Annotated in this window: 38 protein-coding genes (1 of these 38 running past the window's edge); 28 read left to right on the forward strand and 10 right to left on the reverse strand. The window is 48.5% G+C overall.

From position 1 onward, the window contains the following. Window positions 1-1,112 precede the first annotated feature (1,112 nt). Complete coding sequence (locus tag FS818_RS20750) at window positions 1,113-2,666, forward strand: DEAD/DEAH box helicase (RefSeq protein ID WP_145334301.1); 1,554 nt, start codon at window positions 1,113-1,115, stop codon at window positions 2,664-2,666. A 918-nt stretch (window positions 2,667-3,584) separates the two neighbouring features. Here the strand turns inward: FS818_RS20750 and FS818_RS20755 are convergent. Next, window positions 3,585-4,520 carry a hypothetical protein gene (locus FS818_RS20755; protein WP_145334303.1) on the reverse strand — a complete coding sequence of 312 codons (936 nt, stop codon included), beginning with the start codon at window positions 4,518-4,520 and terminating at the stop codon, window positions 3,585-3,587. Further along, window positions 4,517-4,666: a hypothetical protein gene (locus FS818_RS28960; RefSeq protein WP_186331757.1), complete on the reverse strand. Its 150-nt coding sequence runs from the start codon at window positions 4,664-4,666 to the stop codon at window positions 4,517-4,519. Before FS818_RS28960 ends, FS818_RS20755 begins: the two co-directional genes overlap by 4 nt. A 263-nt stretch (window positions 4,667-4,929) precedes the next feature. Here FS818_RS28960 and FS818_RS20760 point away from each other — a divergent pair, with 263 nt between their 5' ends. From FS818_RS20760 to FS818_RS20830, 16 genes are all read left to right on the forward strand, one after another. Then, window positions 4,930-6,723, forward strand: coding sequence for a vWA domain-containing protein (locus FS818_RS20760; protein WP_145334306.1), 1,794 nt, complete (start codon window positions 4,930-4,932; stop codon window positions 6,721-6,723). 239 nt (window positions 6,724-6,962) lie between these two features. After that, a complete protein-coding gene (locus tag FS818_RS20765; RefSeq protein ID WP_145334308.1) occupies window positions 6,963-10,352 on the forward strand; it encodes a tubulin-like doman-containing protein in 3,390 nt (1,129 codons plus the stop codon). A 13-nt stretch (window positions 10,353-10,365) separates the two neighbouring features. Next, window positions 10,366-12,939 carry a transcription initiation factor TFIID gene (locus tag FS818_RS20770; protein ID WP_260989931.1) on the forward strand — a complete coding sequence of 858 codons (2,574 nt, stop codon included), beginning with the start codon at window positions 10,366-10,368 and terminating at the stop codon, window positions 12,937-12,939. Window positions 12,940-13,115: 176 nt separating this feature from the next. Beyond that, the gene (locus FS818_RS20775; RefSeq protein ID WP_145334310.1) at window positions 13,116-14,399 is read left to right on the forward strand and encodes a vWA domain-containing protein; all 1,284 of its coding nucleotides are present in this window, start codon (window positions 13,116-13,118) and stop codon (window positions 14,397-14,399) included. A gap of 21 nt (window positions 14,400-14,420) precedes the next feature. Then, window positions 14,421-15,113: a beta-mannanase gene (locus FS818_RS20780; protein WP_145334312.1), complete on the forward strand. Its 693-nt coding sequence runs from the start codon at window positions 14,421-14,423 to the stop codon at window positions 15,111-15,113. Window positions 15,114-15,165: 52 nt separating this feature from the next. Next, window positions 15,166-16,425 carry a TRAFAC clade GTPase domain-containing protein gene (locus FS818_RS20785; protein ID WP_090924168.1) on the forward strand — a complete coding sequence of 420 codons (1,260 nt, stop codon included), beginning with the start codon at window positions 15,166-15,168 and terminating at the stop codon, window positions 16,423-16,425. Further along, window positions 16,425-19,622, forward strand: coding sequence for a GAP1-N2 domain-containing protein (locus FS818_RS20790; RefSeq protein ID WP_145334313.1), 3,198 nt, complete (start codon window positions 16,425-16,427; stop codon window positions 19,620-19,622). The genes FS818_RS20785 and FS818_RS20790 overlap by 1 nt, the downstream gene beginning before the upstream one ends. Window positions 19,623-20,117: 495 nt before the next feature. Then, window positions 20,118-21,002 (forward strand): ABC transporter ATP-binding protein, encoded by an 885-nt coding sequence (locus FS818_RS20795; protein WP_145334315.1) that lies wholly within the window; start codon window positions 20,118-20,120, stop codon window positions 21,000-21,002. A 101-nt stretch (window positions 21,003-21,103) separates the two neighbouring features. After that, window positions 21,104-21,922: a (2Fe-2S)-binding protein gene (locus FS818_RS20800; RefSeq protein ID WP_145334317.1), complete on the forward strand. Its 819-nt coding sequence runs from the start codon at window positions 21,104-21,106 to the stop codon at window positions 21,920-21,922. Between the two features lie 65 nt (window positions 21,923-21,987). Continuing rightward, entirely contained in the window at window positions 21,988-22,467 is a 480-nt protein-coding gene (locus tag FS818_RS20805; RefSeq protein ID WP_145334319.1) for a glutathione peroxidase, read from the forward strand. 447 nt (window positions 22,468-22,914) lie between these two features. After that, window positions 22,915-24,276: an FAD-dependent oxidoreductase gene (locus FS818_RS20810; RefSeq protein WP_145334322.1), complete on the forward strand. Its 1,362-nt coding sequence runs from the start codon at window positions 22,915-22,917 to the stop codon at window positions 24,274-24,276. 261 nt (window positions 24,277-24,537) lie between these two features. Then, window positions 24,538-25,395 carry a formate/nitrite transporter family protein gene (locus FS818_RS20815; RefSeq protein ID WP_145334324.1) on the forward strand — a complete coding sequence of 286 codons (858 nt, stop codon included), beginning with the start codon at window positions 24,538-24,540 and terminating at the stop codon, window positions 25,393-25,395. A 533-nt stretch (window positions 25,396-25,928) separates the two neighbouring features. Beyond that, window positions 25,929-27,992 carry a molybdopterin-containing oxidoreductase family protein gene (locus FS818_RS20820; protein ID WP_145334326.1) on the forward strand — a complete coding sequence of 688 codons (2,064 nt, stop codon included), beginning with the start codon at window positions 25,929-25,931 and terminating at the stop codon, window positions 27,990-27,992. 167 nt (window positions 27,993-28,159) lie between these two features. Then, entirely contained in the window at window positions 28,160-29,383 is a 1,224-nt protein-coding gene (locus FS818_RS20825) for an MFS transporter (protein WP_145334617.1), read from the forward strand. Further along, window positions 29,367-29,501 (forward strand): hypothetical protein, encoded by a 135-nt coding sequence (locus tag FS818_RS29395; protein ID WP_260984704.1) that lies wholly within the window; start codon window positions 29,367-29,369, stop codon window positions 29,499-29,501. Before FS818_RS20825 ends, FS818_RS29395 begins: the two co-directional genes overlap by 17 nt. A gap of 130 nt (window positions 29,502-29,631) precedes the next feature. Next, window positions 29,632-30,549 (forward strand): class I SAM-dependent methyltransferase, encoded by a 918-nt coding sequence (locus tag FS818_RS20830; RefSeq protein WP_145334328.1) that lies wholly within the window; start codon window positions 29,632-29,634, stop codon window positions 30,547-30,549. 139 nt (window positions 30,550-30,688) lie between these two features. Here FS818_RS20830 and FS818_RS20835 read toward each other — a convergent pair whose 3' ends face one another. Together FS818_RS20835 and FS818_RS20840 are read right to left on the reverse strand one after the other, a co-directional pair. Beyond that, window positions 30,689-31,684 carry an ABC transporter substrate-binding protein gene (locus tag FS818_RS20835; RefSeq protein ID WP_145334330.1) on the reverse strand — a complete coding sequence of 332 codons (996 nt, stop codon included), beginning with the start codon at window positions 31,682-31,684 and terminating at the stop codon, window positions 30,689-30,691. Between the two features lie 103 nt (window positions 31,685-31,787). Then, window positions 31,788-33,440 carry an AraC family transcriptional regulator gene (locus FS818_RS20840; protein WP_145334332.1) on the reverse strand — a complete coding sequence of 551 codons (1,653 nt, stop codon included), beginning with the start codon at window positions 33,438-33,440 and terminating at the stop codon, window positions 31,788-31,790. A gap of 588 nt (window positions 33,441-34,028) precedes the next feature. Between FS818_RS20840 and FS818_RS20845 the strand changes: the two genes are divergently transcribed. Both FS818_RS20845 and FS818_RS20850 read left to right on the forward strand, forming a co-directional pair. Then, window positions 34,029-35,018 carry a LacI family DNA-binding transcriptional regulator gene (locus FS818_RS20845; protein ID WP_145334334.1) on the forward strand — a complete coding sequence of 330 codons (990 nt, stop codon included), beginning with the start codon at window positions 34,029-34,031 and terminating at the stop codon, window positions 35,016-35,018. A gap of 179 nt (window positions 35,019-35,197) precedes the next feature. Continuing rightward, on the forward strand, window positions 35,198-38,596 hold the full coding sequence (locus FS818_RS20850; protein WP_145334336.1) for a GH36-type glycosyl hydrolase domain-containing protein: 3,399 nt from the start codon (window positions 35,198-35,200) through the stop codon (window positions 38,594-38,596). Between the two features lie 118 nt (window positions 38,597-38,714). Here the strand turns inward: FS818_RS20850 and FS818_RS20855 are convergent, their stop codons facing one another. After that, a complete protein-coding gene (locus tag FS818_RS20855; protein WP_145334338.1) occupies window positions 38,715-39,785 on the reverse strand; it encodes a methyltransferase domain-containing protein in 1,071 nt (356 codons plus the stop codon). Window positions 39,786-40,121: 336 nt separating this feature from the next. Between FS818_RS20855 and FS818_RS20860 the strand changes: the two genes are divergently transcribed. Beyond that, entirely contained in the window at window positions 40,122-40,619 is a 498-nt protein-coding gene (locus FS818_RS20860; protein ID WP_145334340.1) for a GNAT family N-acetyltransferase, read from the forward strand. 60 nt (window positions 40,620-40,679) lie between these two features. Next, window positions 40,680-41,468, forward strand: coding sequence for an SDR family oxidoreductase (locus FS818_RS20865; RefSeq protein WP_145334342.1), 789 nt, complete (start codon window positions 40,680-40,682; stop codon window positions 41,466-41,468). A gap of 265 nt (window positions 41,469-41,733) precedes the next feature. Here FS818_RS20865 and FS818_RS20870 read toward each other — a convergent pair whose 3' ends face one another. From FS818_RS20870 to FS818_RS20880, 3 genes are all read right to left on the reverse strand, one after another. Next, entirely contained in the window at window positions 41,734-42,702 is a 969-nt protein-coding gene (locus FS818_RS20870; protein WP_145334344.1) for a LysM peptidoglycan-binding domain-containing protein, read from the reverse strand. Between the two features lie 319 nt (window positions 42,703-43,021). Further along, entirely contained in the window at window positions 43,022-43,570 is a 549-nt protein-coding gene (locus FS818_RS20875; protein ID WP_090924183.1) for a GNAT family N-acetyltransferase, read from the reverse strand. A 34-nt stretch (window positions 43,571-43,604) separates the two neighbouring features. Next, window positions 43,605-43,862 (reverse strand): DUF2164 domain-containing protein, encoded by a 258-nt coding sequence (locus FS818_RS20880; RefSeq protein WP_145334346.1) that lies wholly within the window; start codon window positions 43,860-43,862, stop codon window positions 43,605-43,607. A 282-nt stretch (window positions 43,863-44,144) separates the two neighbouring features. Here FS818_RS20880 and FS818_RS20885 point away from each other — a divergent pair, with 282 nt between their 5' ends. Next, window positions 44,145-45,917: a glutamine--tRNA ligase/YqeY domain fusion protein gene (locus FS818_RS20885; RefSeq protein ID WP_145334348.1), complete on the forward strand. Its 1,773-nt coding sequence runs from the start codon at window positions 44,145-44,147 to the stop codon at window positions 45,915-45,917. Window positions 45,918-46,712: 795 nt separating this feature from the next. Here the strand turns inward: FS818_RS20885 and FS818_RS20890 are convergent. Next, window positions 46,713-47,951, reverse strand: a complete 1,239-nt coding sequence (locus tag FS818_RS20890; protein WP_145334350.1) for an MFS transporter — start codon at window positions 47,949-47,951, stop codon at window positions 46,713-46,715. 196 nt (window positions 47,952-48,147) lie between these two features. On the opposite strand from FS818_RS20890, the gene mobA reads away from it, so the two are divergent. Further along, on the forward strand, window positions 48,148-48,792 hold the full coding sequence (gene mobA / locus FS818_RS20895) for a molybdenum cofactor guanylyltransferase (protein ID WP_145334352.1): 645 nt from the start codon (window positions 48,148-48,150) through the stop codon (window positions 48,790-48,792). Here the strand turns inward: mobA and FS818_RS20900 are convergent. Further along, on the reverse strand, window positions 48,762-49,778 hold the full coding sequence (locus tag FS818_RS20900) for an AraC family transcriptional regulator (protein WP_313960482.1): 1,017 nt from the start codon (window positions 49,776-49,778) through the stop codon (window positions 48,762-48,764). The genes mobA and FS818_RS20900 overlap by 31 nt on opposite strands. 419 nt (window positions 49,779-50,197) lie before the next feature. On the opposite strand from FS818_RS20900, the gene FS818_RS20905 reads away from it, so the two are divergent. From FS818_RS20905 to FS818_RS20925, 5 genes are all read left to right on the forward strand, one after another. Next, window positions 50,198-52,204 carry a beta-galactosidase gene (locus tag FS818_RS20905; RefSeq protein WP_145334353.1) on the forward strand — a complete coding sequence of 669 codons (2,007 nt, stop codon included), beginning with the start codon at window positions 50,198-50,200 and terminating at the stop codon, window positions 52,202-52,204. A 360-nt stretch (window positions 52,205-52,564) separates the two neighbouring features. Further along, on the forward strand, window positions 52,565-54,361 hold the full coding sequence (locus tag FS818_RS20910) for a sensor histidine kinase (RefSeq protein ID WP_145334355.1): 1,797 nt from the start codon (window positions 52,565-52,567) through the stop codon (window positions 54,359-54,361). After that, window positions 54,358-55,458, forward strand: a complete 1,101-nt coding sequence (locus FS818_RS20915) for a response regulator transcription factor (protein ID WP_260989933.1) — start codon at window positions 54,358-54,360, stop codon at window positions 55,456-55,458. Before FS818_RS20910 ends, FS818_RS20915 begins: the two co-directional genes overlap by 4 nt. Before the next feature lie 141 nt (window positions 55,459-55,599). Then, window positions 55,600-56,880, forward strand: coding sequence for an ABC transporter substrate-binding protein (locus FS818_RS20920; protein WP_145334357.1), 1,281 nt, complete (start codon window positions 55,600-55,602; stop codon window positions 56,878-56,880). A gap of 255 nt (window positions 56,881-57,135) precedes the next feature. Further along, window positions 57,136-57,671 carry the 5' portion of a carbohydrate ABC transporter permease gene (locus FS818_RS20925; RefSeq protein WP_145334358.1) on the forward strand. 349 nt of this gene lie beyond the right edge of the window, so only the first 536 of its 885 coding nucleotides appear in the window; the start codon lies at window positions 57,136-57,138; the stop codon falls past the right edge of the window.

Here is a 57,671-nt window from a genome sequence, read left to right on the forward strand (position 1 = left end):
GAGCCCAAATCCATTGCGTTATGATGCGTCAATCTGAGAAAAAGCTAGCTAGTGTCCAATATTAAGGGGTTGAACCGAGGAGAGAGCTTATTTAGGCGAATTTGGGCCATTTTCATTTCTAACGATCACCAGAGACGTTATTTTACTGATTTCGCTACTTTTTGTGGGGATTTTCGTGATTTTTGACGAAATAAGCTTCCTGGTGATCGTTAGAATTCGCACAAAGCATATTGCGGGCAAATAAGCTCTGTGGTGATCGTTACTATGAACGTTTTAGTCAAGCCCAGCACAAAATGCTACAAATTTGTCCGAAGCCCTAAGCGCGGGGGTCCATATGCGAGCGACGGTTGGCACGCTGCTATCCGTGGGTTGGTTACCACATGGTATACCTTCATCAAGGAGAGCGGTTGTAAGCTAGAAACGCACTCACCGAAATTTTTTCTTTAAACCGATGAATGTTGTGGTAGACTGCATAGTGATAGCTCTCTTTTGCTGTGTAGCTCTGAAATGTTGGTCTATTCACTTCCATTTTTACCTACGATGCTCAGCAATATGTGGGGGCTATCCTTGTTTACGTTCATCATAGTAGAAACTTTCGTGGTGGTGTAGAAATAGTTGGTGTCGCATGATTTACGAAAAACAAATTTTTGTGTCCATACCCCTGTGTTCCGTACTCCCTAAGTCCGGCTTATACGCGCCTCGTGTGAAATATGCATAAAAACGTCTGCTTTTTACGATACATTTATGCTACAAGTTGGCGCGGTAGTTCAGTTTCGCTTTTGTTTTGCTGGATGAACGTGTAAACTACAGGGTATGGAGAAGAAGAGCAACGGAATGATTGCTTTTCAAAAATTCATTTCATAATCAGAGTTGAATTCAGGAAAACTAGTTTGGACTCACGGGATGTGTACTGCAGTTACAGGTGTGATTGGAGTAGAGAATCAGGTTCAGATGCAGAACTCGGGCACACGGACGCCAATATCCGGCTCGTATGCCGACTCAGACAATGACATAGACTCAATCAAGTTCAGACGGAGATGCCTATGCATTTCCAGGGGCTAGGGTCTTCTATGGAATGAACTTATCTAAATGAATATACAGAGGTGTAACGATTGGCAAACTTTGAACAACTGGGCATTCGCCCGGAATGGTGCGAGGTGCTGAAACATCAGGGCATCGCCGTGCCAACTCCAGTACAGGAGCGTTCCATTCCCGTACTGCTGGGTGGACGTGATATCATCGCCGAGGCGCAGACAGGCACAGGAAAAACGCTGGCTTTTTTGTTGCCGATTATTCAGAAAATTAACGTATCCGACCGCTCTCCGCAGGCACTGATTATTGCGCCTACGCGTGAGCTTGCATTGCAGATTACGGAAGAAGCGAAGAAACTGACCGCGAACGATGACAAGCTGCATGTCCTTGCAGTGTATGGTGGACAGGATGTAGAAAAGCAGTTGCGCAAGCTGCAAAACGGAACGCAAATCGTTGTAGGAACACCAGGGCGGCTTCTGGATCACCTGCGCCGTGGTACCTTGAAACTCGATAATGTGAAAAAACTGGTGCTGGATGAAGCGGATCAGATGTTACACATGGGCTTCTTGGACGATGTAGAGACCATTTTGCGCGAACTGCCGCATAAACGTCAAACGATGCTGTTCTCGGCAACGATGCCTAAAGGCATTCGTGTACTGGCAAAGAACTACATGAAAGACCCGGAGGACGTGAAAGTTTCCTCGAAATCCGTGATTCCGATTCATCAGATTCGCCAGCAGGTGCTGGAATGTACAGATCGTGGCAAGTTTGATGCACTTCGTGGCATGATTGATACGTATCGCCCGTATTTGGCTATTATTTTCTGCCGCACGAAGCGCCGTGCTTCGAAGCTGAACGAAGATCTGCGTGAAGCCGGATATGAAAGTGACGAGCTTCACGGGGATTTGTCCCAATCCAAGCGGGAAAATGTCATGAAGGCGTTCCGCGATGCGAAGTTGCAAATCCTTGTAGCTACAGATGTTGCCGCACGCGGTCTGGACGTTGAAGGGGTTACCCACGTATTTAACTACGATATTCCGCATGATGCGGAAAGTTATATTCACCGTATCGGTCGTACAGGTCGTGCTGGTGGAACGGGTCTTGCGGTGACGTTTGCAACACAGCACGATAGACCAGAGCTTGCTCGAATCGAGGAAGGTACGAATCAGAAGCTGAATCGCATCCAATGGACAAGCGAAGGGCCGGTCGCTTCTACGGGAGCTTCTCGCCGCGTAATTAATAGCGAGGGCAATGATGAGCGCGGCGGTCGTACTGCCGGGACAGGCAGTGCCCGTCGCGGTGCAGGACGTAACGACCGCCGAGATGGTGGACGTGGCGGTCGTGGATCACGCGGGGGCGAAGGTGGCCGTAGCGGTGGACGCAGTGGCGGCCGTAGCGGTGACGAGCGTGGCGCGAGCCGTGGATCGGCGCGCAGCAGCAGTAGCCGCGGCACAAGCCAAGGCGGCCGCGGTGGAGCAGGCCGCGGCGAAGAGCGCAGCAGCAGCGGCGGCTGGGCCGGCCGCAGCGCCGACAAGCGCACCGCTGGGCGCGGTGGCGCTGGTTCGGGCCGCTCGGACTCCGCAGGACGCGGTCCGAGCAGGGGCGACCGCCGCGATTCTCGTCGCGGGCGGTAACGCACTGGCGCAAGCGGCGATGCAGCCGCATCTTGCGCTAGAAGCATCATAGCCATGCCACCGCAGTAGCGGATGCCGCATGGCTCATATCAAGAGCGTTCGGGTACATCATCGTACCGAACGCTCGAATCAAGGGTCGCGACGGAAACACGTCGCGGCCCTTTTTTACAACCAACGGCACAGCCCTTATTTTACATGCACTTATTCACACGATGTGAACCTCACTCCAGCCCTCACTCGTTGTACAATCACCACGCTATGGTGGCTACACTACTGCTAGGTTTTGATATAATATCACTGTAAGTGGGTCCATTTATTACTTCCATGTTGTCAAATGCTTGCCTTCAGCTGCCGCGATAATCACCTTCTATCACATTACATAGTAGTCAGCTTTTAACCTCACCCAACTACCGTTTTCTTTCAATCCCGAGCGCTAACGATCACGAGAAACCTTATTTGGGCTTTTTTGAAGAGTAGAAAATTCTAACGATCAGGAGAGACGCTATCTAACCAAAAAGATGCAAATGAAGGGCGGATCGTGGTGATTTCAGTGAAATAGGCTCCGTGGAGATCGTTAGGATTTCTAGAGTACCAATTTAGCCGAAATAAGCCCCCCTGTGATCGTTAGAATCTGCGCAATATGAACCAGAACGACAAAACACCTCATCCTAGACCTAAGGACGGGGTGTTTTTGGTTTAAAACTTATATGATGAAAAGATGACACAATATCTTGCTGCTAGGTCACCAAAAATGCAGGGAAGCTTGGTGTACCGTTCGTCTATAGTTAGGGAGCTGATTTGCATTATTTCACTAACGGGTTAACAGGGTATTACACGCGATGCACCCACTTTTTACGAATCCGAATCTGAACTTATCCTAGTCTCGTTACGATATAGACTGGCTTGTTGCACAGACAGTCACCCACGGACATCAGCGTACTGATCCCGGTACTTCTCGTTATACACTCGTCCGACGGACTCCGCGAGTCCACCGCGTGCTTTGGTCGGATAACGTTCAATTGTATGATAGAGACGCATGAATCGGTCTTTAGGCATGAAGCGCGCATAGCGGGTGATCAGGCTGGGAAACAGCTCAATATATTTGCTCTTACGCACGGCAGCTGACGCTACGGAGGTCAGAATCTGGATGCCATTATGCAGTTGTAAAATGTGAACCTCATACGTGGCGATATACCGAATCGCGTCTTCACGGATCAATTCCGGCTTCAGCCTCGCAATTTCGCCAATATACTCGGCGAGCAGGCGCTCGAAGTTCTGGAGCAATAGCGGTTTAAGTTGCAAGTCCATATCGCTACGTAACACGAAGGATTGCAGTAACGCGATCTGTTGTAGCCGAATCCGGTCGTTATAGATCAGGGAGCCGATCTCGCGCAGCATCTCATAGGCGAGTGCCTCGTCTTCTTTTCGCGCTTCGGCAACAAGCGCCCAGTTTCGATTGATCCCTTGGCGAATGATCTCTTCATCCAGTCGCAGCAACTGTCTCATTTCGCGGCGCTGTTCAACCTGGAATGAGCGTTGCTGCATAAAGATCAGACCGCCGAGCAGTAACAGCGTCACCGTAGCAGCAATCATAGACTGATCCAGCGTTTCACCGAAATAAGTAGCTGCGGCGCCGATCAAGAGAACAAGGAAAACATCACGGACCATCCTGCGCTTTACTCGTGAACTTGCTTTTTCCTCTACGGTGACAAGTGTGCTACGTCCGCAGGAAGTGCACTGATCTTCCCAGAGGCAGGTATATTGCCCGCAGCGTTTGCAGATATGCAACTTTTGATAGGCGTATGTCGTTCGATAGAAAGGCCGGATGGATACTACTTTTCTCGTACTACTCATGCTCCATCACGCCCACCATTCAGAATGTTGTATAACGTGCGATCGGTATCTTCGCGAGAGACGGGTTTGCGCCTACGAACCTGAAACGTGATCACCTTGATCATAACAAAAAGAAACATGATGGCGAGGCATACGTATGTAACCATAATTCCGTTCCTTTCTAAGGCTTGAAGATCAAGCGCTGTTATATTGCGGTTTGTTGGTAATAGCTATATCATATTTCCATAGTTGGAGTAAAACTTCCAACAAAAACCCTAAAATCGTCGATTATTGTCAAACATTACAAAACTGTAACTCAGAATAGGGGTGCTTTTCAGATTTTATTAGAAGACTGTTAAGATTTCCTTAAGGCTTGACGCCTATAATAAACTATTCGCATTTTAATCTCAAACGTGAAGGAGTACATCCCATGCTGCGGACACGCAAAATACGCTGGCTCAGCGGAACCCTGGTTCTGCTGACATTACTAACTTTGTTATTGCCTTCAGCAATGCTTCCTCAAGCGGAAGCGGCTCAGGCACAGACGAGTGGAATCGACGCGGTGCTTGTAGCCGATGTCAGCAACTCGATGAATACAAGTGATCGCGACAAGATCAGTAACGAAGCGATGAAAATGTTTATAGATATGCTACCCACCGTCGGCGATAAAGTAGGTATCGTGGCTTACACCGATCAGGTTGAGCGGGAAAAGGCAATGCTTGAGATTCAGTCTGACGCAGATAAAAGCAATCTGAAAGACTTTATCGACCAGCTTGGCAGAGGCCCATACACCGATATATCCGTAGGTGTTGCGGAAGCCATGAACATTTTGAACCATGGTGCCGACCCGTCGCACTCGCCCATGATTGTACTGCTGGCGGATGGCAATAACGATTTTAACAAAAGTAAAGGACGCACCCAGGCCGAGTCGGATGCGGATCTGGCGAAAGCCGTCAAGGATGCGCAAGCAAAAGGTATTCCAGTCTACACGATCGGACTGAATGCCGATGGCAAGCTGAACAAAAATGCACTCGCAGACCTTGCCAAACAAACAAAAGGCAAGTCGTTTATCACCGATACACCGGATGATCTGCCGCAGATTTTAAGTGAAATTTTCGCCGATCATGCCAAGCTGAATGTGGTGAAGCTGCCTTCCGTAACCGGAAACGGCAGTTATCAGGAAGTTACCGTGAACGTGCCGAATGACAGCGTGCTGGAAGCTAATATTTCCATCATGTCCTCGAAGCCGGTGCAAATACAGTTAACTGATCCTTCAGGCAAAAACGTGAACCTGAATTCAAATGAGGCCAAGCTGTCCACGTCCAAAAGTTATTCACTCGTAAAACTGCTGAAACCTCAGGAGGGCGACTGGAAGCTTCGGGTAAAAGGGGCACCGAAAGACAGCATCGATATCAACCTGCTGTTTAATTACGATCTTCAACTCGTCGCGGACCCAATTAAGACCAAGTCCTATACGAAAGGCGACAAGATCGACCTGTCGGCGAGGCTGGAAAATGGCGGTCAGCCGTTACAGGATAATGACCTGTATGCGGACATGAAGGCTACATTGATCGTGAATGACAAGGACACAGGCAAGAGTGAAGAGCAACCGCTCAAGAACACGGGCTCCGGTTTCGCCGGAACCTTTGAAGTGCCGGACAATCACAACTATGAACTGGTCATCCGTGCAGAGGAAGACAGCTTTTACCGTGAAAGCGCACCGATCGTCATCAACGCAGGGGGTACAGGCGGAAGTCAGGCAAAACCGACAACGCCAGCTGCTGCGAACGACAAGCCGTTCCCCTGGTTGCCTGTCATCCTGGGTGTGATTGCCCTTATTATGGTGGCGGCGGGAGGCTGGTTCCTGATGGGCTGGCTGAAACGCAAAAACCGCGGCTTTGTCGGTCAGATTATCGTGGAGATCCGCGATGAGAACACCGGGGACAAGTCCTATCCGCAATACAAAAAGCTGGCATCCTTCCGGGGCAAGTTCCACCTGCATCAATTGTTGCAACTCGACCCTGAACTGAAGGAAACCGAGAAATATATATTCACCCCTGGCAATGGGGACCGATTGATCATCCGGAATACCGCAGGAGGTACGCTGGAGAAATCCGGTCGTGCGGTGGATGCAAGCTCAGGCGTTGAACTGAAGAACGGTGATCGGCTGAGCATCCCGCTGCAACAGGCGGATAAAACGATTTTGATTGAGTATTTGGTGTAACGTGTTAGAGCTCAGTGAATGAGAGCTTTAAAAGACAGATTTCAATTTACACGTTAACGGAGAGGACAGAAAAAAGCTGGAGAAGCGAAGCGTTCGCCTTTATCACCGGATATCAACCTTGAAAAACATATTCAAAGATATCCGGGGATAACAGCGATCGTAAGATTATTCTGTCATCGGAGTGGCAAGTGTAAATGATATTTCTAGTCTTTTTAATTGAATTACAGGGAGGATATTGAATGAAACCGATTGTTAGAGAACATATTCAGCAACTGGATGTATCACTTGGCGGGGGTATCGTCAGTGAGAAAATCAGGGTCGATACGATTGATAACCCGATTCTGATTATCGGTCTGGGAGGAACGGGAATTGACGCGCTGCTACGTCTGAAATATCAGATCAACCGTCGTTTCAAACTGCCACAGGACCCGGTGTCCAAGAAAAAGATGGAGAAGCCGGACAATGTTGAATTTCTGGCGTTTGAAACAAACGAACAGGATCGCGCGAAGAAATACAGAGGCATCGGCCTTGATCCGATCAACGAATTTGTACTGCTTTCGAATGCCGAGATTGGTGGTCTTTTGCAAAATCGAAGCGTGCTGGAGCCGTACATTACAGACTGGCTGTCTCCTGAACTGAGCATCACGGACGGTATGAACGGAGCCGCAGGGGTGCGTCAGGCTGGACGTTTGCTTCTGTTTACGAAGATCAATCAAGTCGTACAGGCCATCGATAAAAAAATCAAAACCCTATCCGTTGGCACAAACAAAAAACTGATGGTATTCCTGCTCACCGGATTGTCCGGTGGTACGGGTAGCGGTTGCTTCCTCGATATTTCCTATATCGTGCGCGGCATCATCGAGCGGGATCACGGCTCTGCCGGAATTGACCGCGTCAACACGCTTGGTTACCTGTTCACGCCTGACGTGAACCTGTCTAACAAAAGCCTGAGCGAACACACACGCGAATATATTCGCAAGAACGGGTATGCCGCGCTCAAAGAGCTGGATTACTGGATGAACGTGGACAGCCGCGGTGAGCGGTTTACCCAGAAGTACGGCAACATTTTGGCCGTGAACTCACCGTTGCCGCCATTTAACCTGTGTCATCTGATCTCGGCGACGAATACGGAAGGCAAATTGCTGGAAAATGCCTACGACTATTGCATGAACGTCACGGCGGAGAATATCACCAACTTTATCTCCAGTGAAGAGAAACAATCGGGTGAGGAATTTGCGATCCACGACTATATCAGCAACATTCGCACCAACATCGCACAGATGAACAAAGTGTACCCGGCCAACTACGACTACAACATCATCGGTGCATCCTCGGCTGTACTGCCGATTGAAGAGATGACCACATATTTGGCGTACCGGATGTTTGACAAAATGAGCACCATGTTCTCGAAAGCACCGAATCAGGAGGATACCGAAAAGTTTGCACGTAAGCTGGGTATTGATCTCGAAAGTGTAGTTAAATCCTTCGAATCCCGCGTACCTGAACCGTTGCCGGGTTACCAGAACAGCGAACGTCTATCCTATGGCAACGTGGTGAAATCCCAGGTCGTCAACATGGATACGGAACTGGAACAGAACTTCCTGGCACGTGCCCGTGAAGAATATATCAAGGCGAAGAAGCAGCTTCCGGGCGAGATTGCGGGTCAGTTTACCGAGCAGATCCGGCGTATGTTTTTGCATCCTGAACAGGGGCCGTTCTATGTCTCTCGTTTGATTTATACCGAAAAAGGATTCTGTGTACTGAAAATGATTCAGTCGTACATCGAAACGCTGCGCGAAAATGCCTTCCGTATCCCTCGCGATATTGAAGCAGCTCAGGAGCAGTCCGAAGAGAAGCTTGGCGATGCGAAGAGCGCTTTTGTCTCCAAAGAGAAGAAAAAGAATGCTTATATTGAAGCGAAAATCCATGAATACTGGCTGCACGCCGATGTGGAACGCAACGACCAGATGATTGAGTTCTATGAAGACCTGTATGAACTGCTGAATCAAGAGAACAGTCGCATTTATAACGTATTTTCCGAGACGCTGAATGCGCTCAGTTCTATCTTTGCCAAGAACGGCGATCTGCTGACACGCGGCGAAGAGCAAACAGATCACAAAGGCAACAAAACGTATTATTGGAACGTGGTAAGTGTACCGGACATCGTGAGCGTGGTGGACGGACTATTGGACAAACGCGACACGGACGATCTGATCCGCGACTTCTCGCGTGAGCTGCTGGAAAATTCGAGCCAGTGGGTGAAGGAAAACGAGATTGATATCGTCAGCTCCATCTCTGATTTCCTGAGTGAAAAATTCGGTGATCTCATTACTCGTTCCATGGAGGACTTCCTGGTGATCAAATACGGGAAAGACGAGTCCGTTGAGAAATTCGTGGAACGTTTCATCGCAGGCAAGCTGGATGACGAGGCCGTGCCGGTGTTTAATCTGAGCAACAGCACAGGCAGTCTGCACTTTCCTTCTTGGGGATTTGTATCCGTGCCGGCACAGGCTCCGGGTATCCTGAAAGGGATTCGGAACTACCAGAACAATGCCGTAGGCAAATCGCACTTTACCGTTAAAGAGAGCGAAGTGCGGAACCGGATTTTCTGGTTGAATACGCGCAACGGGGTACCGCTGTTTGTATACACACCGCTCAAGGTTTATGAAGAGAGTTATGAACGCACGATTTTGGACAAAGAGGGTATTGGACGCCATCTGGTGCAGACGGAGAAAAATAACTGGACGTACCTGCCATCTCCAATCCCGGAAAAATCATGGGGAGATGTGTACGAGAATACCCGAGTGAAGCAATATAACGCGAGGGTTCGCAGTGAATTCGAGCAGGCGCTCGGTTATAAGATTGTTGTAGCCAAATCCGTGGATGAAAATACAAGTAACCGCTATGCGATTGTCACGACGGAACCGTTTGATCTGTCCGCCAAGCTGGCTGCATATGACATGCGTCTGACGTCGAATGCACCGAATCTCGGAGAAGTGAAACGGGCGGTCCTTGAACTGAAACGTCTGCAATCCGAAGGGCTACCACGGGTAGATACGAAGGATATTTTCGGAAGTATTAACGAAGATATGGCGAAAGAAAACCTTGTACGCTCTCCGCAGCTTATCGCGCGGGTACGTGAGGAACTGGCGAAGATGAATGCGATCACTGCAAAAGTGGCTGAACTGGAAGGCATTCTCGCACAGTATCAGGATGAGGAGCAGTGGTATGATCGCTTTATCGAAGCACTCTATACCGATACGATTGTTAAAAAGGGTGCACTCTACGTCTACGACCGTGATCCGGAGGAAGACGCATGGGAACCGTTCGCTAACCTGATGAAAAGCCGTAATTTTGCTGAATACGAAGTGTTTGGCAACTTCCGCGGCCTGTCCGAGAAGGATCGCAGCACATTGCTACGCAAATCCTCCCGTCGCGACAACGACCTGACCGCTTCCGAGGATATTACACCGCTCCTGAGCAAGCTGGATGACCTGGCGGCACTGTTTATGGAGTCACGTGATCGTCTGGAGTATGAACGGGTAGAGCTCGCGAACGGAGAAGACATCTACCAGTTCTACAGAACGATGTCGTCGAAGCTGAACGATATTCGCAGAAGGCTGAAATAAGGTGGCTGATGGTATGAATGTACCAATGAATATGCAGCAAAAGGAAAACGGAATGAGGCATGCACTCAAGCGTGAGCTTCAGAAATATGCCATCCGTTATGCCGTAGAGCAGGAACGCCAAGGGAGCCAAGGGGATGGACGCAGTAGCATCCATTACCCGGCCTTGTTCCTTTTTGTCGGTGATCTGGTGAAACCTGCGGTGTCCGCTGTGCATGATATTAACCAATTGAAGTGGGATAACGAAGACGGTGTAGTATACGTGCACATTGGGACAGATGATGCATCGAATGAAGCCGATTCGGCAAATGCATCGAGTGCTTCGAGTCCTTCAAACATATTGAAGCCAGTTGATGCAATTATTGCAACGAATTCGTCTCACAATCAGGAAACAGCAAAATCAGGTTACGGGGCTGAGTCATCATATGAAAACGATCAGGTCACATACCACCGTTTACCACTCTCCACCTTGCAGTCGCAGCGGCGTTCTTCCAAAACGTTGCGCAAGGATGTGCATCGTAGCTTTCACGAGTCGGCAGCGGCGCTTTTTGGATTAAATCGAATGATGCGGCGGGTAAGCAACCGTATTGCTGACTATGGACGTCTGTACTCGTCCTTTGATCGAATTTACGTAACCGTCATTACCCGGGCCGATGATCCGCTGAATGTACTGTTGCCGGAGATTACAAAGCTGGCTGAGACCATCCTGGCACAGTCCTTCAAGTCGGTACAGACGGATCTGCATGTGCTGGTTAGCGAGATGGAGCAGGTCGATTCCTTCGGATATGCCAGCGCCGCAGGCCTTGCTTTTTTGCGGGAGCTGGATTACATGCAATCGTTGGATTACATGTTCAGCGGCAAGTTGCTGGTGACGGAGGACGGGATATCTATTCCCGTAACTCATCCTGCAGCGCCTTTGTTTGATCTGGTCTATGTACTTTCGGACAAAAACGAACGTGGCACCGGTGTACCCGGCGGCTGGATTGAAAATGCCGAGATCATCTGCCGCATCTGCCTGCTGAAGAACCGAAAGCAGGAGGAAACCTATGAAGATCGGGGTGCCATCGCCAGCACGGGCGCAAATACCTACAATAATACGTCGTTCAAAAATAATATCCGTACCACCTCGGATCAGCATGGGTATGCCAGTGCAGGTTTTGCCGAGATCAGGCGGCCGAACAAACCGATTGCGCTGACCGTGCTGTATCATCTGTACCGTTATCTGCTTGGCCGGATGCAACAGGAACCGGACTGGAGTATCAAGGACAAAATGACCTTTTTCGGACTGGATGCCCCCTCCGTGGAACGTAAGGTGGAGGGGCTGTTGCCAAGCGAAGACCTCGTTAGTGGCATGAGCGGCATCATGACGCATAACCGCAGCTTTGCTGAACTCAAGCCGCTCTCTTTAAGAGAAGCAGAACGAGCGCTGTATGGAGAAGGAGCAGAGGCTTACTTCCGTGAAAACGTTGTTCGTCCGGTGCAGGAGCGTGTGCGCGAGCGCAGTTCTGCGGGGGCCCTTCGCCGTCAGGCCGAGCAGTCTCATATGGAATATCCCGAAATAGGATACTTTCAGTGGGCTGCCTGGAGCGACGGTGAGCCGGGGAGTGTTCGTGAAGCCCTGCTCGCGCTGATCCGCGACAAATCGATGCAGCTCGAATCCGCACGGGCACTGCTGGAGCAGCGTCAGCAAGAGCGGGTAGAGGATCAACCGATCAAACGTGCGCTCTTCCGTGACAAGCAGAACGTGCGTAATCTAATCGATTGTTTACTGGAACGTGTATACGAACCTAAGGTAGACCTGCTAAGGTTGGAAAATGAACTGCATTTGCTCCGTATATACGATACGGAAATGGAAGAACTGCATCGCTACAGTCGTCAAGTTACAACCTCACTTGAAGCACTGGAGCGTACATTGCGTGAAGCAGCGGAAGAGAGTATTGCCGCCGCTGACGAATATATTGGTCAGAACGTTATGGAGTATTACGGCAAAGTAACGGAAGAACTGATCGCCGATCTGGAGGCAAGACGGGGACGGGAAGTATGGTTCGAAGATCGCTACATGGGAGACATAAATGAGCTTGCGATAAAAGGCAGTGACCGTTTGCTTGCACGCTTGATGGAAGTTTGCCGTGAATTGTTGCTTTCCGCGGAACCGCTTCGCTTGTCGTTTGAAGAGGAACTACTGCAGCGAGCTAATGTAACGATTACGTACAGGGATCGGGATGTATTGACCCGCGATGATCTATTCCGCAGGCTGTATCGTACATTAGAAGATCAGGCCGTTGTCCGAATAAGGGTGTTCGACTATACGCAAGAGCACCGGTACGAAGAGAAGTACTTTTTTGGAGACCATCACAGTGCTTTTATGGACTATGCGGCACATGCCGAGGAAACCTCGCGCATTTATAAACTGGGTGTAGTCTATGAGGAACGTAGTAGCGGAGTGGAGAAGCTTAACTTGATGGGCGGGTTCCATTTGGAAGATCTTATGGTGTACCGTAACGGTAAGGTGTACTACGATTCTTATACGGAAAATGGTTATGAGCTTCACCCTGCGGAGCTAGCAGAGAAACTATCTCCGCTTCGGTAGCGGAATGAAAAAACATAAAGCACAATGTACGTTGGAAGGGGCATCCTGTTAAGGGAGTGTAGAGGTAAACCATCTTTAAGTTTAACTTGCTTAGATTAAGCAGAGGAGTCCTTCTATATTTCGTGGGTACTAAGTCAGCCCGCTTCTGCGGGTGTTGAGAAAGGATGCATGTAGACATGCAGCGAAAAATCAATCTTCTCCTGGTGCTGTTCAGCCTGATTGGCGGAGCAGTGGGTTTTGCGGCAGGAGAAATCATGCTGCATCAGTGGCTTGGCGAGATGCCACGCCTGCTGTTGATGGGGCTATACTTTGGCGTATTAGCACTTAGTGTTGGACTGTTCTGCCTGCTGGCAGAGATGATCTCACCAAGACTGAACGGTGCTTCGTGGAAGCTCAGGTATCTCAGCTTGTCCTGGAAGCTGCTTGTGCCTGCAACGCTAGCACTGCTCCTGATTGTGGGGATGGGATTGCAACTGCTGTACCAGATCAATCCGGGCGGAGCAAAACAGGTCAAAGACATCATATTGATGATCGACAATTCGGGTAGCATGAACGAGACTGACCCTAATAACGGACGGTTTGAAGCAGCCAAGACGCTCATCAATCAGATGGAGAGTGACAAACAGGTGGCGGTGATTACATTTCATGACCAACCGCAGCTGCTACAACCGTTCATCGCTGTAGATAGTGAAGCCGCCAAAAGTGAAGTGAATAGTAAAATCGACAGCATTGTCACGACGTCCGGGGGGACGAATTTTGATGCAGTGCTTCAGGAAGGCATGAAACTGATCGAAGGTAAACAAGATCCGAAACGGGGAACAGTCGTTATTCTGTTATCTGACGGATTCAGTGATGCTGATATCTCAGGCATTTTACCAAAGTATGCACAGGAACAGGTGGCCATCCATACCGTTGGTTTGAGCCTCGTAGACCCTTCGGGTACGGATTTGCTCAAGAGCATTGCTCAGCAAACCGGCGGGATGTACTATGATGTACCTGACGCAGGTGGGCTGAATGTAGCGTTCCAGCAGATTTACGATACGATTGATGAACGTACTCTCGTGACGGAGCGTACAGGTGCGATGGAACACAGTATGTATCTGGCCATTTTCCGTGTTGTGGCTTTGCTGTTGATCGGTGTGGCGCTTGGCGTATCACTGGGACTTGTGTTTGATAACCGTCATCTTGCGCTCAGTTTTGGTGTGGGCGGTGCGGTATCAGGCTTATTAGCCGGACTGTTACTGGAGTGGGGGCTAGATGGTTCAAGTGTGGGTGATGCTTTCGTTCGATTGGGAGCGATGTTAATCCTGTCAGGTGTACTTACCCTCTTCTCCTGGATTGTTCCGATTAAAGAGAACACACCACGCAAGAGCAAAGGGCGCCGGGATGCAGGTCGTGGAACTTCATCTGCGGAAGGATTCGGTAGGCGGCCAAGAGATACACGTAGCAAAGGATTTTAACATCGGGGAGGTCAATGGAATATGCGGTTTATGAATGCAGATGCAGATTCTTCGGCTCCCCGGATTCGAAAGCTGACGCTCGCAGTAGACGAAGGTCGTTGTACACTTCGCTGGCTCTGGCCGGAGCAGCTTGAGGCGGTATACGTGGAACGGTTGGAGCTTAATCTCATGAATTCTGATCGTGTGGGCGAAGAACACAGGAGCGTTGCTGATTATGGCGATCATCCGGTTGAATCAACACAAGGCAGGCTGAAGCTGTATACGCGAGAGGAGTACAAGGCGAATAACGGGTATGTGGATCGAATTACAGGCTTTGGTGCAATCCAGTATACGGTGTACGCATGCCAGATGCATGAGGATGGGCCTGTGCTGATTCGTCAGCAGGATGAAGATAATCAGGGCATTGCAAGTGCAGGCAAGGCGGATATCCGCTTTGCCATTCGCTATAAGAGCGGTTTTTTTCAGAAACGCAAGACCGTGTTGATCACCGTAACCGCTGAGGTACCTGTGCCTAAAGAAGCGCTTTGTTATGTTCGCAAACAAGGTGGCGTTCCGTTGAACAAGGACGATGGAACGGTGTATCCGTTTGTGAGTGATTTTGTACCGGGGAAAAATGAAATGCCGTCCGTGGAAGTCGCCAAAGACGACTATGTGAGGTTATTCTTCACGGACGGCCCCAAATACGGAGCCGCTTATCGGCTGATATCCGATTGAACAGACTGACGACTGAAGTTGAATTTTTATTTACACGGGGAGGGGAGTGTCTATGAGTTTTTTTAGCCGGTTTTTGAAGAGACAGCAGCCGGAGGAACGGCCGTTGTTCTACGATATCGTATGTCCATACTGCTTTAGCAAATTTTCACCGGAAGAAGTCGTGTTCCGTGCAGCACATCATCGTGACGATGACGAGGATTATGCACTTGGAGAAGATGCCAAACTCAACCGATATCGGGAGCGCTTTGGGCTGGATACGGTATTTGATATGGAAGCTGTGCTGTCACCTTATGATGTACCGGAGGAGCATCGAATCTATTCGGATAACATTGTCATGGGCTTGAATGATCGTTACGGTGTGATGACACGTCGCCGTCTGTGCCCGCATTGTCATAATGAGTTGCCTGTAACAGCGGGTAAGGCACCAAGTAATATCATTTCGATTATAGGTGCATCCCAGGTCGGGAAATCCGTGTATATGACTTCCTTAATTCATACGTTGCAGCATTATACTGCGGATCATTTTGATGCCGCTTGTATGCCGCTGAATGCCGAGATCAGTCGCCGTTTCCGTGCGGATTACGAAGAGCCATTGTTCGAACGAGGCGACCTGCTGGATTCCACGCAGAAGGAAAAGCTGCAGGAGCCATTTATTTTTCAGTTTGTGTTCAAGGACGAGGATAAAGCGCCGCTGACCCTGGTGTTTTTTGACGTGGCAGGTGAAGGTATGGTGGAGCAGGATTATCTGGGCTTGCACGGACAGCATATCAAAAACTCGGCAGGTATTCTGTTTATGGTTGACCCGCTCCAGATTCGTTCGATCCGGGACAAGATCCGCATTAACCTGGGGAACGAACCGGGTGAATGGACGCCGAAATACGATGAGCCGCGCGACGTGGTCCTGACCCTTTTCGGTGACTTTATCGCCTATCAGGACAAGGCCAAAACCAATATTCCAACCGCTGTCGTACTCACCAAAAGTGACATGCTGCATTCCCTCAAGGACGAGGAGGGGGATTATATCAAATCCAACAGCAATGTGTTCCGTAACATGGTGCACCGCGACTCTTTCGATCTGACCGAATTTGAGAATATCGACGGGGAGATTCGCCGTTTTATCGAGAAAGTGGATCGTCCGTTCAAAGGAACGATGGATGTATATTTCAAAGATACTGCTTATTTTGCCGTATCTGCGCTGGGTAGCAATCCGGTAGATATGAAAATCCAGGGCGTGGTAAGCCCCATCCGTGTGGACGAGCCTTTCCTGTGGTTGCTATACAAACTCAAGTACATTGAGGGGAGAGTGGGATGATGCGTTCTGCCAACACTCCGCCCATTGAACAGCAGATGTACACGAGAGAACGGCGCGGGGTATTCCGGACAACGGAGGGGTTTGACACGGTGGCTGCTTCACCGGGACTGGACCCTTCTTTTATCAAAAAAGTACTTCACCCTTACTGTGTCTATGATGCTCCCGCAGAGCTGACAGGCCGGAGTGAGAAGGACGAGAGCAAGTATCCGGCTTCCATGCACCTGCTGCATCTGGAGAGCGGCGAGACCATTCTCGGGCAAAATGTGTATCAGGCTGCTGATTTTACCGGCCTGCGCAGCGCATTTTTCGCTCACAATTATGTTCTATCTCCGGCAAGCTCGGAAGAATATATGAAACGTGGCGATTGGCTGGATGCTGTGTTCGCCACCTCTTATGATATCGAGCAGGGCACAGAGTTGCCTGCGCTGACAGCTTTGCCTGTAGCGACAGAAGGTGGAGCAGGACTCGGTACCGAACTGCACGGCGGAAACTTTGATCTAAACGCATCTCCGAGCCAAGTTTTAAGCGCTCTGAAAATGGATGAGACGTTGTTCAAGCGTATGCTGTATGCCGTGATGCAGTCTGTGGCGGCTCGCCGCAAGGTATACATAGCACTGGATGTGCCAGCAGAGGAAGTAACAGCAGGAGCAAAGGCATTGCTTCGTCTGCTGTACAAGGCATTGCCGTATGCGTTCCGACGTCAACTTGGTTTTATGACGTTTGCCAAGGAGCCACAGGCCAAGAAAGGCATTCATGTGCAATTTGTAGAGCGCGGTACGCTGCGTCCCAAGGATCGGAATACAGAGAAGGATTTCACCTTTGATCTCGTCTCTGGACGCGTCACACATGCGGACGCTTCGGTAGCAAAGTTGCCTTATGCGGAGTTTGCATGGTTTTTGATGCAGGATCAGGCAAGGTCGGCCGAGTTTTATGCATTTGCCGATGAAATGCTGGCAGGCATGGAGCCTGGACGTGAATTTTCCATTGAAGCCTATGGCGAGCTATCTGTATTTTACAGTCTTGAACAAGGGGTAGAGGATTTATATCTGAACAACAAACATGAGGTCTTGAGCGGCTTGCTGACGTACCTGAAGCCGGAAGGCGGATTGCATGAACGTTCACGTCTGAACGAACTGTTCCTGACCTTGCTCAGCCGGGAACTGGACAGTGTACGGCGGGAAAATGTACCCGAAGAAGCGGTGGCTTCTCGCATCGGCGAATATTTTCGGGTCGCTGCACCTGTGGTGAAGGCCCGGATTGTGGATTATTTTATTTACGCTGTGAACAATGCACGAGCGCAGAAACGAATGCGAGCTGTGCAAGAGCTGTATACCATTCTGGATCGGGATGCTCAGTTGAATCAGGCATTCTTTGATAAGGTGCTGGGCAATGCTTCATTAACCAAACTGCTGTTTGAGCCGTATCTGGACAATCAGCTTAAACGTACCGAAACGGCAGCAGGCGTGATTGAGCTTATCCAGCGATGGGTTACGGCTCATCCGTCTGCGATCCAATCCGCTTTTTTGGTGGAAAAGTCTTGTACCGAGCTACGGGAAAGACTGTGTTCTGCACTCAATCCGGTGCAATCGGCGAACGAGGCTCTTCAACGGGTTAGTGTTTTGGACCTTATCTCCGAGAACGGTGCGATGGAACCGGAGATTACCGGACATATCGGACAAACAGAGATTTTTGCCGATTCAGAACAGCAGGCTACGACTGCGCATTCTTCTGGCAAACCAACCGCCTCATCCCGTCGTGGACAACAGGCTGCATATCAGGAGGCTTTAACCAAGCTAGCTGACAAGATTGCTTATGTCATCAACCTGTTTATGATCCAGGATCTCAATCTGGAACGCGTGAATCGGGAGCAACTGTTGCAGATCGATATTTTGCAGCATGAGCATGAGGTTCGGGACTGGGCGGTACGTCAAGGCTCCGATGTTGTTGCAAGAACCAATATGATGCTGGCAGCCAGAGCATGGCTTAGCGGTGATGGTAATGCGGAAGAAGGAATGGACTCTCTCTCCCTTGCTGAGCGGGATGAGCTTCAGCGCTGGACTCGCCGCTGGCTCGCGGCAGAGCTACGGAATCAGCCGGGAACGCCAGCGTACGAGGCATTGTCGCTTGCGTTTTATCGTGGGGGGAGCGGAAGTAATCGGCTTGATTATTCAGGTCTGATCGAGTTTGCCCGCATTCATATGGGTCACCCCGAAGAGATCTACACTTTTTTTGAATGGTCTGGCGCGCAGCGGATGTTTGTTCGCGGTTCTAACGCACATAAAGGGTATGCAGATGCCATCATCCTGTATTTCAAAACGCATGATCGGGAAGCATTCCGACCCAAGTCGGCTTTTAAGCCGTACTATGCCAAAGCAGGAAAAGCGCTGAAGCCGGTCTATGATCGTGCCAAGTCGGAGCTGGCCTCTCCGTTCATGCGCATGTTGACGGGGCGAAAGAAAACACGGTGGCTGGGATTGTTGCTGTTGTTCCTGATTCTCGGTGTTGCAGGCGGTACGTATGCTCTGATGAACCCTTCGTCTGAACCTGAGACACAGCCACCGACAGATCGGGAGCCTGTAGTCGCCACGAATCCCGAAGAGAAACCAGCAGACTACATTGCGTATATTGTTGCGGAGAACAGGCAGGAAGGGGCTAAATCATCAGCCCAATTAGTCATCCGTTTTCGGAGTGAAACAGGGGGTATTCCTTTTGAAAAGGGGAAACTTCAACTGCGTATGGATGACGGGAGCACGAAGGAGCTAGATGTTACAGACCAGTGGGAAAGCCTGGATCGTGGTGAAGCCTCTGGTACCGATACGGATACAAATACAGATACAGATACAGATACAGATACAGATACAGATACAGATGCAGGTCAAGGATCGGCTGATTCAACGAGTGATGCGGATAAGGATGCCCAATCCGAAGTCGGCAATGCGTCATCTGGCACAACAAATGAATCACCGGAGCAAAGCCAAGATAAAACAGGTGAAAATTCAACCGATGAAGCTTCACCAGAGGGCCAGACTAAAACTGACACTAAGGAACCGTTAACCTTGGTAGAAGCGGATCGCTTGTACCCCTACGGAATGCAGATCTCGATCCCGGACAATATCAATCCCGAGCATGTTGTGAGCATCCAGCAAGGTGCGGAAGGCTCGGAGATCACGATTAACCTGATGCAGAAGCCAAGTTGAATTTGTGTAGCAGGCACCATGTGAATCGGAACAGGCAAGGAACTTTAAAGTAAGATTTGAGAGATGATTCTGAAACGGAGGTTTCAGGGTCATCTTTTTTTAGTAACAATTATCGTTTCTAGATGAAGTATGCTGATGAAATCTTTTTGTTCACAAATTAGACATATATCGGTTGATTCAAATTAAGGCCATGAGGCGAGTGGTGAAAAATAGCACGGAATCATTGAGAAATGATCTCATATAATAAGCGTCATGGTAGCCATTGAGATACTTAATTTGAGCAAAAAATGCCTTATATCATCAAAAAAATTGGGTTTTTCGGTTGACAAGTGATAATGATTATCAGTATCTTTAGTGTAGCAGATTAAACAGTTTCTTTAAAAAGGTTAAAGCGTCGGAAAATTTAGAAGTGTTGAATCAGTATATAATTTCAATTTCGTTGTCGTTATGATAGCCGGAAATACATACCGGGATTAATGAGAGAGGGATGATCGCATGTTTCGTCTGGAGACGTCCAAGCTGGATATCGCTTATGAGGAAAGACTTATTGTTGAGGATCTGAACATTCAGATTCCCCAAGGGAAAATTACCGCACTTGTGGGAGCCAACGGTTCGGGGAAATCAACGATACTGAAAACGATGGCACGTATTATGTCTCCGAAGGCAGGTAGCGTGTTACTCGACGGCAAATCCATCCATAAGCAGTCCACTCGTGAAGTTGCCAAGCAGCTTGCGATTCTGCCTCAGAATCCTACAGCACCGGAAGGGCTGACCGTTACAGAACTGGTTTCCTATGGTCGCTTCCCTTATCAAAAAGGATTCGGCTCCATGCGTGCAGAAGACAAACGCATGATTGAGTGGGCGATCGAAGTGACTGGCATGACGGAGTTCCATGACCGTCCGATCGATCAGTTGTCCGGCGGACAACGTCAACGTGCCTGGATCGCTATGGCACTTGCACAGGAAACAGACATTCTGTTCCTGGACGAGCCGACAACCTTCCTCGATATGGCTCACCAGCTCGAAGTATTACAGTTGCTGGAGCATCTGAATGCAACCGCTAATCGTACCATTGTGATGGTCGTCCATGACCTGAATCACGCATCACGGTATGCACAGCACATGATCGGCATCAAGCAGGGTAAAGCCATTGCTGAAGGTTCTCCAGTAGAAGTCATGACTTCGGATGTACTGCGTGAAGTATTTAACATTGAAGCCGACATCGTTATGGACCCGCGCTCCAATGTACCGCTTTGCTTGCCATATGCGCTCGCTGGCGAACGTCCGAAACCAGTTGCCCCTGAAACCAAGGTAGTGAACAGTGCGATGGTTCATGCTGCAGGTCGCACGGAACATCGAGTGCAAGCAACAGGCAGTTAAAATAAACGAGCTGGATCGGATGTGCGATCCTGAATTATAGAAATGAAGCCGCTGTGCGCTGTTAGCACGCGGCTCATTCGCATTCACAGGAGGTTTCATTAATGAGCGCAATCAATTACACCTGGCTTGAACAATATGCACGTATTTCGACTAAACCTGCGTTGAATCCTATATACGATAAACATTTGGCTTCGTTAAGGGACGCAGAGCAGGCAAGAGATATGCTGACAGCTTACAACGAACATTTACGAGCAGATAGCTTGCAGACCGCAGCGGTATATTTCATGCATTCTGTTCGTGGACTGCTGTTAGGCATTCACTATATAAACGCGATGTGTGACTCGTTGCTGGATCTCTCACTGGATAATATCCAATTACAACTTATCGTAAAAGATGGGTACCCGGCATTTCATTTCCAACTGCTAGATGACGCTGAAAAGCCTCATCCAGCGCCTCCCGCCAACGACGAGCCTAACTCAGTCTTAGCTTCTACATCTGCGCGTAAGGCGATGCTCACAGCTTATTACGGAGAACAGCTTCTGCCATTAATTGAAGGGGTGGCACTGGCTGGTGGGGCGAATACAGGCCAGATGTGGGCACAGCTTGCGTCGATCCTGAGATGGTTCAAAACGTTGGCTGTCCAGATGGAGATTACAGATCAGGAGCGAGAAGCTGTTATTCAAGGGTATGAGCATGTGATTACGATGCCACCGGAAGTTATGGGATTACGTAAAAATCTGTTGAAATTCAAGCCGGTAGAGATCGACAGCCCGTATCAACCGGGAGAGAAGGTGTTAATGAAGTCAACATGCTGCCTGTATTATAAGGTGGATGGAGGCCAGGATTATTGTTACACCTGTCCCAAACTGAGCAAAGCCGAGCGGCAAACACGATATGAGGCAATTGCAGCTTCCCGGTAAATTTGAAGTTCATACTCGAACACGTTTATAATTGGGATACTACGATTTCATAGGAGGAATTAGCAATGTCCGTATATTCGTACAAGGCGGTAACTACCGCAAATCAGGAAGTGCCGCTGGATATGTATCAAGGCAAGGTGCTCGTTATTGCAAATACAGCGAGTAAATGTGGATTGACTCCGCAATACGGTGAATTGCAGAAGCTCTATGACCGTTATCGTGATCAAGGTCTCGTCGTGCTTGGTTTTCCTTGTAACCAATTCGGTGGGCAGGAGCCAGGGACAAGTGAAGAAGCGGAATCCTTTTGCCAGATTAACTACGGCGTGAATTTCCCGGTCTTTGCAAAAGTAGATGTGAACGGAGAAGAGGCTCATCCCCTCTTTCAATATTTGAAAGAACAACAGCCCGGCTCAGGTGAAACCAACGATATTCAATGGAACTTTACCAAGTTCCTCGTGAACCGCGAGGGTGAAGTTGTTGGCCGCGTTGAACCGAAAGAGACACCAGAGTCCATGGGTGCTGCGATTGAGCAATTGCTTGGTTAATGTGCTATATCTGTAAGGAAAACGTCTGATGACGAGAAGCCTGACCTGCTATTTTTGCAGAGTCAGGCTTTTTCTTATTGTCTAAAGCGTTGTATTCATCCTTACATTATGTTCGACACCGCGTTGAAACGGATTTTGAATGATTTGGAGAGCATAAGCAATATCTAACTCGGAGAAACTGTAAAGAGTGAAAATTAGATTGAGTCAGGGACAATAACGCATTAAATCACAGCAAACTGAGGGCGGAACTCGAATTTGGCACATGTTTTATAAGGAAAGCGACATTTATTTTGCAAAACCTATTGCAATGTGAAAAATATCACATTATAATGAGTGTATAAAGTGAAATAAATCACATGTGATCCATCGAATTAGTAGTGAATTATTTCACAACTATAATTACGTTAATTAACTCATTATTTTATATACTCCAAGGAGGAACTACTTATGAAAATCGCAGTCATCGGATGTACACACGCAGGAACAGCAGCTATCGTAAATACCGCCAAATTATACCCGGATGCCACCATTACCGTATATGAACGCAATGATAATATCTCTTTCCTGTCATGTGGTATTGCGCTCTACGTAGGTGGAGTGGTAAAAGACCCTGACGGCCTGTTCTACTCTTCGCCAAATCAATTGGCGGATCTCGGAGTTGTGACGAAGATGCTTCACGAAGTTACAGCAGTGGATGCCAAAGGCCACACCTTGCGGGCTAAAAATCTGCAAACCGGGGAAGAATTTGAAGATACATTTGATAAACTGATCGTGACTACAGGTTCATGGCCTGTTGTACCGAAGCTGGAAGGCATCGAGATGGATAACATCCTGCTTTGCAAAAACTACAATCACTCCAACACCATTATCGAAAAAGCGAAAGATGCGAAACGCGTTACTGTAGTGGGTGCAGGTTACATCGGTGTGGAACTGGTCGAGGCATTCCAGATGAACGGTAAAGAAGTGACGCTGATCGACAGCGTGGATCGTATTTTGAATAAATACCTTGATCCTGAATTTACCGATGGAATTGAAGATACGCTCAAGAATAAAGGCATTGAATTAGCACTTGGTCAAACGGTACAGAAATTTACGGGCGAGAACGGCAAGGTAACCAAAGTCATCACATCCAAAGGGGAATTCGAAACGGACTTGGTTATTCTCTGCATCGGATTCCGTCCGAATACGGAGCTGCTGAAAGGCCAAGTGGATATGTTGCCGAACGGTGCAATCATCGTCGATAAATACATGCAAACCAGTCAACAAGATGTCTTTGCTGCAGGTGACAGCTGTGCGATCCACTACAATCCGACCGGCAAAGCCGCTTACATTCCACTGGCAACAAACGCCGTGCGGATGGGTACACTCGTAGCGAGAAACCTGGTTCGTCCAACAACGCCTTATATGGGAACACAGGGCACGTCGGGCATCAAAATTTATGAGCAAAATATTGCAGGAACAGGAATGACCGAAATGTCTGCTAAAGAAGAGGGACTTGTTGTCGAGTCGGTTGTTCTGGAAGACAGCTACCGTCCTGAATTCATGCCAACGGCTGAGAAACTGCTGCTTAAAGTGGTCTACGAACAAGCGACTCGCCGGATTGTCGGTGCACAGGTGATGTCACAAGTCGATCTGACGCAGTCGATCAATACGATCTCCGTTTGCATTCAGAACAACATGACGGTGGATGAGCTGGCGTTTATCGACTTCTTCTTCCAACCGCACTACAACAAACCTTGGAACTTCCTGAACACAGCAGGCCTGCAAGCCCTGCCTCCGGTAGAGGTTAAAGCGCCGGCACTGGTATAAAACGGTGAGGTGAATCATCTACAATGTAAACTGCTAGCAACGATATAGAAATCGGGCACATCATAAAATATCAGAAACGGAAGGAGGCTGGCGAGCATATCGTCAGTCTTCTTTTTTGTCGTCTAAGTGAAAAAATGGATCATCTTCTTAGATTGTTTTGTGATTATTTGCACAAAGTTTTGGGCAGGGTCGAGATACAATAAAACCATAGAGGAATTCAATGATCTGCGAACGGCTTGAAGATAAAGGAGAGGATGACATATGGCGACAAAAACGCCTTTAGAGGTTGCACAATATACGGCACAGGCTGGTGTTAAGAAAGCACAGAATCCGGTTTCTTCTGTGCTGATTCTTGGTTTCCTGGCGGGAGCCTTTATCGCGCTTGGGTTTCTGCTGGATATTCGCGTAATCGCATCTGCACCACCGGAGTGGGGGAGCATTGCGACATTCATCGGAGCGGCGGTGTTCCCGGTAGGTCTGATTCTGGTCTTGATTGGCGGCGGAGAACTGTTGACGGGTAATATGATGGCTGTACCGCTTGCTGCAATCACACGTAAAATCTCTCCAGTCACGATGCTAAAGAACCTGCTACTTGTGACGGTGGGTAACCTGCTTGGTGCCCTGTTTGTGGCATTTTTCTTCGGTCATGTCCTTGGGCTTACCGCAGATGGTGTATACCTGACCAAAGTGGTCGATATGGCAGGACATAAATTGCATGATAGCTTCCTGCAGGCTTTTATCTCGGGCATAGGCTGCAACTGGCTGGTGGCGCTAGCTGTCTGGCTGTCTTATGCAGCCGATACGATGGGCGGTAAAATTCTGGGCATTTGGTTTCCAACGATGGCGTTTGTGGCGATCGGCTTTCAGCACGTTGTGGCCAACATGTTTCTGATTCCGGCGGCGATCTTTGAGGGGCATTATTCCTGGGGTCAGTATGTCATGAATTTCATCCCAGTGTGGCTGGGTAATCTGACGGGTGGAGCGTTGTTCGTAGCGGCTGCATATTGGATGGTCTATCTGCGTAAAACAGAGCCGGCGGTCAAGCCGGATACGGTTGTCCCTGCTAAAGTGTCTCCTGTAGAAGCAGAAAGCAGAGCGATGTGGAGTAAACAGGCGTAACAGATGACAGAGTCGACACTTAGGAGCATCGTGTTTGTAAACATAAATAGTCAGAAGCTAAGAAAATAAACCGGCTTGTGAAATTAAGTTGGGGTACGGGGAGTTATCAGATAAGAATACGGAATAACGAAGTGAGATGGTGCATCTTATCGCTTCACGACAAGGTTGATCGTGGGGAGATGAGATAGGGTCATCTTTTTTTTGCCCAAAATTAAATTCGCCATGACAAGGTTCGGGGGAACGAAACCTGAGCATGGCGAATTTCGGGAGTGGTCCATGATATGGCATGAGGAGGAAGTGGGGAAACACCAGCCTAATGCCTTGTTCTTAATTTACCCTTGGATTCAGAGAATGAATCATAGGCAGAAAACTTTTTTCGAAATTAAAATTTTTGAATGAAATGACCAGTTTGCACACATAACATGCTACCCAGCAATGATGAAGATTTGGCCGATTCGTTCTGTTCTCTTTACGTTATAACCCTGAACGGGATATGATATAGGGATAGCTATTCAAAGAGGGGGAGCCCAATGATGATTGAACAGGAGAATGGTGTATTTCCAGCGGTATGCCCGCTCGATTGTCCAGACACATGTGGTCTGCTATTACATAAAGAAAACGGTAAGATTACGAAGGTTACGGGTAATCCGGATCACCCGATTACGAAGGGCGCGATCTGTAATAAAGTTCGAAATATGACGGAGCGGGTGTATCATCCCGAGCGACTTCAATATCCGATGCGACGCGTCGGCGCCAAAGGTGAAGGCAAGTTCGAGCGTATCAGCTGGGACGAAGCGATTCAGGAAATTACAGGAAAGTTCAAAGACTTGTCTGCAACGTATGGACCAGAGAGCATTCTTCCTTATAGTTTTTACGGTAATATGGGCGTGCTTGGCGTAGACGGCATGGATCGGCGTTTCTTCAATGCTCTGGGCGCAAGCGTGCTGGAGCAGACGATATGTAATGCGGCCGGTAATACGGGCTGGAAATATACGATGGGAGCTAACCACGGCACGTTGCCTGAGGATACAGAGCATGCAGATCTGATTGTGGTGTGGGGTGGTAACATTGTTAGTACCAATATGCATCAGGTTGTGCTCGCGGAGAAGGCCCGCAAGAACGGTGCCAAAATCGTTGTCATTGACGTTCACCGCAACCGGACGGCGCAATGGGCAGACTGGTTTATTCCGCTCTATCCGGGTACGGACAGTGCACTGGCACTTGGTATGATGCATGTGCTGTTTGAGCAAGGACTGACGAATGAAGCATTTATGCAAAAATATACCGTGGGACACGAAGCGCTACGCGAGCATGTGCGCAGTTACACCCCGGAACGGGTAGCACGCATTACAGGCGTGCCGGAAGAAACGATTGTGGAGCTGGCAGAGCTCTACGGAAGAGCGCAGGCCGCTCATATTCACATTGGCAATGGCTTGCAGCATCATGACAATGGGGGCATGAACGTGCGTAGCATCGCCTGCCTGCCTGCAATTACGGGTCAGTGGCTGAAGCGCGGCGGCGGTGCCGTTCGCACGAACAGCTACGCGAGCACCAACAGTGATGCGCTGGAACGGCCTGACCTAAGGCAACATGCCGAGCCGCGGGTCGTAAACATGAACCGGATTGGCGAAGCGTTGCTGGAGGCAGAGCAGCCGATCCGGGCCATGTTGGTTTACTGCAGCAATCCGCTGGTGGTGGCACCGGATACGGAACGAGTGGAGCGAGGTTTTGCACGGGAAGATCTGTTTACGGTGGTTCATGACCTGTTCATGACCGATACGGCGAAATATGCAGATATTGTGCTACCCGCCACGTCTTCTTTTGAAGCAACCGATCTATACATCTCGTACTGGCACCAGTATGTCCAGCTGCAGGAGCCTGTTATAGCGCCGATCGGCGAGAGCAAAAGCAATGTGGAACTGTTCTCCCTGCTTGGACAAGCCATGGGTTATGACGCGGACATCTTTGGTGAGAAGCCGGAGCAGATGATTGAGAATGCTCTTCAGGGCACGGAGAACTCTTATATGAACGGGGTTACACTGGATCGTCTGAAGCAACAGCGGTTTGTGAAGCTTGACATGTCGGCCCATGAATCTTTCCTGGAACATCTGCCTACGCCATCAGGCAAGATTGAATTATACTCCGAGCAGATGGAACAGAAGGGACTACCGCCATTACCGACATACGCCGCGTTAGTTGAAGGTTTTGATGGAGAGAACCCAGCCGGTCCAGAGGATGCATATCCGCTCATGTTTGTATCTCCGCCGAACCATAATTTCCTGAATTCCAGCTTCGGTAATTCGGCTAAACATCAACGTTTGGAGAAGATGCCGCTACTGCAAATTCATCCAGAGGATGCGGCTCGCCGCGATGTGCAGGATGGCGATGCAGTTGTGGTGTGGAATGAGCGCGGACGCATTGAACTGACCGCCAAAGTGACGGATGCCATGCTTCCGGGAACGGTCATCAGTCAAGGGCTATGGTGGGACGGCGAGGGTAAGAAACAGCGCTCCAACTCACTGACATCGGGTCGGTTGTCGGATATGGGGAACGGTGCTACCTTTTTCTCCGCCACTGTTGAAGTGAAGCGGCAATGAGTGTGCTTGCGGCCTGATTATTTTGATGTAATATAGATGAATATTTATATAATCTTTCAATCTACAGGCTTCCGCCGTGGCGAGTCATGCACATGTGCGGAAGCCTTTTGTGCGGACATCGGTCAAGGTATGTCAGGCTAGAGGATGTAAGGAGTTTTGAAGAGATGTTGAGATGGCTGGATAACTATCCAAAAGAAGTGAAAGTGTTTTTGCTGGCAAGTATGGTGAGTGCGACGGGCAGTGCCTTGATGTGGCCGCTCACAACTATGTATGTATTCGACGAGCTTGGACGCACGATGGCAAACGCGGGCTTTGTCATTTTGATTCAATCGCTCGGCGGTATTTTTGGACAGCTGCTGGGTGGCTCTTTATACCATCGCGTAGGTGTGAAAAAACTAATCATCGGTTCGCTGGCACTAAACGCGGCAGGATTGTTTGCATTGCCTTGGATTAGTGCGTACTGGGTTGTTTTTATCTGTGCAATGGGCTGGATTGGGTTATTCAGTTCATTATCGCTGCCTGCGATTCAAGCGTTTATCGGCTTCCGTTTTGCCGAGCGGCGCGGTGAATTGTTTAACATTATTTATGTGGCGAACAACATCGGTGTAGCGATTGGAACGGCGCTTAGCGGATTTCTGGCTGACTTTTCGTATCATCTGAGCTTTGTGTTAAACGGGGTGAGTTCAGCAGGATTTGCGGTGTTCTTCTGGTTTTATCTATCGCGGGTGGAGCCGGAGCAGGGAGAAGTACATCTGACGAAACGTAAAACCGTACCGGACGGTCCAGGCATCTGGACACTGCTGGGAAACACTCGGCTGTATCTATTCATGAGTCTTGGTGTGTTGTTCCTCTTGTTTGGTAACTCCATCTGGAATACAGGCGTGTCGCCTTATATTATTTCGGAAGGGTTGGAGAAAAGAATGTACGGTCTGCTCTGGACACTTAACGGTGTGCTGATCTTTGTGGGTCAACCATTCACCAGTTGGGTAAAACGTACGATGGCTCGTACCTCCAGCGCCCAGATGACGGCAAGTGCCGTATTTTACGGCCTCGCCTATATTGTTATGATCACCATGTACAATTATCCGGGCATGGTGCTTGCTATGGTACTGGCTACCTTCGGAGAGATGTTAATCTCGCCGGCTACGCCAGCGTTTATTTCGGAGCATGCGGGGAGGGCAGCCCCATTTTATATTGGCGTATCGGGTGGGATCGGCGCGTTGGGACGCGTGATCGGGCCATATGCGATGGGAGTCATGTACGACAAACAAGGCTTAATTCCTGTAGCTTGGCTGGCAACGGGTACCGCTGCGATTGCTCTGTGTGGTTTTATACTGCATGCAGCGCTGAACCGCAACCGGGAGATGAGGGAGTATGGCTTGGATGTTTAGGGGAAGTACTCTGTACTCTAAACGAATGGGCAAAGTGGATGCGGTGCGCGTATTGACCCTAATGGAACCGATTGAACCGAGTGAACCGAGTCGACTGAAAAATATGGATTCTGGATGATCTCATCTCAAAATAATATTGACAAAAAAAATTATATATGCTATAATTTACATATATTATTTTTCCGTATATACTAAGGTTCTCCTGGCCAGGGGGAACCTTATTTTTGTTGATACGGGAGGAACATGTGATGAGCGAGAAGAAGGAGTCCAGTATAACGTCTCTGATTTCAGCATTTGCCCGAGCCTACCATGTGGAGCATGATGAACCACTCATGTTTAATGACTTTTTAGCCCGAAAGCTAATTACTTCAGAGGAGTTTACAGCTATTGGCGAAAATATGATTCGGGGCATCGACTTCTTTCACCCGGATGCGGATGATCAGTTCGGAGGAGACCTGGATCAGGTGTTAAAATGGATAACCCAAGTCCAGCTGTCACCAATCACATTGGCTCGTTCTGCCTATAGTGAACAAGTGATGCTACAGGAGGCTTCGCTGGGCGTGAAGCAGATGATTATTCTTGGTGCCGGTATGGACACATTTGCGTTAAGGCACCCGGAAATGGAGGATGAGTTGCACGTATTCGAGGTGGACCTTCCGTCTGCACAGCAGTTAAAGAAAGAGCGTTTGAGGAAGGCGGAGCTGGTTATTCCGCGCAATCTTCAATTTGTGTCCATGGATTTCACCCGTGAGATGATTCATACGGATTCTTTAAGCAGTCTATTCAGAAATGTAAAAACCTTGTTTACACTGCTTGGTGTTTCGTATTATTTGCCCAAAGAAGACCTCTGTCGATTAATTCATCACGCTTTTGCACCTCTTCCGGCTGGAAGTTCAATCGTGTTTGATTATGCAGATGAACACCTCTTTCAGGAAAAGGGCAAGTTTAATCGTGTCGAGAATATGGTCAAGATGGCTGCGACGGGGGGCGAACCGATGTTATCCTGCTTCACGTATGAGGAGATGGAGCATCTGTTGGAAAAAGCAGGGCTTCTCATCTACGAGCATCTATCACCTGAAGAAGTTCAGGAGCGGTATTTCAGTCAACGACCAGATGACTTGTCTGCCTTTGAGACGGTTCATTTTATTCATGCGGTAAAAAAGTGAATTTCAACTATACATCAGAGGTGAAAACACTATATATGGGCCAGCTGATGTAATATATGGTGCAGTTGCCTTGATATAAAAAAACAAACGCCTGAAGAGACGTAATCGTCTTTCCAGGCGTTTGGAATTCATGATTGCCTTATTTGCGATTCTGCTCAGCACGCTTTACAATCATATCTGCTAATTCTTCAGCCTGACCCTGGATTGCAATCGGGTCAAAGTACCAGTACCGATCCTCCTGCAATTCATACACCTGATTGTTTTTTACCGCAGGAAGGGACTTCCAGACAGAATCACCCTTATAATTTTTATTATTCACACTAACGGTCAGGAAAACATGATCGCCTGCATAATCACCAACAATTTCACGTGAAATCTCTTTCCATTGGGTATCGCCCATCAGTTCTTTTCTGGTACGTTCAAGCGGAGCAAGTTCCAAGGCACGGTAAACGGCTTGTCCTCCTCGACCAAAGTTGTCTCCGTATCCATAATAACTCTTGTCCGATACTTCAAGGATCGAGAAGGTTTCCTCTGGACGGATGACCGCCTTCACCTTGGTGCGAGCGGCTTGTATCCGTTCGTCGTATGTCTTCAGCCAAGCTTCGGCTTCTTCGGATTTGTTCATGAGCTCTCCGAAGCCACGGATCTCATCTGGTACGTTTGTGAATGTACCGTAAGGAATAACTACGGTAGGTGCGATTTTTTGATAATTCTCAATTTCCTGAGCTTGGTTAGAGTAGGTAATGATCATATCCGGATTCAAGGCAGCAACCTTTTCCATGGATACAGCATTCCGATCACCGATACTTTCTATACCTGCCACCTGGTCCGAATAGAACGGGTTCTCTAGGTAATATTGGATAGCGCCAACGGGCTTCACACCGATTGCCAGCAGATCACTTACGTACATGTCTGTAACAATCCGTTTGGGCTCCGCCGGAATTTCTACATCCCCGCTTAAGGACTTGTAGATTCGTTTAGCATCAGAAGTAGCCGAACCGGACGACGAGTCTTTGCTGGCTTCGGAAGTTCCGGGTGTGACTTCTGTTCCTGCTCCGCTACCGCAAGCGGCCAGGATCATAAGCATGGCAAGCATAAGCAGCAAGCCAGAGAATCTGTTTCTAAAAGCATACATGTACTGATTCCTCCCTATGTATAGTTCGTAAATAATAATGATTATTATTCTCATTAATAACATAGAGGAAGATGTCTGATTTGTACATGGACAACGATGATCACTAAGACATGGATAGATGTGATGTGAAATGATGCATCATGTTTTTTAGCTGCTTTACCATGGATAGAGGGTCAAAACCGTAGAACATGTCTGTATCAATTTCGTATACACAACCGTTACGAATGGCCGCAAGGCTGCTCCATGATGTTGAATTCATCTGTAAATGGACGGCTTGTTGTTCTGTAGCTTCCTCAGGATAGGCTATAAATATGTGATCTGCGGCATACAAATGAATATCGGACAGAGGCACATGGATGTATCCGTTTGGCAGCCGCCCATCCTTGAGCATACGTGTCGGTGGTTGAAATCCAAGAGACTCATATAGAATATGGGAAGCTCTGCCCCAACTATGACCAAAGACGTATGCACCTTGTTCCCCATACAGGAATAAACATACCGCTGAACCTCGGGTTTCACCCATTAGATTGTCCAAAGTCTGATTGGCTTCATGCTCCAACTGGTGATAACGGTGAATAATAGCCTGAGCTTTTGGCTCCATACCTGTAATTCGACCGATCTGTATAAACTGCTGCTTCCAGTCCAGTTCTTCAAAGGGCATCAGAATGGTTGGCGCGATCATTCGCAATTCATTCAGCACTGGATGAGGTGCATAACCGATGATGATGTCGGGATTCACCTCTGCAATTAACTGCGGATAAGCTAACAGTTCATGCTCCCCATACTGCCTCATCTGCTGTTGTACATGCTCGTCAAGATCGGATTCCATCCAGCTTGCAACAGCACCTATGTGGGGAATGCAGCCCAGTGCCAGCAGGGAAGCCGTGTAGTTGAAGGTCAGAGAGACGATTTTCTTCGGTGTTTGCCTGTAATGACTCGGTGCTACACCAACGATCTGTTTAAACTTGCGGCTCAGATAGAACGAATCTTTATATCCGATCAGTCTAGCCACTTCCTGTAATGTAGGATTCCCCAATAGCAGATGTTCTTGGGCCATTCTGATCCGTAAACGGGATACATATTCAATGAAGGTAAATCCGGTATACCGCTTAAATTCCCGCGAAAAATGTTCGGGGCTCACATTCGCTGCCTTGGCCAGTTGCTCACGTGTGAGAGGGTGCGCATACATTTCATGAATATAGCGGAGTGCACCATCCAGCCAAGAGTGATCTGGTTGCGGAACAAGAGCGGTTTGCTCCTGAAGCATATCCAGAAGTTCATAGAAAAGAATATGCGGTCTGAACAGGCTTGTATTTTGTCCTGACATGTATATCTGGGCCAGTTCTGCTGCCTTCTCAACAAGCAAGTGGCTGGATAGTGGAGCTGGGGACCCAAACGGCCAGAAGCGCTGTTCTTGATCGGTAAAATCGAAAGCGATGGCGATGCCCTGTACTGGCGAGAGCGTACCTCGGTAGCGGTCATGCTGCAACAGGCGGCCTGCACGGCGAATAAATGCGGAGCCGGGAGTTAATGTCAGTTTGCCCTCTGCTCCAATGAGTCTGACCTGACCTGAGGTTATGACATACAATACATGGAGCTTGCTCCAGGAGTCCTCAATCTGGGCCAATGCTTCAAAATCGTGAAGCTGAACGAAATGTATCAGCTTGAATAGAGCTTCCGGAATAGGCTTTATATCTGGTAAGGATGCGAGCCAGGAATGTTCGTGGACTGGATCGGCAGGCTGTTTTTTTTTCATGACATAACCTTCTCCTTATTATGATTTGGAAGAGCTGTAACACTGCATCGTACTTCTTCTGCTGGTCAAATGGATGAATTTGAACTATTATGCAGTATATATGATAAACAAGACTTCGTGGACAAGTGGTCGAAAATTGTACTTATTTCTGCGAAATTAGATAAAATGGTTGAAATCGCTATCACCAGCGACTATAATGATAATGTCGAAACGTTTCAATCTAGCACTTACGGTAGATTGACTAATGTTTTTGTCGCAAAGGATGCAAAGTCCCCTTCTAAGAAGGCGCGTTTTACTAACATCTTTTCGCCTGTAAACAAGTAGGGAGCTAGGAAAAGTAAGCCTGAATTATTTTTTTGGAAACACCTCGAAACGTTTCGATTATGAGCGGCAAGTTAAAATGGATAAGCGAACTTGAGGAAGCATAGCTAGAAGTGCCATGAGCGGGTACGGCATAGCATCATTATGAATGATAACCACGACTGGAGCAGTGAATGGGACTGCAAGGTGTTGGTTTTTATTCAATACCTGCTGTCTGATAAGATAAAATAGTAATGGAAGAGTTAAGTAAGAAGGGACGAACGAGGAATGGCAACGATCAAGGATGTGGCAAAGCTGGCGGGTGTAGCGCTCTCAACTGCTTCCTATGCACTGAACGGGGACAGTAAAGTTAGTGCGAAGACCAAAGCGAAGGTGCTTGAGGCAGCAAGAGAACTGAATTACCGAAAGAACGGCTTTGCCATGGATTTGAAACGGAGTCGGACCAATACCATTGCGCTGATCCTGACAGACCTGTCGGGACCGTATTACTCCGAGCTGATTCGCAGTGTACAGGATGTAGCACTAGCGAACGGGTATGATCTTATTGCCTGTAGCTCCATGGGTGGCCGGGATTCAACAGCGGTTCGTTTTTTGCGTGAAAAGAGGGTAGATGGGGCCATTATCCTGGCTCACAACATCCATGATGACATCTTGGTTGAATCTGCTGGATCACGCTTCCCGATTATTGTCATGGATCGTCAGCTGTCCGGTGATCATCTGACCAATGTGCTGGTAGATGGTGAGCAGGGGGGGTACCTTGCAACCCGTCGTTTGATAAGAGGTGGTCATAGGAACATTGCATATATCAGCGGTCCATCCAACTCCTATGATAATGCACTGCGTTATCAAGGATTCCTGCGAGCGATGCGGGAAGCTGGGCTCGAAGAGAAGTCAAAGTGGCGTTTGAACGGCAATTTTGTACGCGAAGGCGGCTTTAGTGCAACCAAGATGATGATTATGCAGGGAGAGCTTCCATCCGCCGTATTTTACGGAAATGATGAGATGGCCATTGGCGGGCTGAAGGCTTTTGAAGAGAGCGGCATCTCCGTGCCTGGAGACATTTCAGTCATCGGCTTCGACGACATACAGCTGTCCGAATATGTTCATCCGCCGCTGACAACGATTCGTCAGCCGAAGCATGAGGCAGGATCACTGGCTGGACATCTGCTGTTCCAGATGTTGAATGGGGAGAGCGTTAATCCATCCTATACGTTAACGATTGATCTGGTGGAGCGTGGTTCTGTGGGTTCTTCTTAAGACCAGGACTACATAATGACAAGAAGAATGACTTGCTTGTGAATGTGATGAGTTACAACATGAGGGTTATCGTTGGGACGGGTCGGGAACGACCGGTTCAAAGGGAGCCCTATTCTTTTTCAAAAACATCGAAACGTTTCGATTTTAGGTAGTAAACTAATTTAAGGAGTGATAGAGAGATGGAAACAACCATGAATGAAACGATTCGTCTAGCAGCCGGCGAAGTCACATTTACTTTTTTGAACAGTGGAGATTTGTATCAAGCCACTTCCGGTACAACGATGCTGAATCAGCTGCTTAGCAACCCGATCGATGGGTCTTTGAATAATCTGTACCTGCGTGTATACGGGGAAAATGGGGAGATTCAATCGTTCCCGCTTCTGGGCGTGCATTCTGGCAGCCAGGTATCCACGAGCAAGTCACATGCTGACCGTCAGCTGATCTGGACAGGCAGTGTTCAACCGAAGCATGCAGGACAGGCGATCCAGTATAAAGTTGTATTTACGCTTGCACCGCAAGGAATCTGGTTCTGGGATGTGAAGATTACAGGACAACAGCAGCGTGTCGATGTGGTCTATGGACAAGATGTGGGACTCGCTGATCCGGGCGCGGTGCGCAGTAATGAAGCTTATCTGTCACAATACATTGACCATACGGTATTTGAAGATGAGACAAAAGGGTATGTGGTATGCTCTCGTCAGAATCAGCCGCAGGGCGGCGTTTTCCCTTACATGCAACAAGGCTCCCTAACGAAAGCAGTGGGTTACTCCACGGATGGATTCCAGTTCTTCGGACTGTCTTACAAAGAAACCAATCAACCTGAAAGTCTGAGCCGTCCAACACTGGCTAACGAGACATACCAGTATGAGTTTGCTTATACTGCACTGCAATCCGAGCTACTCGAACTGAACGGTGAGGCACAGGTTGTTTTCTACGGACTGGCGAAGGCTAACCATGCATCGGGTATTACCGCACTGGAGTATGGAGATGAAGTTGCAGCAGCATGGAACGAAGTTCAGGCTCTGAGCGCAGAACAAGGTGAAGTGTTTGAACAGGTGAAACTTTCCTCATCTCTGGGTGAACCACTGGCGGCACTGGATCTGACGCAGGAAGAGATTAACCAGCTGTACCCTGACCGTCATCAGGAAGAACGTAGCGGGGATCAACTGTTATCCTTCTTTACCGAATCTTACGAGCATATCGTTTTGAAAGCCAAAGAACTGCTGGTGGAGCGTCCACACGGACATATCCTCATGAGCGGTGGTAATGTAAAACTTGGAGCGCAGGTTATTACAACTACTTCGTATATGTACGGAATGTTCAACTCGCAGCTTGTAATCGGCAACACCAATTTTAATAAAATGATCAGTAATGCCCGCAATGCTCTGAACGTGCCAAAAACGGCCGGACAACGCATTTATGTAGAGATCGATGGACAATATCGTCTGCTGACGATGCCGTCCCTGTTCGAGATTGGGTTTAACTATGCCCGTTGGATTTACAAAATGGAGTCCGATACACTCATCGTGACGAATTACACAACGACGCATTCTACAGAAGTACGCATGAATGTGCGCTCTGCAAGTGGCAAAGCTTATCGTTACCTGGTGACAAACCAGATTACGATGAACGTGAATGAGTACGAATATCCACTGCACATGACGCAGGATGGTAGCACATTGATTTTCAAAGCGGATTCGAAGTCTCTAAGTGCAGGAACGTATCCTGAGCTGGAGTACCGTATGACGGTTGAAGGTGCCTCTGTACAAGCCGGGGATGAAACACTGCTTGCCAGCGGTGTTCGCAGCGGTGCTGCTTCGCTCGTAACGTTAAGTTTAGAAGAGACTGCGGAATGGACGCTCAAGGTTCAGGGCGTGCTGGAAGGTCAGGCGACTGCTGGTGCTGACACAGCAACTTCTACTCTTTCTTTTGAAGAAGAAGTGCAGGCATACCGTGCGTTCTTTGCGGGTGTCATGAATGGTTTCCGTTTGTCTCGCGGCGAGAGCCAGGATGCGGAGGATTTGTTCAAAGTTAACGCACTTGCTTGGTGGTACACCCACAATATGCTGGTTCACTACTCTGTACCTCACGGTCTGGAGCAGTACGGCGGCGCAGCATGGGGGACACGCGATGTGTGCCAAGGTCCGGTAGAGTATTTCATGGCCACTCAGAAATATGAGCAGGTTCGCGATATCATCAAAATGGTGTACACGCACCAATACGAAGATGATGGCAACTGGCCGCAATGGTTTATGTTTGACAAATACTTTGCGATTCAGCAGGAAGAGAGCCATGGCGATATCATCGTATGGCCGCTGAAAGTGCTGGCAGATTACCTGACTGCAACTCGTGATTATGCGATTCTGGACGAGAAGGTACCTTATACGGTAAAACACAGCTTTGGATTCACAGAAGAGACAGCAACGGTGCTGGAGCACGCGAAAAAAGAGATCGAATACATCCGTGCCCACTTCCTGCACGATACGTTCCTGTCCTCCTACGGAGACGGGGACTGGGATGATACTCTCCAGCCAGCCAATGCACAGCTCAAGCAATACATGGTGAGCAGCTGGACGGTAGCTCTGACATATCAGTCCGTGAACGTGCTGTCACAGGCGTTGAAGTCTAAAGACGAAGCTTTTGCGCAGGAGCTTGCTGAACTCGCACAGGGCATCCGTGAGGACTTCAACCGTTACATGCTGGGCACAGACGTGATTCCAGGCTTTGTGTACATGGAAGAGGCGGATCAGGCGAAGCTGATGCTGCACCCGACGGATACCGAGACAGGCATCCAATATCGTCTGTTGCCAATGACACGCAGCATGATCGGTGAGCTGTTGAACGCAGAGCAGGCTGAAGCGCACTATGCGCTCATTCGTGAGCAGTTCCTCTGCCCGGATGGCGTACGTCTGATGAACCGTCCTGCGCAATACGCAGGCGGCGTGAGCACACACTTCAAACGTGCGGAGCAAGCATCCAACTTCGGACGTGAGATCGGTTTGCAATACGTGCATGCCCACATCCGTTACGTGGAAGCGATGGCGAAACTGGGGAAAACGGATCAAGTGTGGAACGGTCTGGCGATGATCAACCCGGTGGGTATCCGCGAGGTTGTGCCTAACGCGGAGATTCGCCAGGCGAACGCGTACTTCAGTAGTTCAGACGGCAAGTTCAACACCCGCTACGAGGCGCAGGAACATTTTGACCAGCTTCGCAAAGGGACGGTAGAAGTGAAAGGCGGATGGAGAATCTACTCCAGCGGTCCTGGAATCTACATGAACCAACTGATCTCGAATGCACTCGGTATTCGTCAGGAAGGCGGTAATCTGGTCATTGACCCGGTACTGCCAGCTGAGCTGGACGGTATGCAATTCGACTTTGAATATGCAGGCAAGCCGGTGACGTTTATCTATCACCTGAATGAGGGAGCTGTCAGCCGTGTAACGGTGAATGGCCAAGATATTCAAGGGGAGCGTACAGCGAACCGTTATCGTCAAGGCGGGGTATGCATCTCGCTGGATTCGTTCAAAGAAGCAAGCGGTGCGGCTGAGCGTACTGTGGTCGATATTTATATGTAACATAGCCATCTGCTGTACTCCAGCAAGATCGGCAATAAGAGCCAACCTTCTCTCCGAGGGTTGGCTCTTTCCTATATCATGCGTGTTTACGCTGGAGATTGTTGTTAGACAACCGCTATCACAGCGGCACTGCAAGTATGGTGTGCAGCAATTCATTATGTCGTATATGTTTGGTCTCATAGCCCAGATGATTCAGCCGGTAGCACACGTCGTCCAGCAATGGGAAATGGCGCTCGCGAAGCGCTCGCTGCTGTTCTGCATCTCCAGCCGTGGAAGCGAGCTTCTTATAAGCATCACGGTGGGCGGAATCCGCAAACATCAGGTCCGTAAGACAGATTCGGCTTGTGCCGCTGACTTTGAGCACACGCTGGATTTCTTCCAAAGCGAGCTGCTGCTGATCCGGGGCCAGATGATGGAAGGCGAAGCTGGACACAACGAAGTCGAAGGTTTGGTCGGCAAAAGGTAAGGCCAGAAAATTACCAAGCTTCACCTGCATCTGCGGATATTTTTGGCGGCATGTCCGAAGCATTTCCCGGGATTGATCAATCCCGGTCATGACAGCACCCTGATGAAGCAATCTGCCAGCCAGATTGCCTGTCCCAGTGCCAATGTCCAAGCCAGCTTCTCCAGGTACAGGGGAGATCCACTGTACGGTTTGTGCTAAAGCCTCATCATAATTGTGGTACAGGTTGAAGGGCTTGTCTGCTTGTGGCGAAGCTGTCTGAACCCGCTGATCATGGATAGCTGCTTGCTGATCGTAATTCCAGCGGTCATGCCAGTTCTGCCTTGCTTCCCGCAGACGGCGTGCACTGCCTGCCAGATCATGTAGATGGCTGACGTCCAGCGCTCCGTTCTGACGGTTCAGATCGATCATCCGCTGAGTCGTATGCATCATACGTTTCAACTCTACCCATTGGGCGTACATCACAGCTTGCTGCAATTCCAGATATTCTTCCAGTCCCTGCCGATTGCCTTGATCGATCTCGGCGAGCGCATGGGCGATATCCTGCAGCGACATGCCAATCTCGCGAAGCGCTGCAATCGTCTGCAAACGCCAGATATCATTCTCCGTATAGGTGCGGTATCCGTTGCTGACCTGCTTGGCAGGTTGAATTAATCCTTTTTCCTCATAAAAACGAATGGCTCTTGCGGAAATCCCCAGCCGGGAAGCGGCTTCTTTGATATTCAATCCAGTGCACCTCCTTACGGTGTGGAATCTTTATTCACACAAATACAATGCAACAAGTATAAACCATGACGTTACGGCAAGGTGAAGTAATTTTTCGAAGTACACTGTCATCTGATTTTCTTATTATAGATCCGGAAGCCAGAGAGAATGCCTTATGGCATCGGGCAAGTCGTAGTGTGCTCTAATCTTTCACGGTTTGGTCAAACGGAAGCGGAATTTTAGTCCTCCCGGTGGCTATGCTACAATAGATAGCAGAGCAAGATACACGAGAAAAGATAGCAAAATGAGGCGAAATAAATCATATTTGAAAGATGATATACGAAAGGTTGAATCGGCATGCTTACCAGTCATACGTATGATATCCGTCTTTCCGAGATGAAAGATGCGAACCAGTTGATGGAGCTGGATATGCTCGTCTGGAATGCGTCCACATCGCCTGCGCCCATGCAATGGCGATCCAGACAACAGTATTTGCAATATTGTCCCCCAGGCAGTCAGCTCATTGCGGTACAAGAAGATCAGGTATGCGGATACGTGGGCTTCCATCCCCCTACAGGGATGCCAGTGAATCGGCATGTCTATGAAATCCATATTGCTGTTCACCCGGATTTTCGCCGCTCTGGTGTGGCAACAGCTCTAATGAAAGCGATGAAGCAGCACGCGTTGGAGCAGGGCATTCGCAAGCTCAGACTGCGTGTGTTATCGAGCAATCCGGGAGCGGTTGCTTTCTATGAACAATGTGGGTTTGTAACCGAGGGCAGGCTCGTTTCCGAGTTCAGAATCGGTGGCAGGGATGTGGACGATATTTTGATGGCTTATTTTATTGACGTATAGGCTGTTTAAACAGTTAGCTGATGGAATGGGCAAATGAACTTGGCTGAGGAGGAATAAACAATGGATATGGGACTTCGAGGTAAAAAAGCACTGGTGCTGGCCTCCAGCCGAGGCCTGGGCAAAGCCGTTGCGGCACAGCTGGCACTGGAAGGTGCAGATGTGATGTTGGCCAGCCGAAGCGAAGACAAGCTTGCTGCAGTGAAGGAAGAATTAATCTCCCTTGGCGGCGGTGGACGTGTCGAATATGTCGCAACGGATGTAACACGCAAAGAAGACATTACAGCATTGATCGAGAAGACAGCGGAGCAGTTGGGGCAGATCGACATTCTGGTTAACAATTCTGGCGGCCCGCCTTCCGGTACGTTCGAGTCGCTGACCGACGAGGATTGGGAGCGAGCATTTGAACTGAACATGCTTAGTTATGTGAGGCTGATTCGCGGTGTGCTTCCGTATATGAAGTCAAACGGAGGACATATCGTCAACATTGCCTCCACGTCGGTGAAGCAGCCCATTCCGGGTCTGATTTTATCCAATACGTTCCGTACCGGTGTGTTTGGTCTTGCCAAGACGCTTTCTCAGGAGCTTGCACCGTACGGCATTCTCATTAACACGGTATCCCCTGGACGTATCGCGACAGATCGTATTCGTGAACTGGACACGGCGCGGGCAGAACAGAACGGGGTCAGTGAAGATGAGATCGCTGAACAGTTCCGCAAGGAGATTCCACTAGGACGTTACGGTGAGCCGGAGGAGTTCGCCAAAGCCGTCGTATTTCTGTTATCCGGTGCTAACACCTACATAACCGGAACGTCATTAATTGTGGATGGCGGCATGGTGCGTGCACTCTAAAAGGTCGATATGTACCTGATAAATATTAAAGCCCCTCCTTCACCGCTGCTGACAGCGTGGGAAGGAGGGGCTTGGCATGGGAAGCATCCTGTAGGAATGCAGAGCTAAGGAAGATTCCACGTTTGCTCTGTTTATGATCGGTTTATCGTTCTTGGGTTTGCCCGAAAATCCGGCTAGTGACATTGGTGTATCTTTAATATTTCATTAAAGCACTAACTGGTCGACTGGTTGGCTACACAGGGGTATTACTACGTTCAAAGGGGTGTTACGCAGGATCTTTACTAAGATCAGAAGTGCTTGTACCTGCCTGATCTGTCGTACCCGCTTTGTCTGTCTTGTCGTTCTCCGGCAAAGGTTGAACTGGGTTGCCGGACTCGTCTTTCAAACGAGGACCATGGTGATGCTCCGGTCCCCCTGATGGCCGAGTACCGTTGACAAGGTCTGTAATTCGCCCGGATAGGTCGGATACACGCTCATTATATTGAGCCTGTGTCATTTTCCCGTCTTTCAATTCTTGCTGCAGATCGGTTGTTCTATCGGTTACCAATTGCTGAATAAGGGTTTGCACGTTTACCTTCTGGGCAGATGCAATGGCTGCGAGGGTATCCCCTTTTTTGAGTGATGAAGTTAATTCATTGGTGGTCACTCCAAGTAAAGACGCGAGCTTGTCCAGATTGCGATCGACTTCAGGTCCAAAACCTCGTCCAGGCAAACCTTTTCCAGGTACAGGATGTTCTGGTTTTTTCGCGCGTAATGCGGATGGTTTTTCGTTTACGAGTTCACTCACCCGTTCCGTAAGAGCGGCCAAACGTTCATTATATTGGGTTTGTGTGATCTTGGATTCCGTGAGCTGTTGTTGCAACTCTTTCTTTTCCGTGGCTACCAGATTATCAATGAGCGTCTGTGTCCCAACATTCTTTGCTGCAGCAATTTCAGCAAGGGACTGGTCTGCTTTCAGAGCTTCTTTCAATTCATCTTTGGTGATGCCCAGAACAGAGAGTACTTTTTCAGCATGAGGCCCGAACCATGGTCCAAGTCCCCGTTCTGCTTCGCCAGGTGGTTTTAATATATGGGACCCCATCGGGGCGGTGCGTTTATTTTGGAGTGCATCGGATGCTTTCGCCGCAGGGTCTGCATGAACCGCAGTTGTTGCCACCAAGCCCCCGCCAAGTGCAAGTGTTAAAGCTAAAGCGCTGGTTACTTTGACTGCCTTTGATGTTGTGGTTTTCTTCATCCGTGATCATCCTTCTTCCTTGAATAGAGTTTGTGGTTATACAGCCACAACGCTATCTTAGGCACCGAGCATGAAGCAGAGATGAGTTCAACCTTAAGGAGAAGTAAAAAATGGCGTATTAACCACAATTACCCCTCATCTATGGGGCAGGTGCTGTCACAGACGAAGGGCAAGCGGATTAGGGTGATATAGGATGATAAGCTATTTCAGTGTAATCGAGTGTATTTCGAATATACGTATATACTTCGGTTGATCGTGATGTGAATTTGTTTATGAAAATATTATATCAGTCCGTTTATGTCCATTATGTAAGGCTGTGTTATCGCAAAAGTTCCCATTCATGCTGTAACATGCCGTATACCGCATGATTGACATATCCTTTAGGCAGCTTTTCCGCCTGGCGAATGACACCTTCAAGCACAAAGCCGAGGCGTTCCGGAATGGCACGGCTACGTTTGTTGTTGGTGGCACAGCGAATCTCGACCCGATTCAGATCCAGTGTCACGAGGGCATAATCTACAAGGACACGGCAGGCACTGGTCATCAGGCCTTGTCCTTCAAATCCTTTGCCAAGCCAGTATCCGATGCTTACCGAACGGCTCGTCCAGTTGATCTCGTGGAAACCGATGATACCTGCCAGTTCTCCTTTTAACCAGATGCCGGCTGTGAAGCCGCCGTTCTCCGCAGCTTGTTTTAACGCGTTTGTGATAAAGCTCGATGTATGTTCAATGTCGGTCACCTGATCTACCCAAGGCAGCCAATGTCTCAGTTGATCCCGGGAACGGTCTGTCAGTTCAAACAGCGGTTTGGTGTGCTCCATCAAAAGCGGGCGAAGCTCTGTATATTCATCCAATGAATAGGTAAACATGATTGCAACCTTCTTTCTTTATATAATAGGTAGATTAGCGGGGAGACCGGGGCAATTTGCGCTCCAGGGCGAACAGATCCTCTTCCATGGAGGCCATGCGCTGGTTTACCGTTGTGCGTGCGTCACTGAGCGCCTGATTATATATGTAGGGAGCAAGCTGGGTCATAAACAGATCGAGGACGCCCCATGCCGCCAGATCGCCCAATTCTTCGCCGCGTTCCTCTTCAAAATACGACTGGATCGTGCGAATGGCTTCGTCCTGCTGTTCTTTGGTCAGTTTTAGCGCGTTCACTTGGGAAACCCTCCCTTAAAATTAGTTTTACCCATATGCTACATGATTCGTGCGAACTCGTCAAAATGGTATTGGGCCTAACTTGAATCGGGTGGCGTATGCGTATGATCCCGATTTTGATGCTGTTATTTATTGAACTCCTTCCCCGTAAAAGGTATATTTAAATGAAACGCGTACGAAACTTTCCATGAAAGAAGATATTTTCAGGAAATGGTTTCGTCATTAAGGAATTTTACCCGGAATTGCTGTACTATTGTACTTTTTGCAAGCTCCAATCCATTCATGAAAGGTTTGATAACTGTGGACAACCGATTCACAACCCCACCTAACTTTATTAAAAATATCATTACCGAAGACCTCCGGTCGGGCAAAGTCCAGGAAGTTATTACCCGTTTTCCACCGGAACCGAACGGTTATCTGCATATTGGTCACGCGAAGGCGATCTGGATTAACTTTACGCTGGGCGGCGAGTTCGGCGGCAAGACAAACCTGCGCTTTGATGACACGAACCCGGTGAAGGAAGACGTGGAGTACGTGAACTCCATCCAGGAAGACGTGAAATGGCTCGGATACGAGTGGAACGAGAAACGTTTTGCCTCGGATTATTTCGATGAGATGTACAACCGTGCGGTCTTGCTTATTGAAAAAGGTAAAGCCTATGTCGACGACCAAAGCGCCGACGAAATCCGTCAAATGCGCGGAACGCTAACCGAGCCGGGCAAAAACAGCCCGTACCGCGAGCGTTCGGTAGAAGAGAATCTCGACCTGTTCACACGTATGCGTGCAGGCGAATTCAAGAACGGGGAAAAGGTGCTGCGCGCCAAGATTGATATGGCTTCGCCTAACATCAACCTGCGTGATCCGGTCATCTACCGTATCTCTCACGCACACCACCATAATACGGGCGACAAATGGTGCATCTATCCAATGTACGCTTTTGCACATCCGCTTGAAGATGCCATTGAAGGCGTAACTCACTCCCTGTGTTCCCTGGAGTTTGAGGATCAACGTCCGTTCTATGATTGGGTTATCGCGGAATGTGAGATGGAAAGCCAGCCGCATCAATACGAATTTGGCCGCCTGAACTTGTCCCAGATGGTAACGAGCAAACGTAAACTGAAACTGCTTGTGGATGAGGGCCACGTGGATGGCTGGGATGATCCGCGCATGCCAACGATCTCGGGTCTGCGTCGCCGGGGTTACACACCGGAAGCGATTCGTGATTTTGTATTCGAAACAGGCATTTCCAAGAGCCAAGGCGTGATCGATCTGCAAACGCTGGAGCACTTTGTTCGTGAGGATCTGAAACTGAAAGCTCCGCGCACGATGGCAGTGCTGCATCCGCTCAAAGTGGTCATCACCAACTATCCTGAGGGACAAGTGGAGTGGCTGGAAGCCGAAAATAACGTGGAAAATCCGGAGATGGGCAACCGCCAAATTCCGTTCTCCCGCGAGATTTATATCGAGCAAGATGACTTTATGGAAAATCCGCCGAACAAATACTTCCGTTTGTTCCCTGGCAACGAAGTTCGTTTGAAACATGCCTATTTCATTAAATGTAATGACGTGATCAAGGATGCGGACGGCAATGTTGTTGAGATCCATTGCACCTATGATGTAGAAACAAAAAGTGGCAGCGGCTTTACGGGGCGTAAAGTGAAAGGTACGATTCACTGGGTAGAGGCAACTCAAGCGGTACCCGCAGAATTCCGTTTGTACGAGCCGTTGATTTCGGCAGAAGCACCGGAAGCAGAAGCGGAGGCCGAGGTGGTTGCCGCTGTAGCAGGGGCTGAGATTGAGGCCGATGTGACTGGCGCTGGAGCAGAGACGTTCGAGCAACCGGAAAAAACATTCCTGGATCAGCTGAACCCGAACTCGCTGGAGATCGTTCACGGCTTCGTGGAGCAGGAGATGAAAGAAGCTAAGCCTCAGGACAAGTTCCAATTTTTCCGCCACGGCTACTTCAGTGTTGATCCGAAGCACTCGGAACCAGGCCGTCCGGTGTTCAACCGTGTCGTATCGCTGAAAAGCTCATTCCAATTGCCGAAGGCATAAGGTAGATACGCGAGGGTACGAGGATCGGGTAGACATACGAAAGTGTGAGAGACGCACAAGAGCATGAGATAGACGTATAAGAGCATGAGATAGATGGAAATAGTAGCATGAGACAGAGCTGGTGGGTGAACCCACGTTAACCATGACGTTAATTCACCCGTCGAATGCTTGAAGGGTTTGGTTAGAGCACGAAGTTTCAAGACTGCCAAGCTGCAAAAGGCATTAAAAAGGGGCGTTCCTTCATCCTTAAGATGACGGGACGCCCTTCTTTGTTTTTTGATATAGCGGGGATGTCTTCCTTGGTAGTATGGATACTACTCTAACGATCACAGGGAACGCTATTTGCCTACTATTCGGCACTTCTGAATTCTAACGATCCGTACGGAGCTTATTTCCTGAAAATGTAGTTTTTTCACCCTGTTTTCCCCGGTTTGAATGGAAATAAGGCTTCTGGTGATCGTTAGAATATGAAATGACTAAAAATCGCATAAATAAGCTTCGTGGTGATCGTTAGCGGTTAGCCGCGAGAGTTACCACTAATTTTTACAGGAATGCTCGGTTTTCCGCAGGGACCAAAACGCTAGAACGGGAAGCTTCTTTTGTTCAATGACTTCTCAACTACATCCTCCATCTACTTACTTCATCTACTTACCTCAACTGCTTCCTCCAACTACTTACTTTATCCAGTTACCTCATCCAATTACTTCATCTACTGAACTCATGTTGCTCGTACTGCATGCAATTCCCAGCACACAGTGCTCTGCTTCATGCGAGGGTGGTCAGCCACATCCCCACTTACTTGTCTTCATCCATATTGCCCATCTCGGTCAGCACTGTTGGCTGGTATCCATTACGACGGTTCCACAGCCACATAATAGCAAAGCCCGCTGCGCCGATGAGGGAAAAGAAGACACCAATGCTGTACATCACCTCTGCGCCGAAGCTCTGGAATAGCCAGCCGCCAAACAGACCGGCAATGACGCCGGATAGACCGCCCCATGCCATCGTATACACCGCTTGCCCGGAGGAGCGATAGGGTCTTGGAATAAACAGCATTGTCAGTTGTGTGCCCACATAGAAATAACCGCCGAAGGTGACCGAGTGCATGAGCTGAATAAAGACAACCTCCATCGGGTTGTTAGCGAGCGCCATGAGCTGCCAGCGAAGGGCAAACAGCAGACTAATCAGAATCAGAGAGCCCAGCAGTATACTCATTTTGCGTTTCAGTAACCGATCCAGCAACAGGAACACACCCACTTCAAGAATAGAGGATGTGAAAATGGCCCAGCCGACCATCTGTTTGTCGCCGCCCATCTCTACGATATAAAGAGACATAAATGTACTGTTCATGGCATTGGGGACCGAAACGAGCACACCAAGACCGATAAAAATCATGAAATACGGATTGAACATCACTTTGCCGAACCGCCGGAACGTCACGATCGGGGTATCGGAAGCAATGGGCTGCCTTGGCAAGAGTACAGAAAATATAAACGCTACAGCAATCATACATGCAAAAATAATGGATACACTGCTCACGCCAAAACGGTCAATAACCGGCCCGGCAGCAACTGCAGTCAGCGCCCAACCCAGAGAGCCCCAGAGCCGAAATGATCCGAACTTCTGACCTGTACCGTCGATATAACCGAGAATCAGACTGTTGGTCTGAGCAAATAACGGACTTTGGAAAAAATAAAAGAAAATCATGGCTACATAGATCCAGGCATATGAGGGCGCGTAAAATACACCCTGTGCAAGCACAAAGGTGCCTCCCATCATCATCATTAGCACAATGCGGATATTGCGCGACTTATCGCTCCAGAACCCCCAGAACGGATTGGCAAACAGAGATACAAAAGGACCGATGGCCATGAGGCTGCCGATCTCCAGTTTGGTCATACCAATCTCTTGAAGATAGAGCTGCAGGAATCCGGCAAAGATCGAAATGGCTCCGTAGATGAAAAAGTTATATAGTTTCAGAGAGGTCAGCGACGAGGTGCCTCTCACAGGTGCAAATCTGTCCAAATGAGCCATTCCTTTCCGAATCGAATCATATTGTTCAATGTATCATTTGTTGAAAGGGGATTCAACGTATAGAATATATGAATTAAAGGTGTATCCTAACCCAGAACGAATGCAACGAAACGTATGTATGGATCTGTGCTCTATGAGTTCCGTATAAATTTAGAGTGATATATAAATCAGGTTCTTACGGGAAAAGGAGAGTGCTATGGACGCTAAAAAATGGACAGGCATTATATTGGCCGGCGGACAGTCTAACCGAATGGGAGCGAACAAAGCACTGCTCGAACTGAATGGTTCAGCCGTGTTAACTCATATAAGTAATGCGATCAGGCCCGCCGTATCCCGAATTATAGTGGCAACAGGTTTGGACGAAGCCATCTACAACGCACTGGGGGATGAGGATTTCGAATGCGTAAAGGATGTTTACCCGGGCAAGGGGCCACTTGCTGGTCTCCACGCAGCACTCAGTGCCTCCCGCACAGAGTGGAATCTGGTTAGTGCCTGCGATATGCCGCTTCTGCAAACCTCTTTTTTCAGTGGAATGAAGATACTCACAGAGCAGTATTCTACAAGCAACGCCATCGTTCCGCGAATAGAAGGACGCATTCATCCCCTTGCAGGGGTTTACCACAGGCGTGTACTTCCCGAGCTGGAGCAGTGTCTTATTCATGATCGGTTGCGTGTCATTCGCTGGCTGGAAGAGATCGGTTGCCATTTTGCCGAAATAAACGAACTGGAGCACGTGGGTATTGGTCATGCCGCACTACAATTGAGCAATATGAATACTCCCGATGAATTCGAAAATATACGATTTCGTCTTCAGCGCTCCGAGTTTTCTTCTGAACGTTGAGCAACGGGATTCCGGCTATTCTCTGCATGTTGATTTCGATAGAGAAGAGGGCTTTGGCCTGTCCAGCGTTTGAATTGTCTGCTGAAATGAGACAAATGGGTGTAACCCAGTTTTATGGCAATCTCCCCAAGCGAAAGATCAGGTTGCTCGATCAGCATCTTGGCCTCCTGTAGTTTCAGGCTGGACAGGTAGGCTCGCGGAGAATGACCAAATACTTTGCGGAAAACCTGTAGACCATATCCTGGACTGATGCCAAACGATGCAATGACCTGCTCGACTTTGACCGAAGAAACATTGCCATCCCGTGATCGTAACTGGGCATGGAAGGCCTGTTTGATCGCTTCGGCGATCGCTCCTGCGTAATGCATGGCTGTCGGAGCAGGAGCATGAGCAGCATCAACCGGAATGGTGGATTCCGGGACATTCTCCGCTGCCTGAGATAACAGCGCAAACAGTTCAAACATCCGTGCTTGCATGAGTAATTTGTCTGTGGACGAATAAGCCTCGGCCATATTAATCATGCTCATCCAGCTTTCAAGCACGGCTCTTATTTTCATATTATCTCCCGTACCGGCGGCATAGATTCTGCTACGCTGGGACATGAGTTTTAGGGTGAATACCGGATCATCCACGTTAAAATGTGCGCTAAAATAGGTCATGCCTTCCGCGGAGATGCACGCATTGGTATGTTTGAATCCCGGCGGAATGAGCAGAATAGAGCCCTCGTCCACCGTATACGTGTAGCCATGAATTACACTCTCCTGCGTCCCTTGAATGATCAGAATGATCTCAAAGCCCGGATGTGTCTCCTCAGGCATGGCCCACCCATGGGGAACTTGCTGGCTATGAGCGCCATAGAATTTAATGTTACAATCGATAATCGGAAGCCAGTGTGCCAGCGTATGGTAGGGCATCTCTCGAAGCTGCGAACGGTTATCCATGACATTCACCTCGGAAAAGGGTAAAAAATACTCGCCTTGTGCCATCGGCACTATGCATGTACTTCATTATAATCAGTTTAACGCAAACATCCTAATATCAACGGATATCCTGATAATATCAACAGACACTGTACAAACGACATAGCGATACTAACATTAATGTAAACGCTAACATTAATGGCGGGAACGTGTCAAATTTCCAATAACGTTATACAAGTTAAACAACTCATTTGCACAGAAACGGAGAGGACAGAAAAAACCTGGAGAAGCGAAGCGGTCGCTTACAAGCTTTCTGAAAGAAAGCTACTTCGAAAGCATACGCTTATCACCGGATTTTACCCTTGAGAAAGTGGAATAAAAAAATCTGGGGATAAGGGCGAATGGAAGGTTATTCTGTCATTGTAGTGGACGTGCAAATAGGACGGGTTTCTCTTATATATACCTCACTCAAAGGAGACTATTTCATGGACAAATTATTATACGGCGTAGCCTATTATGATGAATATATGCCATATGAGAGACTGGACAAGGACATTCAGATGATGAAGGATGCCGGCATCAATGTGGTGCGTATCGCTGAATCGACATGGAGTACGCATGAACCGCAAAACGGCGTGTTTGATTTCACTTCCGTAGATCGGGTGCTGGATGCGATGCATGCGGCAGGAATTCATGTCATCGTAGGCACACCAACGTATGCTGTTCCGACGTGGATGGTGAAGGAGCACCCGGACGTGCTGGCAACAACAGCACAAGGCCCTGGGAAATATGGGGCAAGACAAATTATGGACATCACTCATCCGACGTATCTGTTCTATGCAGAGCGCATCATCCGCAAGCTGATCTCACGTGTGAGTAAGCATCCAGCTGTCATCGGATATCAGACAGACAATGAAACGAAACACTACAACACAGCTGGAGACAATGTGCAGTTACAGTTTGTTAAATCTATGCGGAACAAGTTCGGTTCTCTGGACGAGTTGAACAAAGAATTTGGGCTGGACTACTGGAGTAACCGCATCAACAGCTGGGAAGACTTTCCTTCCGTTGTGGGTACCATTAACGGTAGCCTTGGGGCTGAGTTTGCCAAGTTCCAGCGTCAATTAGTCACGGATTTCCTGGCGTGGCAAGTTGGGATTGTGAATGAGTACAAACAGGATGGCCAGTTTGTTACCCAGAACTTTGACTTTGAATGGCGGGGGTATTCCTACGGCATTCAGGGGGATGTGGATCATTTTGCGGCATCCCGGCCTTTTGACATCACCAGTGTAGATATCTATCATCCTTCCCAAGACGAGTTAACCGGAATTGAAATTTCGTTCGGAGGAGATGTGGCGCGTTCCACGAAACAATCCAATTATCTGGTTCTGGAGACTGAAGCGCAGGCATTCTGGCATTGGGTTCCTTATCCGGGCCAGTTGCGATTACAGGCCTTTAGCCATTTGGCTTCAGGTGCGAATATGGTCGCGTATTGGCATTGGCACTCGCTTCACAATTCGTTTGAAACCTACTGGAAAGGCCTGCTGAGCCATGATTTTGAACCGAATCCGGTGTATAACGAAGCGCAGACAATTGGTCGCGATTTTGCTCGCCTGAGTCCCAAGCTGGTGAATCTGAAGAAAACAAATCGGGTGGCTGTACTTTTCAGTAACGAGGCATTGACCTCCATCAAGTGGTTTGGCTTTAACTTTACCAGTGACAAGAACTACAACGACGTTGTGCGCTGGATGTACGATGAGCTGTATAAAATGAACATTGGCTGCGATCTGATCGATCCTTCCGTGGAGAGTTATACAGATTATGATGTGCTTGTGGTGCCTGCCCTGTATGCGGCTTCGGATGCATTGCTGGAAAAACTAAATCAATTTGTCCATGACGGCGGACATATCGTGTACTCGTTCAAAAGCGGTTTTGCCAATGAGCACGTCAAAGTTCGCTCTACGCGTCAGCCTGGACTGATCAGTGAAGCGTGTGGGATTAGCTACAACCTGTTTGTTGAGCCGAAGCATGTCGGGCTGCGGGATGATCCGTTTGGCGTAGGTGAAGAGCATAATCAGGTGCACACCTGGATGGAGCTGATTACACCGACGACTGCGGAGGTGCTCGCTTGGTATGATCATCCACACTGGGGAGAATATGCAGCGATCACGCAAAATAACTATGGTAAAGGCAAAGCAACATATGTTGGCTGTTATGCAAGTGCTGCTGTCATTCGCAAGGTGTTGGAACGTGTGATGAAGGATGCGGATGTATGGGGAGCCGATCAGGAGCTTGCTTTTCCACTCATTGTGAAGACAGGTGTGAACGATCAGGGGCAGAACATTCGCTACTATTTCAACTATTCGGATGAGCCGGTTTCCTTCAAGAATCCGCATAGCGAAGGGACAGAGCTATTATCAGGGGATTCGATTACTGCTGGGCAGGAGATCACGCTGGAACGGTGGGGCGTACGCATTATCGAGCAACACTAGGGAATAATAGTGCAGATTTTAAGTTCCCAAGGAAAATAGAAGACTTTGAATTGTTCTTTTACACTTTAACGGAGAGGACAGAAAAAACCTGAAAAAGCGAAGCGATCGCCTCAAAGCTTTCTGCAAGAAAGCTACATCGGCAGCATAGGCTTATCCCCGGATTTTCCCTTTTGGAAAAAGGAATGAAAAAAATCCGGGGATAACCGCTACTCTCCAGGTGATTCTGTCATCGGAGTGGCCTGTGTAAAATCTTGGTTCAACATTTACTTCCTATTTTCCGAAAAAAAATAACAAGACCATGGCGCCCTCGGCTTTGATGCCGGGGCGTTTGTCTTATTTTAGCTCAGGAGTGGATGCGCTGTGTTTAACGAATTCTACCGTCGGCTGATCGATCCTTTCAAGCGCAGCATTCGCAATAAATTGATACTTACCATGACCCTGGTCGCTGTACTGCCGGTCATAGTGATGACTGCGGTAGCTGCGGAGAATGCACGTTCCTCCATGGAAGCCGAGATTATGGATACGAACCGGGTCAATATGAATTGGGCCTCCGTCTATTTGGCAGAACAGTTTACCCGCATGAATAATATTATTTATTCCATTCAGATCAGTGATGAATTGCACCAGTATTTGGCGTTAACTCGGGAAGCACCGGCCTCCAGCCGTTTTGACGAACAAAAGGCCGTTTTTAATATGCTGAACAGTGTGTACTATTCTGCCGGCAATTATGTGTTTGGGGTCGAACTGTACTTGAAGGAGCAGGACACCCTGTTCACCTTCAATTCCATGGAATCCCGAATTAAGACGGTTGCGGATATTCCCCAAGGGTATCATAAGCTATTTGCGGAGCATAAAGATTTTACAATTATCAATGATCCGATAGATTCGCAAAAGTTCCATATGACTCGTAGCATGAACCGCTTTGAGGATCAGGCTCAGATCGGGGCAATCAGTCTGGAGATCAAATGGGCTGAGTTTAATCAGACGCTTGAACTGCTCGACAGCAGGGGAGATTATACAGCCTATATCGGAGATAGTTCAGGTCATCCGGTATATCAACCGAACTCCTCCATCCAGCCATCGGATGAAGCGTTGAAGCAGCTGAGTGAAACGAAGAATAACGCAGGTTTTATTCGCACAGCACAGGAATATATTTTCTATCACGATATTGAGTCGACAGGGTTACGGGTGATTAAGATCGTACCGGATCATGTCATTAACGAGAGTGCACTGGAAACGATGAAGTATGGACTTGTCGTGGGCGGAGTGGCAACCGTAGTGTCTGTAGCTCTGGCGGCACTGGTTGCTTGGCGAACCTCTAAACCTATCGTCAAACTGGCGAATTCCATGAAGGGTATCCAGTTGATCAAGGATCGTAAAGTAGAGCGTAGCGGACGAGTGGATGAGATTGGTCTACTGGAGAAAAATCTGCACGGCATGGCTAGTCGGATCCGGGAGCATATCCGGGACAACTATTTGATGAATCTTGAAAAGCAAACAGCCGAACTTAAAGCGTTACAATCCCAGATTCATCCTCATTTTCTACAAAATACACTGCAGATGATCGGCGGCATGGTGTATTCGCAAAAACCGGCAGACAGCTACAAGGTGATTCGGTCTTTAAGCGAAATGTTCCGTTATATTGTACGGGCGCCGGACGGCCTTGTCCCTCTGCAATCTGAACTGGATCAACTGGAGCATTATATGCTGATTCAGAAGCAACGTTTTGCCAGCCGGCTTGAATATAAGCTGGAAATTACGGGAGAACTCCGAGCGTGTTATATTCCGAAGTTATCCTTGCAGCCTATTGTTGAAAATGCATTTTTGCATGGGCTGGAGAAAAAGTCTGGGGAGTGGAAGCTAGGCATCGAAGTGCTCTGTGATCCGCAACAGGGCAGGGTGACCATTCAAATTTGTGATAATGGCATGGGTATGGAGCCGGATAGGCTCGCAGAGATGCAATCGAAACTGGAGCGCATTACGCGGCATACCGATCGGGTATGGAGTTCAGGCACGAGTATTGGACTGCTTAATGCCGCATCACGAATGGTGATGCATTTTGGACCCGATTACGGTATGCGTATGGAAAGTAAACTTGGGCAGGGAACAAAAGTGATCGTAACGATCCCCTGCACAACAGGAGGCGAGTCCTTGTGAGCAAGGAGATCTATAAAGTGCTGCTGGTGGATGATGAGCCGTGGAATCGGGATATTATCCGCAATCTTGGCGAATGGAATGAGCTCGGCCTGGTTGTCTGCGGTGAAGCAGAGGATGGAGAACAGGCGATACAGATGGTCAAGGAATTGCAACCTCATCTTATTATTACGGATATGCGTATGCCCGGATCAGACGGTGTCGAGCTGATGCAGACGCTGAGCAGTCAGTACCCGGAGATTAAGGTCGTTGTGGTAAGCGGTTATGATGATTTTAATTATGCCAAACACGCCCTTCGATATCGTGCAGCTGATTATCTGCTGAAACCGGTGAACCCGGATGAACTAAATGCTACGCTGGCGAAATGTAGTCGTGAACTGGATAAAGCCACTGCGGCACCAGAAGTATGGGAAGCTTATCCGGCTTCATTCGCGGGTGAATTCTCTCTGTTCCAGCAGCAGGCACGTCTGCGCTTTAACGACCTGAACCTGACGAGTCTGCGGGAATGGTTTCATCGATTAGAGCAGAAGCTGGAACAAAACGAGGTTCGCAGACCTCGCCAGCTTGGACGTGCTGTCTATGAGCTGCAGAATATGCTGGACGAGCTATGTATGTCCAATGGGCTGTCCGATCGCCCGAAAGAGGGAGTATTGCCTCCTGCATCAACGCTGGGTTCGATCCGGGCAGCTGTGGAATGGATATCCGCTTCCTATTATCAGGCGCTGGAACAATTAATTGCCCAGCGCAAGTATAAGAACAAACTGAATCTGGAAGATGTGAGGCAGTATATGCAGCAACACTGCATGGAGATGATTACGCTGGAGCAGCTTGCCCAGATCTTTTTTGTCAGTAAGGAATATTTGAGCAAAGCCTTCAAGAAAGAGTATGACGTGAATGTGACCGATTATGTGGTCCAGCTTCGGATGACCAAAGCAAAAGAGTGGGTGATGGATGATCAGATTCCATTCAAACATATCGCCGAGATGACCGGATATGAAGATGTGTCCTACTTCTATCGGGTATTTAAAAAGCACTTTGGTGTGTCACCCGGAGAGATGCGCAAGGGCCAGCATAAGTTGTCTAACCCATTCCCCGAATGATTCGTTCGGGGAATGTTGCTTGGATTAAGGTTTAAAATAATCCAATGGAAGAGTCTAATTTTGTCCAATGAAGCGCTTACATTTTGCGATATATAATGAGCCTATGAAAGACAAACCAGTCACACCGGGAGGTCATAAGAGATGAAAGTATGGAAAAGCGTTGTAAGTGCGGCACTGGTCAGCGTTCTGCTCGCAGGTTGCGGCTCGAATGCAGGCACGGATAATGAACAGAACGAAGTCGCAGCAGGCAGCACCGTGAACCTCAAAGTATTCATTGCTCAACCAAGGCTGAAAGAACATTACGATAAATATATAGAACAGTTCAAGGCCAAAGAAAAAGCAGACAAAAACATCGAGGTGAACGTACAACTGGAGATGCCGCCAGCAGATAATGCGCCTCAGATTTTGAAAACAAGACTAGCGTCTAACGATGCACCAGACGTATTCGCTTTGCACGCAGTGAATGAGATTCCACCTTTCAGCAAAGCCGGATATCTGGAAGATTTGTCTAACCAACCTTTTGTAGATAAATTGCTGGATTCGGTCAAACCTTCGGTAACGGATGCAAGCGGCAAAGTGGTTGCGGTTCCGCTTGAAACCTTGTCATGGGGTTATCTGTACAACAAAGATATCTTCAAGGAACAAGGACTTGAGGTTCCAACGACCTTGACAGAAATGAAAGCGGTTGTAGAGAAGCTGAAAGCAGCTGGCATTACACCGTTTGAGCTTTCTTACAAAGAAGCGTGGGTGCCGCAATTGTTCCTGCCACTCACTGTAGGGGCGCTGACACAGACAGAGCACAAGGACTTCGTGGAAAAAATGAACAAGGACGAAGCTTCCTTCTCGGATATGAAAGCCCTGTTTGATGTGTTCGATCTCGTCAATGCCAACGGAACGGATAAAGCGCTTGAAGTTGGAGCCGATGACGGCGCAGCGGCTTACGCTACAGGCAAAGCGGCGATGTGGATTCAAGGACCGTGGTACGCGGAAACGATTCTGAAGTCCAATCCCGACATTAATTTTGGTGTAGCTCCAATGCCGCTGAACGACAATCCGGATGATACCAAAATCAACCTGAGTACATCCACGTCACTGGCTGTATCGTCATCAAGTAAAAATAAAGAAGTGGCACTCGACTTTGTAAATTACATTCTCGATGACAAGGATTCAAGTGCATTTTATGAAGCACTCAAGTTTAATCCGGTTGCCAAAGTGCATACGTTCAAGAGCTTCCCGTGGGTAGACGACGCCCTGAAATATGTTAACGAAGGCAAAGCTTATCAAGATCCAACGATCCCACAAGCCGTGAAGGATGAATCCGGTAAAGCACTGCAAGGATACTACTCCGGACAATTGAATCAACAACAGGTGATTGATGCGCTCGACAAGGCGTGGAAGTCCTACAATAAAGTCAACAAATAAGAGCTGAATGCTTAACAGATAAAAGCTGGATGCTTCACAAGTAAGCGCCCGAACGATCAACAAGGTTGAGCTGTAAGAAAGCAGTATCCGCGTTTGTTGGCAAAATCTCGTTTGGTTCCGTATTGAGCTCGGGGTTTTGTCAACAAATGAGCGGTACTTTATTTCGTAACAGTCTCGAAGCAGATGAAACGGCTGGCTGAACGATCATCGTTCCCCCGTTAACCTTCATCCGCTGTGCAAAAAGGGGGAGAAGTTATGGCTACGAATGTGTTCAAAAAGTATCTTTCATTGCTCGCGTTCACAGCGCCAGCCTTTGTAATCTATGCGATATTCCTGCTGTACCCGACGTTTAGCGGGATGTTCTACAGCTTGACGGATTGGAACGGATTAAACCGTGACTACAGCTTTATCGGGCTGGGGAACTTTGTGGAATTGTTCAAGGAAGATCCTGACTTCATCAACTCGCTGTGGTTTACGATGAAATATGTTATTTTTATGCTGATTCTGCAAAATGTCATTGCATTGCTACTCGCCGTATTCATTGAGTCGCGTACACGCAGTAAAGGGTTGTTCCGCACGTTATTCTTCATGCCCAACATGATCAGTACAATCATCAGTGCATTCATGTGGACGTTCATCTTTTCCCAGGTGTTGCCGCAGCTGGCTGAGAAATTAGCCGTTTCTTTTCTCGACCAACAATGGCTCGGTGATCCGAAGTTCTCCTTCTACTCGATTCTGATCGTATCGCTTTGGAACGGTGTGGGCTATATGATGATCATCTACCTGGCTGC

This window comes from Paenibacillus xylanexedens (assembly GCF_007680605.1).
Taxonomy (GTDB): domain Bacteria; phylum Bacillota; class Bacilli; order Paenibacillales; family Paenibacillaceae; genus Paenibacillus; species Paenibacillus xylanexedens_B.

Excerpts from the sequence above, each read along its gene's own strand:
- FS818_RS20755 (WP_145334303.1), bottom strand. The coding sequence starts at position 4,520 with ATGAGTAGTACGAGAAAAGTAGTATCCATCCGGCCTTTCTATCGAACG.
- FS818_RS28960 (WP_186331757.1), bottom strand. The coding sequence starts at position 4,666 with ATGGTTACATACGTATGCCTCGCCATCATGTTTCTTTTTGTTATGATC.
- FS818_RS20760 (WP_145334306.1), top strand. The coding sequence starts at position 4,930 with ATGCTGCGGACACGCAAAATACGCTGGCTCAGCGGAACCCTGGTTCTG.
- FS818_RS20765 (WP_145334308.1), top strand. The coding sequence starts at position 6,963 with ATGAAACCGATTGTTAGAGAACATATTCAGCAACTGGATGTATCACTT.
- FS818_RS20770 (WP_260989931.1), top strand. The coding sequence starts at position 10,366 with ATGAATGTACCAATGAATATGCAGCAAAAGGAAAACGGAATGAGGCAT.
- FS818_RS20775 (WP_145334310.1), top strand. The coding sequence starts at position 13,116 with ATGCAGCGAAAAATCAATCTTCTCCTGGTGCTGTTCAGCCTGATTGGC.
- FS818_RS20780 (WP_145334312.1), top strand. The coding sequence starts at position 14,421 with ATGCGGTTTATGAATGCAGATGCAGATTCTTCGGCTCCCCGGATTCGA.
- FS818_RS20785 (WP_090924168.1), top strand. The coding sequence starts at position 15,166 with ATGAGTTTTTTTAGCCGGTTTTTGAAGAGACAGCAGCCGGAGGAACGG.
- FS818_RS20790 (WP_145334313.1), top strand. The coding sequence starts at position 16,425 with ATGCGTTCTGCCAACACTCCGCCCATTGAACAGCAGATGTACACGAGA.
- FS818_RS20795 (WP_145334315.1), top strand. The coding sequence starts at position 20,118 with ATGTTTCGTCTGGAGACGTCCAAGCTGGATATCGCTTATGAGGAAAGA.
- FS818_RS20800 (WP_145334317.1), top strand. The coding sequence starts at position 21,104 with ATGAGCGCAATCAATTACACCTGGCTTGAACAATATGCACGTATTTCG.
- FS818_RS20805 (WP_145334319.1), top strand. The coding sequence starts at position 21,988 with ATGTCCGTATATTCGTACAAGGCGGTAACTACCGCAAATCAGGAAGTG.
- FS818_RS20810 (WP_145334322.1), top strand. The coding sequence starts at position 22,915 with ATGAAAATCGCAGTCATCGGATGTACACACGCAGGAACAGCAGCTATC.
- FS818_RS20815 (WP_145334324.1), top strand. The coding sequence starts at position 24,538 with ATGGCGACAAAAACGCCTTTAGAGGTTGCACAATATACGGCACAGGCT.
- FS818_RS20820 (WP_145334326.1), top strand. The coding sequence starts at position 25,929 with ATGATTGAACAGGAGAATGGTGTATTTCCAGCGGTATGCCCGCTCGAT.
- FS818_RS29395 (WP_260984704.1), top strand. The coding sequence starts at position 29,367 with ATGGCTTGGATGTTTAGGGGAAGTACTCTGTACTCTAAACGAATGGGC.
- FS818_RS20830 (WP_145334328.1), top strand. The coding sequence starts at position 29,632 with ATGAGCGAGAAGAAGGAGTCCAGTATAACGTCTCTGATTTCAGCATTT.
- FS818_RS20835 (WP_145334330.1), bottom strand. The coding sequence starts at position 31,684 with ATGTATGCTTTTAGAAACAGATTCTCTGGCTTGCTGCTTATGCTTGCC.
- FS818_RS20840 (WP_145334332.1), bottom strand. The coding sequence starts at position 33,440 with ATGAAAAAAAAACAGCCTGCCGATCCAGTCCACGAACATTCCTGGCTC.
- FS818_RS20845 (WP_145334334.1), top strand. The coding sequence starts at position 34,029 with ATGGCAACGATCAAGGATGTGGCAAAGCTGGCGGGTGTAGCGCTCTCA.
- FS818_RS20850 (WP_145334336.1), top strand. The coding sequence starts at position 35,198 with ATGGAAACAACCATGAATGAAACGATTCGTCTAGCAGCCGGCGAAGTC.
- FS818_RS20860 (WP_145334340.1), top strand. The coding sequence starts at position 40,122 with ATGCTTACCAGTCATACGTATGATATCCGTCTTTCCGAGATGAAAGAT.
- FS818_RS20865 (WP_145334342.1), top strand. The coding sequence starts at position 40,680 with ATGGATATGGGACTTCGAGGTAAAAAAGCACTGGTGCTGGCCTCCAGC.
- FS818_RS20870 (WP_145334344.1), bottom strand. The coding sequence starts at position 42,702 with ATGAAGAAAACCACAACATCAAAGGCAGTCAAAGTAACCAGCGCTTTA.
- FS818_RS20875 (WP_090924183.1), bottom strand. The coding sequence starts at position 43,570 with ATGTTTACCTATTCATTGGATGAATATACAGAGCTTCGCCCGCTTTTG.
- FS818_RS20885 (WP_145334348.1), top strand. The coding sequence starts at position 44,145 with ATGAAAGGTTTGATAACTGTGGACAACCGATTCACAACCCCACCTAAC.
- FS818_RS20890 (WP_145334350.1), bottom strand. The coding sequence starts at position 47,951 with ATGGCTCATTTGGACAGATTTGCACCTGTGAGAGGCACCTCGTCGCTG.
- mobA (WP_145334352.1), top strand. The coding sequence starts at position 48,148 with ATGGACGCTAAAAAATGGACAGGCATTATATTGGCCGGCGGACAGTCT.
- FS818_RS20900 (WP_313960482.1), bottom strand. The coding sequence starts at position 49,778 with ATGGCACAAGGCGAGTATTTTTTACCCTTTTCCGAGGTGAATGTCATG.
- FS818_RS20905 (WP_145334353.1), top strand. The coding sequence starts at position 50,198 with ATGGACAAATTATTATACGGCGTAGCCTATTATGATGAATATATGCCA.
- FS818_RS20920 (WP_145334357.1), top strand. The coding sequence starts at position 55,600 with ATGAAAGTATGGAAAAGCGTTGTAAGTGCGGCACTGGTCAGCGTTCTG.